General features: G+C 48.7%; 57 protein-coding genes and 4 pseudogenes (2 of these 61 cut by a window edge). 19 read left to right on the plus strand and 42 right to left on the minus strand.

Annotated elements, in window-relative coordinates; all coding sequences use genetic code 11:
• A protein-coding gene (gene ssuD / locus ACX8ZY_RS23530) for an FMNH2-dependent alkanesulfonate monooxygenase (RefSeq protein WP_033759967.1) crosses the window boundary here: on the minus strand, positions 1-924 show its 5' portion. 249 nt of this gene lie to the left of the window's left edge; 924 of the gene's 1,173 nt are visible here — the first part of the coding sequence; its start codon is at positions 922-924; the stop codon falls past the left edge of the window.
• Positions 925-1,198: 274 nt separating this feature from the next.
• Between ssuD and ACX8ZY_RS23535 the strand changes: the two genes are divergently transcribed.
• Together ACX8ZY_RS23535 and ACX8ZY_RS23540 are read left to right on the plus strand one after the other, a co-directional pair.
• Complete coding sequence (locus ACX8ZY_RS23535; protein ID WP_179257270.1) at positions 1,199-3,088, plus strand: sigma-54-dependent Fis family transcriptional regulator; 1,890 nt, start codon at positions 1,199-1,201, stop codon at positions 3,086-3,088.
• A 119-nt stretch (positions 3,089-3,207) separates the two neighbouring features.
• Entirely contained in the window at positions 3,208-4,134 is a 927-nt protein-coding gene (locus ACX8ZY_RS23540; protein WP_459261540.1) for a sulfonate ABC transporter substrate-binding protein, read from the plus strand.
• A gap of 314 nt (positions 4,135-4,448) precedes the next feature.
• Here the strand turns inward: ACX8ZY_RS23540 and yahO are convergent, their stop codons facing one another.
• The 3 genes from yahO to ACX8ZY_RS23555 all read right to left on the minus strand — a co-directional run bounded on the left by yahO (position 4,449) and on the right by ACX8ZY_RS23555 (position 6,458).
• Complete coding sequence (gene yahO / locus ACX8ZY_RS23545) at positions 4,449-4,718, minus strand: DUF1471 family periplasmic protein YahO (RefSeq protein WP_010257103.1); 270 nt, start codon at positions 4,716-4,718, stop codon at positions 4,449-4,451.
• 275 nt (positions 4,719-4,993) lie between these two features.
• On the minus strand, positions 4,994-6,130 hold the full coding sequence (locus tag ACX8ZY_RS23550; RefSeq protein WP_122459968.1) for an HlyD family secretion protein: 1,137 nt from the start codon (positions 6,128-6,130) through the stop codon (positions 4,994-4,996).
• Position 6,131: 1 nt separating this feature from the next.
• Positions 6,132-6,458 carry a DUF3302 domain-containing protein gene (locus ACX8ZY_RS23555; RefSeq protein WP_010257107.1) on the minus strand — a complete coding sequence of 109 codons (327 nt, stop codon included), beginning with the start codon at positions 6,456-6,458 and terminating at the stop codon, positions 6,132-6,134.
• A gap of 593 nt (positions 6,459-7,051) precedes the next feature.
• On the opposite strand from ACX8ZY_RS23555, the gene pqiB reads away from it, so the two are divergent.
• The 4 genes from pqiB to ACX8ZY_RS23575 all read left to right on the plus strand — a co-directional run bounded on the left by pqiB (position 7,052) and on the right by ACX8ZY_RS23575 (position 10,057).
• Positions 7,052-8,704 (plus strand): intermembrane transport protein PqiB, encoded by a 1,653-nt coding sequence (pqiB, locus tag ACX8ZY_RS23560; protein WP_459261523.1) that lies wholly within the window; start codon positions 7,052-7,054, stop codon positions 8,702-8,704.
• Positions 8,705-8,844: 140 nt separating this feature from the next.
• Positions 8,845-9,096: a type II toxin-antitoxin system Phd/YefM family antitoxin gene (locus tag ACX8ZY_RS23565; protein WP_039387444.1), complete on the plus strand. Its 252-nt coding sequence runs from the start codon at positions 8,845-8,847 to the stop codon at positions 9,094-9,096.
• Positions 9,093-9,380: a type II toxin-antitoxin system RelE family toxin gene (locus tag ACX8ZY_RS23570; protein WP_010257115.1), complete on the plus strand. Its 288-nt coding sequence runs from the start codon at positions 9,093-9,095 to the stop codon at positions 9,378-9,380. The genes ACX8ZY_RS23565 and ACX8ZY_RS23570 overlap by 4 nt, the downstream gene beginning before the upstream one ends.
• Positions 9,381-9,742: 362 nt before the next feature.
• Positions 9,743-10,057 (plus strand): hypothetical protein, encoded by a 315-nt coding sequence (locus ACX8ZY_RS23575; RefSeq protein ID WP_033759977.1) that lies wholly within the window; start codon positions 9,743-9,745, stop codon positions 10,055-10,057.
• On the opposite strand, the gene ACX8ZY_RS23580 is transcribed toward ACX8ZY_RS23575, so the two are convergent.
• The 3 genes from ACX8ZY_RS23580 to ACX8ZY_RS23590 form a co-directional block, all read right to left on the minus strand.
• Positions 10,054-10,809, minus strand: coding sequence for a DUF4225 domain-containing protein (locus tag ACX8ZY_RS23580; protein ID WP_459261526.1), 756 nt, complete (start codon positions 10,807-10,809; stop codon positions 10,054-10,056). The two genes, ACX8ZY_RS23575 and ACX8ZY_RS23580, sit on opposite strands and share 4 nt — an antisense overlap.
• 154 nt (positions 10,810-10,963) lie before the next feature.
• Positions 10,964-11,140, minus strand: coding sequence for a hypothetical protein (locus ACX8ZY_RS23585; RefSeq protein WP_158132465.1), 177 nt, complete (start codon positions 11,138-11,140; stop codon positions 10,964-10,966).
• Positions 11,141-11,478: 338 nt separating this feature from the next.
• Complete coding sequence (locus ACX8ZY_RS23590; protein ID WP_233267988.1) at positions 11,479-11,817, minus strand: hypothetical protein; 339 nt, start codon at positions 11,815-11,817, stop codon at positions 11,479-11,481.
• Here ACX8ZY_RS23590 and ACX8ZY_RS23595 point away from each other — a divergent pair.
• The 4 genes from ACX8ZY_RS23595 to ACX8ZY_RS23610 all read left to right on the plus strand — a co-directional run bounded on the left by ACX8ZY_RS23595 (position 11,699) and on the right by ACX8ZY_RS23610 (position 13,233).
• Positions 11,699-12,004 carry a hypothetical protein gene (locus ACX8ZY_RS23595; protein ID WP_233267989.1) on the plus strand — a complete coding sequence of 102 codons (306 nt, stop codon included), beginning with the start codon at positions 11,699-11,701 and terminating at the stop codon, positions 12,002-12,004. The genes ACX8ZY_RS23590 and ACX8ZY_RS23595 overlap by 119 nt on opposite strands.
• A 103-nt stretch (positions 12,005-12,107) precedes the next feature.
• Complete coding sequence (locus tag ACX8ZY_RS23600; protein WP_033774102.1) at positions 12,108-12,365, plus strand: hypothetical protein; 258 nt, start codon at positions 12,108-12,110, stop codon at positions 12,363-12,365.
• A gap of 71 nt (positions 12,366-12,436) precedes the next feature.
• Positions 12,437-12,913 carry a hypothetical protein gene (locus ACX8ZY_RS23605; RefSeq protein ID WP_033774104.1) on the plus strand — a complete coding sequence of 159 codons (477 nt, stop codon included), beginning with the start codon at positions 12,437-12,439 and terminating at the stop codon, positions 12,911-12,913.
• Between the two features lie 26 nt (positions 12,914-12,939).
• Positions 12,940-13,233, plus strand: coding sequence for a hypothetical protein (locus tag ACX8ZY_RS23610; RefSeq protein ID WP_033774105.1), 294 nt, complete (start codon positions 12,940-12,942; stop codon positions 13,231-13,233).
• A gap of 274 nt (positions 13,234-13,507) precedes the next feature.
• Here the strand turns inward: ACX8ZY_RS23610 and ACX8ZY_RS23615 are convergent, their stop codons facing one another.
• From ACX8ZY_RS23615 to ACX8ZY_RS23695, 17 genes are all read right to left on the minus strand, one after another.
• Positions 13,508-14,539, minus strand: coding sequence for a tyrosine-type recombinase/integrase (locus ACX8ZY_RS23615; protein ID WP_158132467.1), 1,032 nt, complete (start codon positions 14,537-14,539; stop codon positions 13,508-13,510).
• A 603-nt stretch (positions 14,540-15,142) separates the two neighbouring features.
• A complete protein-coding gene (locus ACX8ZY_RS23620) occupies positions 15,143-16,198 on the minus strand; it encodes a hypothetical protein (RefSeq protein ID WP_158132468.1) in 1,056 nt (351 codons plus the stop codon).
• Between the two features lie 1,256 nt (positions 16,199-17,454).
• Positions 17,455-17,946 (minus strand): DUF2165 family protein, encoded by a 492-nt coding sequence (locus ACX8ZY_RS23625; protein WP_158132469.1) that lies wholly within the window; start codon positions 17,944-17,946, stop codon positions 17,455-17,457.
• A complete protein-coding gene (locus ACX8ZY_RS23630) occupies positions 17,946-19,016 on the minus strand; it encodes a 3-oxoacyl-[acyl-carrier-protein] synthase III C-terminal domain-containing protein (RefSeq protein ID WP_050499143.1) in 1,071 nt (356 codons plus the stop codon). The genes ACX8ZY_RS23625 and ACX8ZY_RS23630 overlap by 1 nt, the downstream gene beginning before the upstream one ends.
• Positions 19,017-19,244, minus strand: coding sequence for an acyl carrier protein (locus tag ACX8ZY_RS23635; protein WP_158132470.1), 228 nt, complete (start codon positions 19,242-19,244; stop codon positions 19,017-19,019).
• Positions 19,234-20,715, minus strand: coding sequence for an AMP-binding protein (locus tag ACX8ZY_RS23640; protein ID WP_080717704.1), 1,482 nt, complete (start codon positions 20,713-20,715; stop codon positions 19,234-19,236). The genes ACX8ZY_RS23635 and ACX8ZY_RS23640 overlap by 11 nt, the downstream gene beginning before the upstream one ends.
• Positions 20,716-20,785: 70 nt before the next feature.
• Positions 20,786-21,940, minus strand: a complete 1,155-nt coding sequence (locus ACX8ZY_RS23645) for an acyl-CoA dehydrogenase family protein (RefSeq protein WP_050499144.1) — start codon at positions 21,938-21,940, stop codon at positions 20,786-20,788.
• Entirely contained in the window at positions 21,933-22,724 is a 792-nt protein-coding gene (locus tag ACX8ZY_RS23650; RefSeq protein WP_033774114.1) for an SDR family oxidoreductase, read from the minus strand. The genes ACX8ZY_RS23645 and ACX8ZY_RS23650 overlap by 8 nt, the downstream gene beginning before the upstream one ends.
• Positions 22,724-24,160: an MFS transporter gene (locus tag ACX8ZY_RS23655; protein ID WP_050499145.1), complete on the minus strand. Its 1,437-nt coding sequence runs from the start codon at positions 24,158-24,160 to the stop codon at positions 22,724-22,726. The genes ACX8ZY_RS23650 and ACX8ZY_RS23655 overlap by 1 nt, the downstream gene beginning before the upstream one ends.
• Positions 24,161-24,183: 23 nt before the next feature.
• Positions 24,184-24,867 (minus strand): SAM-dependent methyltransferase, encoded by a 684-nt coding sequence (locus tag ACX8ZY_RS23660; RefSeq protein ID WP_158132471.1) that lies wholly within the window; start codon positions 24,865-24,867, stop codon positions 24,184-24,186.
• Positions 24,868-24,911: 44 nt separating this feature from the next.
• Positions 24,912-26,333 (minus strand): aldehyde dehydrogenase family protein, encoded by a 1,422-nt coding sequence (locus tag ACX8ZY_RS23665; RefSeq protein WP_158132472.1) that lies wholly within the window; start codon positions 26,331-26,333, stop codon positions 24,912-24,914.
• On the minus strand, positions 26,333-27,433 hold the full coding sequence (locus tag ACX8ZY_RS23670; RefSeq protein ID WP_421665556.1) for an acyl-CoA synthetase family protein: 1,101 nt from the start codon (positions 27,431-27,433) through the stop codon (positions 26,333-26,335). The genes ACX8ZY_RS23665 and ACX8ZY_RS23670 overlap by 1 nt, the downstream gene beginning before the upstream one ends.
• A complete protein-coding gene (locus tag ACX8ZY_RS23675) occupies positions 27,414-28,040 on the minus strand; it encodes a pyridoxine 5'-phosphate oxidase C-terminal domain-containing protein (RefSeq protein ID WP_072008789.1) in 627 nt (208 codons plus the stop codon). Before ACX8ZY_RS23675 ends, ACX8ZY_RS23670 begins: the two co-directional genes overlap by 20 nt.
• A gap of 37 nt (positions 28,041-28,077) precedes the next feature.
• Entirely contained in the window at positions 28,078-28,941 is an 864-nt protein-coding gene (locus ACX8ZY_RS23680; RefSeq protein ID WP_033774119.1) for a PhzF family phenazine biosynthesis protein, read from the minus strand.
• On the minus strand, positions 28,941-30,770 hold the full coding sequence (locus ACX8ZY_RS23685; protein WP_158132473.1) for an anthranilate synthase family protein: 1,830 nt from the start codon (positions 30,768-30,770) through the stop codon (positions 28,941-28,943). Before ACX8ZY_RS23685 ends, ACX8ZY_RS23680 begins: the two co-directional genes overlap by 1 nt.
• 67 nt (positions 30,771-30,837) lie before the next feature.
• A complete protein-coding gene (locus ACX8ZY_RS23690) occupies positions 30,838-31,467 on the minus strand; it encodes an isochorismatase family protein (RefSeq protein ID WP_033774121.1) in 630 nt (209 codons plus the stop codon).
• Positions 31,468-31,600: 133 nt separating this feature from the next.
• Positions 31,601-32,077 (minus strand): PhzA/PhzB family protein, encoded by a 477-nt coding sequence (locus ACX8ZY_RS23695; protein WP_158132474.1) that lies wholly within the window; start codon positions 32,075-32,077, stop codon positions 31,601-31,603.
• Between the two features lie 418 nt (positions 32,078-32,495).
• Here ACX8ZY_RS23695 and ACX8ZY_RS23700 point away from each other — a divergent pair, with 418 nt between their 5' ends.
• Both ACX8ZY_RS23700 and ACX8ZY_RS23705 read left to right on the plus strand, forming a co-directional pair.
• The gene (locus ACX8ZY_RS23700; RefSeq protein WP_033774124.1) at positions 32,496-32,885 is read left to right on the plus strand and encodes a VOC family protein; all 390 of its coding nucleotides are present in this window, start codon (positions 32,496-32,498) and stop codon (positions 32,883-32,885) included.
• A gap of 613 nt (positions 32,886-33,498) precedes the next feature.
• Positions 33,499-34,349, plus strand: a pseudogene (locus ACX8ZY_RS23705) (tyrosine-type recombinase/integrase).
• Between the two features lie 19 nt (positions 34,350-34,368).
• Here the strand turns inward: ACX8ZY_RS23705 and ACX8ZY_RS23710 are convergent.
• The 4 genes and pseudogenes from ACX8ZY_RS23710 to ACX8ZY_RS23725 form a co-directional block, all read right to left on the minus strand.
• Positions 34,369-34,449: pseudogene (locus ACX8ZY_RS23710) on the minus strand (hypothetical protein); the annotation flags it as partial.
• A gap of 190 nt (positions 34,450-34,639) precedes the next feature.
• Entirely contained in the window at positions 34,640-34,930 is a 291-nt protein-coding gene (locus ACX8ZY_RS23715; protein ID WP_052271864.1) for a helix-turn-helix domain-containing protein, read from the minus strand.
• Positions 34,927-35,259 (minus strand): type II toxin-antitoxin system RelE/ParE family toxin, encoded by a 333-nt coding sequence (locus ACX8ZY_RS23720; protein ID WP_031292300.1) that lies wholly within the window; start codon positions 35,257-35,259, stop codon positions 34,927-34,929. Before ACX8ZY_RS23720 ends, ACX8ZY_RS23715 begins: the two co-directional genes overlap by 4 nt.
• A 119-nt stretch (positions 35,260-35,378) precedes the next feature.
• Positions 35,379-35,654: pseudogene (locus ACX8ZY_RS23725) on the minus strand (N-6 DNA methylase); the annotation flags it as partial.
• 165 nt (positions 35,655-35,819) lie between these two features.
• On the opposite strand from ACX8ZY_RS23725, the pseudogene ACX8ZY_RS23730 reads away from it, so the two are divergent.
• Positions 35,820-36,023 (plus strand): annotated as a pseudogene (locus tag ACX8ZY_RS23730) (haloacid dehalogenase type II); the annotation flags it as partial.
• A 104-nt stretch (positions 36,024-36,127) separates the two neighbouring features.
• Here the strand turns inward: ACX8ZY_RS23730 and arnF are convergent.
• The 7 genes from arnF to arnB are packed head-to-tail and all read right to left on the minus strand — an operon-like array spanning position 36,128 to position 43,476.
• On the minus strand, positions 36,128-36,493 hold the full coding sequence (arnF, locus tag ACX8ZY_RS23735; protein WP_158132475.1) for a 4-amino-4-deoxy-L-arabinose-phosphoundecaprenol flippase subunit ArnF: 366 nt from the start codon (positions 36,491-36,493) through the stop codon (positions 36,128-36,130).
• Positions 36,490-36,810 (minus strand): 4-amino-4-deoxy-L-arabinose-phosphoundecaprenol flippase subunit ArnE, encoded by a 321-nt coding sequence (gene arnE / locus ACX8ZY_RS23740; protein ID WP_158132476.1) that lies wholly within the window; start codon positions 36,808-36,810, stop codon positions 36,490-36,492. The genes arnF and arnE overlap by 4 nt, the downstream gene beginning before the upstream one ends.
• The gene (gene arnT, locus ACX8ZY_RS23745; RefSeq protein WP_421665558.1) at positions 36,810-38,477 is read right to left on the minus strand and encodes a lipid IV(A) 4-amino-4-deoxy-L-arabinosyltransferase; all 1,668 of its coding nucleotides are present in this window, start codon (positions 38,475-38,477) and stop codon (positions 36,810-36,812) included. Before arnT ends, arnE begins: the two co-directional genes overlap by 1 nt.
• Complete coding sequence (gene arnD / locus ACX8ZY_RS23750; protein WP_033770064.1) at positions 38,477-39,379, minus strand: 4-deoxy-4-formamido-L-arabinose-phosphoundecaprenol deformylase; 903 nt, start codon at positions 39,377-39,379, stop codon at positions 38,477-38,479. The genes arnT and arnD overlap by 1 nt, the downstream gene beginning before the upstream one ends.
• On the minus strand, positions 39,379-41,358 hold the full coding sequence (gene arnA, locus ACX8ZY_RS23755; protein ID WP_033770062.1) for a bifunctional UDP-4-amino-4-deoxy-L-arabinose formyltransferase/UDP-glucuronic acid oxidase ArnA: 1,980 nt from the start codon (positions 41,356-41,358) through the stop codon (positions 39,379-39,381). The genes arnD and arnA overlap by 1 nt, the downstream gene beginning before the upstream one ends.
• Positions 41,355-42,338: an undecaprenyl-phosphate 4-deoxy-4-formamido-L-arabinose transferase gene (arnC, locus tag ACX8ZY_RS23760; RefSeq protein ID WP_060678746.1), complete on the minus strand. Its 984-nt coding sequence runs from the start codon at positions 42,336-42,338 to the stop codon at positions 41,355-41,357. Before arnC ends, arnA begins: the two co-directional genes overlap by 4 nt.
• A 1-nt stretch (position 42,339) precedes the next feature.
• Positions 42,340-43,476 (minus strand): UDP-4-amino-4-deoxy-L-arabinose aminotransferase, encoded by a 1,137-nt coding sequence (gene arnB, locus ACX8ZY_RS23765; RefSeq protein ID WP_421665559.1) that lies wholly within the window; start codon positions 43,474-43,476, stop codon positions 42,340-42,342.
• A gap of 696 nt (positions 43,477-44,172) precedes the next feature.
• Between arnB and ACX8ZY_RS23770 the strand changes: the two genes are divergently transcribed.
• A complete protein-coding gene (locus tag ACX8ZY_RS23770) occupies positions 44,173-44,751 on the plus strand; it encodes a YceI family protein (protein ID WP_033774155.1) in 579 nt (192 codons plus the stop codon).
• A gap of 22 nt (positions 44,752-44,773) precedes the next feature.
• Here ACX8ZY_RS23770 and ACX8ZY_RS23775 read toward each other — a convergent pair whose 3' ends face one another.
• The 4 genes from ACX8ZY_RS23775 to ACX8ZY_RS23790 form a co-directional block, all read right to left on the minus strand.
• The gene (locus ACX8ZY_RS23775) at positions 44,774-45,559 is read right to left on the minus strand and encodes an anti-sigma factor family protein (protein ID WP_158132480.1); all 786 of its coding nucleotides are present in this window, start codon (positions 45,557-45,559) and stop codon (positions 44,774-44,776) included.
• Positions 45,556-46,005 carry a sigma-70 family RNA polymerase sigma factor gene (locus tag ACX8ZY_RS23780; protein WP_010671904.1) on the minus strand — a complete coding sequence of 150 codons (450 nt, stop codon included), beginning with the start codon at positions 46,003-46,005 and terminating at the stop codon, positions 45,556-45,558. Before ACX8ZY_RS23780 ends, ACX8ZY_RS23775 begins: the two co-directional genes overlap by 4 nt.
• A gap of 87 nt (positions 46,006-46,092) precedes the next feature.
• Positions 46,093-46,629 (minus strand): tetratricopeptide repeat protein, encoded by a 537-nt coding sequence (locus tag ACX8ZY_RS23785; protein WP_158132481.1) that lies wholly within the window; start codon positions 46,627-46,629, stop codon positions 46,093-46,095.
• A 144-nt stretch (positions 46,630-46,773) separates the two neighbouring features.
• A complete protein-coding gene (locus ACX8ZY_RS23790; protein ID WP_158132482.1) occupies positions 46,774-47,787 on the minus strand; it encodes a Gfo/Idh/MocA family oxidoreductase in 1,014 nt (337 codons plus the stop codon).
• A 107-nt stretch (positions 47,788-47,894) separates the two neighbouring features.
• On the opposite strand from ACX8ZY_RS23790, the gene ACX8ZY_RS23795 reads away from it, so the two are divergent.
• From ACX8ZY_RS23795 to ACX8ZY_RS23805, 3 genes are all read left to right on the plus strand, one after another.
• Entirely contained in the window at positions 47,895-48,905 is a 1,011-nt protein-coding gene (locus ACX8ZY_RS23795; RefSeq protein WP_050680230.1) for a LacI family DNA-binding transcriptional regulator, read from the plus strand.
• Positions 48,906-49,507: 602 nt separating this feature from the next.
• Positions 49,508-49,951 (plus strand): PACE efflux transporter, encoded by a 444-nt coding sequence (locus ACX8ZY_RS23800; RefSeq protein WP_158132483.1) that lies wholly within the window; start codon positions 49,508-49,510, stop codon positions 49,949-49,951.
• Between the two features lie 234 nt (positions 49,952-50,185).
• Positions 50,186-50,389 carry an Hha/YmoA family nucleoid-associated regulatory protein gene (locus tag ACX8ZY_RS23805; RefSeq protein ID WP_010257166.1) on the plus strand — a complete coding sequence of 68 codons (204 nt, stop codon included), beginning with the start codon at positions 50,186-50,188 and terminating at the stop codon, positions 50,387-50,389.
• A 537-nt stretch (positions 50,390-50,926) separates the two neighbouring features.
• On the opposite strand, the gene ACX8ZY_RS23810 is transcribed toward ACX8ZY_RS23805, so the two are convergent.
• The gene (locus ACX8ZY_RS23810) at positions 50,927-51,139 is read right to left on the minus strand and encodes a putative hemolysin (protein WP_244213019.1); all 213 of its coding nucleotides are present in this window, start codon (positions 51,137-51,139) and stop codon (positions 50,927-50,929) included.
• A gap of 658 nt (positions 51,140-51,797) precedes the next feature.
• Between ACX8ZY_RS23810 and ACX8ZY_RS23815 the strand changes: the two genes are divergently transcribed.
• Both ACX8ZY_RS23815 and ACX8ZY_RS23820 read left to right on the plus strand, forming a co-directional pair.
• Positions 51,798-54,671 (plus strand): autotransporter outer membrane beta-barrel domain-containing protein, encoded by a 2,874-nt coding sequence (locus tag ACX8ZY_RS23815; protein WP_425021106.1) that lies wholly within the window; start codon positions 51,798-51,800, stop codon positions 54,669-54,671.
• A 39-nt stretch (positions 54,672-54,710) separates the two neighbouring features.
• Positions 54,711-55,028, plus strand: coding sequence for a NirD/YgiW/YdeI family stress tolerance protein (locus ACX8ZY_RS23820; RefSeq protein ID WP_033760000.1), 318 nt, complete (start codon positions 54,711-54,713; stop codon positions 55,026-55,028).
• A 62-nt stretch (positions 55,029-55,090) separates the two neighbouring features.
• On the opposite strand, the gene ACX8ZY_RS23825 is transcribed toward ACX8ZY_RS23820, so the two are convergent.
• Entirely contained in the window at positions 55,091-56,335 is a 1,245-nt protein-coding gene (locus tag ACX8ZY_RS23825) for an HlyD family type I secretion periplasmic adaptor subunit (protein ID WP_010257175.1), read from the minus strand.
• Positions 56,332-56,852 carry the end of a type I secretion system permease/ATPase gene (locus ACX8ZY_RS23830; protein WP_158601662.1) on the minus strand. The gene runs 1,756 nt beyond the window's last position, so only the last 521 of its 2,277 coding nucleotides appear in the window; its start codon lies off the right edge, out of view — the gene reads right to left on this strand; the stop codon is at positions 56,332-56,334. Before ACX8ZY_RS23830 ends, ACX8ZY_RS23825 begins: the two co-directional genes overlap by 4 nt.

A 56,852-nucleotide genomic window follows, 5' to 3' on the forward strand; every position in this document is an offset into this window, starting at 1 on the left:
ACCCGCACCGCCGCGCACCAGGCCGACGCCTGCCCAGAGATTGGGACCAATGCGCAGGCTGTCTCGCGAGCCCTGATGCAGCGCGCTCATCCGCGCCTGTCCGGCTGAGTCCATGCGGGCAAAGATCTTCTGTGCGGCGGCAATGGTCTCTTCATCCAGATGAGAAATCAGCCGCTCGGCCGCCGCCCAGGCTTCCTCTTCGGTTTCACGGACAATGACATGCAACCGGATGCCGTAGGAGAGGCTACGGCCACTCTCCTGCGCCCGCTGACGAACCACCGCCAGTTTTTCCGCTACCTGTTCAACCGGCTCACCCCACGTCAGATAAGTGTCGATCTGATTCGCCGCAACGTCGATAGCGGCATCAGACGAGCCACCAAAATAGAGCGGTGGGCCATTTTCCTGCACCGGCGGAAAGAGGATCTCAGCGCCTTCCACGCGGATGTGATCACCCGAAAAATCGACCTTCTCGCCTTTCAGCAGGCGGGAGTAGACCTCAAGAAACTCTCTGGTCACCTGATAGCGCTCTTCATGACTCAGAAAGATGCCGTCACCTTTGTTCTCAACCGGATCGCCGCCCGTGACCACGTTAATCAATAACCGTCCGCCAGAAAGCCGATCCAGCGTAGCCGCCATACGCGCCGCCAGGCTTGGCGGTTGCAGGCCAGGACGTACGGCTACTAAATAGCGCAGCTTTTTGGTGATCGGTGCCAGCGCAGAGGCGACCAGCCAGGAATCCTCGCAGCTCTTACCGGTCGGGATTAATACACCGTAGTAGCCCAGATTATCTGCCGCCAGCGCAACCTGCTGTAAATAGGGTAAATCGACTGCTCTGCCGCCTTCGGTGGTGCCAAGATAGCGCCCATCGCCATGGGTGGGCAGAAACCAGAAGAGGTTGAGGTTTTCCTGTGTCGCATGACTCATTAGCAGATTCCTTTATAACGATATTTGAATTTAATACATAGGCATAAATTCTTTAGTTATATAGGTGTTAGCAGGATGCATGCCAGTCTGTTTGTTAAAATTTATCTCATCTATTCAATAACATATTTATATTTCCTCTTGCTGAATATTGCTGCATTTGCGACAGGTAAAGTTACAGTCTGCTGCATTGGCAACAATCCGGTCCGGTTAGCCTCTCGTTTCCGCGTTAGCCACGCGGTATGGTCATGGCTTTCCAGTTAACCCGGTAAATGAGATGCAGATTACCAGCCCTGAGTTGATTGACCCCGCATCGCGCGCCTTTAAAAGCGTGCTGGATCAGCTTGCGCCTACCGACGCGACGGTGCTGATCATTGGTGAAACCGGCACCGGCAAAGAGGTGATGGCGCGCTATCTGCATCATCACAGCGCCCGCAGCAGACAGCCATTTCTGGCGGTCAACTGCGGTGCCCTCACTGAGAGTCTGGCGGAGTCGGAGCTCTTTGGTCATGAGAAAGGGGCATTTACCGGCGCACAGGATCGCCATCGCGGCTGGTTTGAGGCGGCAGAGGGCGGGACGCTGCTGCTGGATGAAGTCGGTGAACTGAGTGCGTCGCTGCAGGTGAAGCTGCTGCGCGTGCTGCAGGAGCGCGAGATTACCCGTGTGGGTTCCTCCCGGGCTGTAAAGGTCAATGTGCGGGTCATTGCGGCCACCAACCGCGACCTGGCGGTGGCGATTCGTGAACGGCGCTTCCGCGAAGACCTCTACTACCGGCTGAATGTGGCCAGCGTCACGCTGCCGCCGCTGCGCCAGCGATGCGAAGATATCCCGGTGCTGGCCACTCACTTCCTGCAGCTCTATGCGCGCCGTCTGGGCCGACCTCAGTTACGTCTCAGTGAAGATGCTGTCGCCACGCTGATGGACTACAGCTGGCCGGGCAACATCCGCGAGCTGGAGAACACCCTGCATAATGCCGTCCTGCTCAGCAAAACCTCGCTGGTCACGCCGCAGCAGCTCCGGCTGAATAACCTCACGGGTAGCGAGTTACCACCGGGAGAGGAGGCGCTGGATCAGTTTTTACGGCAGCAGATGCAGCAGAGCGAAACACCGCTCTATCCCCGGGTGATTGAGGCGCTGATAAAGAATGCGCTGGAACTCACTCAGGGCAATCAACTGCAGGCCGCCGCGCTGCTTGGCATCAGTCGTCATACACTGCGCACCCAACTGGGCCATCTGGGAGTGATTAAACCGCGCCGCACTTCACTGCGTCAGCGCGACACTACTCTGAATCAGCAGCCCGAACGGGAGCGGGAACTGCGCATCGGTTATCAGAAATTTGGCAACCTCGGCATCCTGAAAGCGCGCCAGTCACTGGAACAGCAGCTGGCCGATAGAGGCGTCAGCGTGCTGTGGAGTGAGTTTCCTGCGGGTCCGCAGCTTCTGCATGCGCTGAACCAACAGGAGATCGATTTCGGGACGACCGGTGAAGTTCCCCCCTTGTTTGCGCAGGCCAGCAACAGCCCGATGGTTTATGTGGCCTGGGAACCCGCCGCGCCGCAGAGCGTGGCACTGCTGGTACCGAACAGCAGCCCGGTTCAGCAGATTGACGATCTCAGAGGAAAACGCATCGCCGTAAATCGTGGTTCCAACGTTCACTATCTGCTGCTGCAGATTCTGGATGAAGCGGGTTTAGGGCTGGATGATGTGCGCATCGTCTATGCACCGCCCAAATATCCGCTGACGCCCAGCGATCTCAACGCAGTGGATGCCTGGATGATGTGGGATCCGCTGCTCAGCGATGCAGAGAACAGCGGACAGTTCAGGGTGATCGCTGATGGCACCGGCCGGGTCAATAATCATCAGTTTTACCTTGCCGAACGCGGGTTCGCCGCGCAGTCGGGCGATCTGCTGCAGGTTCTGCTCACCGCGCTGGAGCAGACAGGCCGCTACATCGATGCACACCGTGCTGAAGCCGCTGCGTTGCTCTCAACCGAACTCGGGATATCAGCGCCTTCACTGATGCATGCCTTAGCGCGGCGCAGCCACCAGACCCAGCGCATGAACTTAGCCATCATTCGGGAACAGCAGACCATCGCTGACCGCTTCTATGCACTGGGGCTATTGAGTCGCGCCATTCGGGTACGTGAGTCGGTCTGGCATCCATAGCGTTTTTTTCGCTAAGCATCGAACATTTGATCGCTAAGCGCTTCAACCTGCGTTTGTTATGTTGCGCTGACAACAACCAGACTCAGGAATGAGAGATGAAAAGAGTTTTGCTTAGCGCAATGATTATTGCCGCCCAGGCGGGATTAGCGTTCAACACCCAGGCTGCAGCAGAGAAGCCCGAAACAGTTAACATTGGTTTTCAGAAAGCCAATATCTTCGCCCTGCTGAAATATCGCGGCACGCTGGATCAGGAATTTAAGAAACAGGGGATTGCGGTTCACTGGATTGAGTTCCCGGCCGGGCCGCAGATGCTGGAAGGCCTGAACATCGGCAGTATCGATCTGGCCGCAACCGGCGACGCGCCACCGACTTTTGCTCAGGCCGCACAGGCCGATCTGGTTTATCTGGCACATTCTCCCGCCAACCCCAAAACTGAGGCGATTGTGGTGCCCGCCGACTCCCCCATTAAAAGCGTGGCGGATCTCAAAGGCAAACGCGTGGCGCTAAATAAAGGCTCTGACGTTAACTATCTGCTGGTCACTGCGCTGGAACAGGCGGGGCTGAGCTATAAAGACATTACACCGGTCTATATGCCACCCGCGGATGCGCGTGCCGCTTTCCAGCGCGGTGCGGTGGATGCCTGGGTAATCTGGGATCCTTACTACGCAGAAGTTGAAACCAACGCCCACGCGCGGCTGATTAAAAATGCCGAAGGCCTGGTGCCACACTACACCTTCTATCTTGCCAGCCGTAAGTTTGCGGAAACCTGGCCGCAAATCGCCAGCCAGGTGGTGGATGAGCTTGGGTCGCTAAGTACCTGGGCCAATCAACATCAGGAAGAGGCGGCAAAAATCATGTCTACCTCAACCGGTCTGCCGCAGCCGATCTGGCAACGGGCGCTGGCAAGGATGCCGTTCGGGGCTGAGCGGATGACACCTGAAGTCTTCACGCAGCAGCAGGCTCTGGCCGATAAGTTTACCCAGATTGGTCTGTTACCAGTGAAGGTCGATATCCGCAGTGCAACCTGGTCGCTGGATAAGAAATAGGGGGAGGCGGGCGGCGGCTGATTAGGGGAACCTTCGCCTGACGGCTGATAACGTCATCGCCTGGAGTTAATCAAGTGCAGGCGGATTAGCGTGACGTGTTATCCGCGCATCAGCCTGGGCAGATAAGGTCCTGTCACCGACGTTCAGCTCATCCTCGCTGAAAACGGTTTAAAGTCCTGATGGTGCTGTAAGAAAGATGCCCTTTACGTTAGTAAAGGGCATCGATTAACCTGTATTAAGAACATATTTCCTGAGGCTCCGAAAAAAATCATCTATTTCAGTCTGTATTTCAGACAGATAGCTTCGTTACTTCGCTATTTTTTCTTGTATACATCAGCGGTACCTTTAATTTTGTTATTCGTATTGGCTGAGGTCAGCACGAACACATCGCCGCCTTTTTTATCGGCCATTTCTGATAGCTCCGCTTTTGCATCTGAAGGGCTGGTCTCACCTGATGTTGAGATATCGCCTATCTTTTCATACTGATCCTTCACTTTCATAAAATCATTCTTTGACATCATTTCGGCAGCAAATGAGCCAAACGATAAAGAGCAAATAACCACACCAAAAATTAACTTTTTCATATGAGTATCCTCGGAATGTTATAAAAGACGATTAGAATTCGTAACTACATTTAAAACATAGCATATTCAATGCAAACAGCTATTTCAAAAGCTTATTTACGATCCTGTTTTGTGATAACCGATCAGTAATTTAATTAACCACCCATCGTGTTTTCAGGGTGATTTCAAATCAGGGCTTATTACAAAGTCAGGCCGCTCATAACTGTTCTGATTAACTTCTTCTGAAAGGGGGCAAACGGTTAATCGATGGAAAGTTAAGGATATATTTATCATCATCAGTGATCCAGGTAGAGGTAATGCACCCAGCTGGTCATTCTCAGCAAAATTTTACGCATGACCGAAACATGCGTGAAGTGGTCAGAATAGACCGCAACCTGAGCAAATATGCCGTCTGGCAATGCATCAACGTCCTGATTTGGGTTTAATTCAATTATGGCTAATACGCCATCAGAACCTGAAGCAAGGCTCAGTGACTGCACCGTTCCCTGTGCCTGATAAGCTCCGCCTGGAACCACTGGCAAAACTCTGAGCAGTTTTCCTGAGAATACCTGTCCCGGAAGGGCGTTAAAAACGACCTCTGCTTCATCTCCCGCCGTCAGGCGAAGCAGGGAATTTTGTCTGAACTGAGCAATGATCTGACGTTTTTGTACAGGAATGAATATCATGACCGGGCGCAGCGGCAGGGCGGCTGCGTAGCTTCCGGGACGGATTAAGACCTGAGTGACATAACCATCACTGGGTGCGCGAACAACCGTCTGATCCAGGTTATACCGGGCTTCTGCTAATTGCGCGCGCAGACTGGCTATCTGGGATTGTTCTCCTCCCGATACACTGTTCAACTGGCTTCTGAGCTGCTCCTGTTCCGCCAGAGAACCTTTTACCAGGGCATCCTGCGCCAGAAATACCTGTCTGGCATTATCAATATCACGTTCGGAGAATGGATTGACTTTTGCCTTACTGCCTTTGAGATAGCGTTGATAGTCCAGAAATAATCTATCCCGCTCAGCAGATACATGGGTTGTGTAGGCAACGGCTTCGCTTAATTGTCCTTTCATCGCTTCAATATTGTTAATAGCGGTGCTCAGGTCGGCTTGTAATCTTTCGACGCGGACCTTATAACGTGTCTGATCCAGGGTGAAGAGCATTTCTCCCTTTTTAATAAGCACTTCTTTTTTATCAGTCACTTCATTTACGACGCCGGTCACTTGTGGGGTAACAGGAATCGCGACAACCGCTTTTTGTGCCAGTGACGTATAGGGATGGTTATAATTCATTAGCAGAATTAGCGCGCTGACCAGAAAAACGCCACCAAGGGCCGCTGTTGGCACTGTCCATTTATTGACGGGTATGCGAAATATTTTAAAAACAGCCCAGGCTATCGCAACGTAGCTTAAAATAATGAGCAGATCCATATCATCGCTCCGGTCGCAGCGGTTTCGAATCAGCCTGTAAACGCTCCAGTTCTGCTACGCGCTGCTGCAGTTCCAGTAATGAAGTGTATTGACTCTGCATCCCCCAGCCGCGCTCAGGACGATAAAGAGTGGCCCAGATCCACAGGAAAGGCCATATGACATGCAGTGTAAACAAACTTACCCAACCTGCGACGTGAATGGCATCGGCATGAGGATGATTACGGGACTTTGCGATTAAATAAGGAATATCATGAAGAACGATAATTCCATAAAAAATAATTATGAAAACGAAGATCAGCATACCCAAAGCAAAATAGTTAAGGAACATAGGTGCCTCTGCTAAATTGGAATGCGAAGTAAAAATAGATCGGCTGCAAGAATATTTCAATTCGTAAAAGAGTTAACCTGACATACCTCGGTGACAGACGCAATACCAGAAAATCATGCTGTGCTCAGGGATTTGAGGCACTCCAGCAATGACGGGGATAAACAATCCTGTTCATTAGTGATGATTTTAGTGGATTTATTACACTTTAAACGCAGAATTATTCCTCTTTATTTTGAGTCTTTAACTTCCCTGGTATGGGTAAATGCTTGATTTGGTTTTATTAAAATAACATGACACATTGATCACAGATTTGTATTTTTTAAGCTTTATTTAAAAAATATCTTTATACTTATTAACCCTCCTGTTCCGAAGTTATTACATACTATCCGATCCATTATTTACTGGAAAATAATGCATCTCCGTTTGAAAGTAGATTTTAAAATCCTGACTTACTGAAATTTATCGCTTAATGATGAGATTAACTATCATGGCCACAGGAAAGACGAGCGAATACATAGCCCTGAGATCGAATCCTTCTTCAACAGAACGCCCTGAAAAGTTCAGGTTACTCTGTTCTTACACGAGTCCATACTTTGTCGGATAAGCCGGATAGTGCTCATGTAAACCCCAACAAAAGATGGTCTTCTGTCTGGATCATTCCCTTTGTCACGCTGCTCATCGGTGCCTTTTTATTGTATTACCATAAAAGCCAGCAGGGACCTCTGGTGATTCTGATGACCGAAAACGCACAGGGGATTAAGGCAGGTAAAACCGTAATAAAAAACCGCAACATTGATGTGGGTGTCGTTGAAAGTACCGAGCTTACTGAAGATCTTAAGCACGTCGAGATCAAGGTTCGCATGCACACTAGTATGCAAAAACTATTGAACGGCAATAGCGCTTTTTGGATGGTCAGGCCTGAAATTGGATTCGAAGGGATAACGGGCTTAAGCACCTTGTTCTCAGGCGCTTATATAGCCTTACAGCCAGGTTCTCCGGGGCCAGCGCCGGAACGTTATCAGCTATCAGATGCGCCTCCCCAGGCCGCACCGAATGCGAAGGGGATCAGAATCACGCTTAATAGTCGTGAAGCGGGGCAACTCATGCCGGGCTACCCGGTACTGTTTCGCGGCCTGCGTGTCGGGTCAGTCGAGAGCAGCCGGTTTGATATGGAAAAAAGGATGATGCGTTATCAGATTTTTATCGCTTCGCCCTTTGATCAGCTTGTCACCTCAAACGTTCGTTTCTGGAAGAATAGTGGGATTGCTGTGGATTTATCCTCATCCGGGATGCGCGTGGAGATGGGCTCCATCACCACATTATTAAGTGGCGGGGTCAGTTTTGACCTGCCTGAAGGCGTGGCCCTGGGCCAGCCGGTTAAGGGCGTAGCAACTTATACTCTTTATGACGATCTGCGAAGCATCGCGAATTCTCGTTATACCGAACACCTCGACTTCGTGATGTTCTTTTCCGATTCTGTTCGCGGACTTCAGGCAGGCGCGCCTGTCGAGTTTCGTGGAATACGCCTGGGGACGGTTGCTCAGGTTCCTTTTAACTCGCCAGAGATAACCCAGAATTTTCGCAGCCATTATGAGGTTCCCGTACTGATTCACATTGAACCCCAGAGATTCATGAGCGGTATGAGGGAAGACTTTAACCTGGAGAAAAAGCTACAGCTGGGTAAAAAACAGGGGTTAAGAGGCTCGCTGAAAACAGGCAGTCTGCTTTCCGGTTCGCTGTTTATCGACTTAGACTATTATGCAAATGTTGCACCCGACAAAGGACCGGATATCGTCGCGGGTTACAAAGTCATCCCCACAACGCCTGGTGGTTTAAACCAGATACAGCAAAAGATTGTGGCTATTGTGGATAAGATGAACAGCCTTCCGCTTCGGCCACTGATTTCAGTTGCGACCGGTACGCTAAAACAAAGTCAGCGCACCATGACAGAAATACAAAAATCGCTCAGGCATATTGATGGATTTATCAGCAGCCCTGCAATGAAAACACTGTCTGAGGATATGCAGCAAAGCCTGCAACAGCTCAGCCGCAGCATAAAAGGTATTCAGCCTGGATCGCCCGTATATCAAAAATTGACGGGGGATATGCAGCGTCTGGACCTTGTGCTCAGAGAATTGCAGCCACTTCTCAAGACATTAGATAAGAAAAGCAACGCGCTGATTATTCAGGATGCTGCAACTGACGATCCTGTTCCTGTCGGCGCGAAAAAGAGAAATGAAAAATAATCCCATCTTCCGGCATTTCAAATAGCTCATTCAGCTTTTGCAGTTCATCAAACATAGCCATTTGTATCTATTGAAAGAGACTGGTTATCAGGTCTTGAGGCTGCTACTATAAAGACCTGTTAAGCAGTCCTTGAGGCTCTATGCCAAACATTATTTTAAGCGATACCAGTGCCAGCGTAAGCGAACTGAAGAAAAATCCGATGGCCACGGTTAATGCAGGTGACGGTTATCCTGTCGCCATTCTTAACCGCAACCAGCCTGCATTCTATTGCGTCCCGGCTGAGCTTTATGAACAGATGCTTGATGCCCTTGACGATCAGGAACTGGTTAAGCTGGTCAGTGAACGCAGCGGTCAGCGTCTGCTTGATGTCGATTTGGATGCGCTTTTGTGAGTTATACCGTCAAATTCAGGGAAGAGGCATTTAAAGAATGGCAGAAGCTGGACAAATCTCTCCAGCAGCAGTTTGCCAAAAAACTGAAGAAATGTTGTGACAATCCCCATATTCCTTCTGCCAGACTACGTGGGATTAAAGACTGCTATAAAATCAAACTCAGAGCGTCCGGGTTTCGACTGGTTTATCAGGTAATAGACGATCAACTGGTGATTGCCGTTGTTGCTGTGGGTAAACGCGAGCGCAGCGATGTTTATCATCTTGCCAGTGAGAGGATGCGGTAGGGAGGGCGGATTTGGCCGTACACACCTATTTTTGATAGGGCTACAAATCTTATCAGGATTTACTACTAATAAGAGTCAGGAGGATGTTGGCATCAAAAACGTATATTGTGTTGGCAGAGATGAAAACGTTAGCTACGGCCTGTTTTGATACGCCGTAAAACCCGAAAAAGCTGGAACACATGACAAATTCCTTTCTGGCTGCGCGATGACTTAGGTGTGATGTTATCAATAGCTTGCAGGGAAATCTCACGTATGACATCTAATAGTAGTCGGGTCAATGTGGGGAAAACCGGGCTCGATAACCGGACCACTTTTTGTTATATCTTGTGGTGTTCTCTGGAGCATTTTAAGGATGAAAAGCAATGATAGTAAGTGAAGATGCCCTGCTGCGCTCAGGCTTTAGCTCCGCAGACCTGCGAAAAGTCAAAAACAACCTGGAAAGTTATGGCGGTTCTTTGGGGGATGCCATTCAGGATCTGTCCAGACGCTTCACAATAGCGCTGACCGTTGTGCTGTGTTGTCTTGCTATCTTTATTTTTTTGCTCTTTGCTGGCTCCAGCGAGACCGTTTTTTCCGGCGGAATTGCGCTGCTCTGCGGTTGTGCGGTTGCCATTTTTGTACAACCGCCTGTGTTGTCTTATAAGTCCTGGCGATACCAGAGAGCGAACAGAAATTAGCGACTCTGCTGATCGGTCGTGAGAAGGTCAAAAACCACTTTCGCTTTGACGCCATAGTCCACGATTTTCATCGTTAATTTTGGTCTGCTCATGGTGTCAACTTTCCGGTAATAATCACGGGGCAACCACCGGAACAGACGCCACGCGCCGGGTTTTCTTGCCAGACCAAAAACACTGTAAACGCTGGCGCTCAGTGTAGCCGCATTGTAAAGTGCCATTCCTGTATTCGGGCTGAATCCCATGAACTGCGCAGCCTCTATTACCCCATCTGCAAAAATTCCTTCAGAGTGCGACTCTTTGCCGTAACGGAGATGACTGACTTCCTTCGATATGCCATTTACGCCGTCAATGAACAGCGTGGCACCGGCTAGCATACCGATGGGGATCATGGAAGAGATCATGATCATCCCGCCAAACATGGCAACCCCGGATAAAACGATATGTACCGCAGATATGACGTACCCGACAATTTCGTTATTGTCCCGGACAAACTCCACTTTAGCGATGAGTTTTGCGGTCTGCATCCGTAGCAGGCGATCCTGTTCACGAAGGTTCTCAGTCTCTTCCCGTAGGTTTTTTATACAGGCTATACAGTCTTCGTCGGTCCTGGCCTGACGTGCTGCGGCAAACTGTTTCTCAACGACATCCCTGATCTCCTGAACAAACTGAAGTCGCGTGAGGCTGTCGCGCAGATGAAAGCCTGAAATTACGTTAGCGGCTCCTACCAGCTTTCTCGCTTCCAGATTAACCATTGTTTCGGCCCATGCCCGGTTGCGGCCACCTGAACTTATAATGGAGTATATACAGATGCTGTTTAAGAAAAGAAGAGAGAGCAACAACCCTTCACATTATCTTAATTCATTCAAATTTAACATAAATTACATTATGCGAAACAAAATTTGGATCTTATTGAGACGGGTTTTCTTGAGCATGGATTGCATCTGAAAGCGCTTTCTCTAGTGATGAAACGTAGATTTTAACCATTGCGTAGTTATGCTCACCACCTCTTGTCGTTTGCCATGCATCACGTTCACGACGAGCTTTTTCAAGTTCATACTCAATTTGTTCAATTGTTCGTGCCATTTAATAAACCTCATGCAAGTTAACTGGTTTTTCGCATCGCTGTGCCTTCCTTTCGTCTCCGACCATCATACCTTTCCGTTTCTGAAATACCGATGCTAAAGACGTTAATCAGGGGGCGCGTGCGCTGTACCGTTATCTATGAAAGCCGTTCGTTAGCGGCGTCGGCGCGGTTCGAGTTCAGAATCCCATAAAAATGTATTTCGCGCCCTAAAATGCCTCCGGCATCAACCTGTTCTGCCGCCGACAGATACCACTGCGCAAGCAAAAATGAGTCAATTCGTAGCAACAAAGACGCTTCGCTGAATTACCAGGTCGCGCTGCCGCACCACCTGGCAATTTCACAGCTCGCGAATAACGTGAGCGGTCAGCAGAACGAACATAGTGCGATCGCTGACAGAATCTGAATGGCTGCGGAAAAGCCAGCCGATGACGTGAATACTCTCGAAATAGGGAACTGAACGATTGCTGTCAGTGCTGTTTGAGTCCGAGAGCCCGCCGAGAAGCAACGTCTGCCCGTCTTTAATCTGAACTGTGGTCTGAATCTGACGCTGATTTGTGATGATGTCACTGGCGTTGTTATCGTTGCTAAGTGAGTCTGCTTTACTGTCGATTGTCAGGACAAGTAACGAAAAGGTTGACCTAAACCTTAACGTGAACGATAAGCAAAACCTGACCATTGAAGAAGCAGGGATCAAAATGCGCGTGCTGACGGCTATCAGTGAAATGCAGGATGAAGATATATTTTTTATTAAATTTTTCATTGACTTACTTAACATTGATCGCACAATAAACAAAGTTAAAAGTAAGCGTCATCTTACAAAAGACGAGCACCTCAAGATGCTGAAACTGAAAAAAACTAAATGAAAAACCGTGGGAAACTACGGTAAAGTTCGGGTGTCACAGAACCCCGAACCGCTTCGCGGTGAAGATTTAAGCAACAGAGTGTCATAATGGAGGATCATCGTCAGTGAAGAAAAAATTTCTTGGATTTGTAGTTGCTCGCGGAAGAACACGAATCTGGTGTTATGACGAAGCGGCTGGCGAATGGAATAATGATGCCGAAAAGGCAAGCTTATACGAAAAAGTCGGTGATGCTCAGGAGACGTTAAAAGCGCTTGAGAACTACAGAAAAACAGCAACTATCAGAGAGTTACACAAAATAGACGATCATTGCCTGAGCGTCGACGAGATGACATGGGATAACATGATAAAAGGCCTTGACTAAAATATCCTTTGTCTAAAAAGGGTACGTATAAACGGAATACATAAAAATTGATGCATGGAGAAGGGATTTAAATGTCGATTAAACTTGCCTTAAAACCAAAAACACCAATCAAAATAAACTCAGCTATAAAAGGCTTAATGAAGTATCTTCAGCTTACCACCTCGCCTAGTTATTTAAACCTTACTAAGGTTGAAAATACACGAGCTGGCTACTGTTTTAATAACTGTGAAGACTATGCTTCAAAAAATAACTGTGAGGTTGTATATGGTTGGATGATATGGGAAGACAGAAGAAATAACTTTATTGAGGCTGAATTCCACGCGATCATAAATGAAGGTGGGTTATATAAAGATATAAGCCCTAGATTTAATATGGAGGATAAGGTACTGTTCGTAAAGGATGGTTCTAGAAACTGCGGTAGAAAAGAACCCAACTCTTGGTACTCATGGAGTAACATAAAAATCATTGATGGAGTTGTGAGAGAAAGCCCAATGCCTATTGAAATCATCGAGTTAGATGATATTCATAGTGAGATTGTGTACCTATAACGATATGATTTCAAGGAGAAATTTAAATGTTAGTGTTAAGCTCATCAGTAATTCCAGATATTTACAAGACCGTTAAGGTTCATGGTTTTGTGGAATACACTCATAGAATTGAAATATCGAACAAAGGTTTGATAAGAAATATAAGTGAGCGAAATAGGAATGAACACCAAGAGGCTTATGAAGGATTTATAAATTCTGCATCAGCTGAAGGTAATGTTATATATGGAGTAGGGATATCTACGAGCACAGCACAATTCAAAGAGGCCACATACATGTATATGACATACTATGGAACATTGGCAACAATAGAAAACAAATAAAATGGTACGCATAATGACATTATGCTAAAGAGGCCGCTGCGGTTTTTTTATTTTCGCAGCGGCCTTTTCAACATAACGTTTTGACATTTCACGCATCTATCATCTTCGAAAACCAGACAGGTTAAAAACCCATAATTATCGACTGCCATTAATTCCCGTAATGTCATACGTCAGCTGAAGCCTGCAATGTAGAAGAGTAATTCTATCATCAGCACAGATATATTTGAGTCAGGAAAAATCAGTATTGGATCTCTGAAGCAGAGCGTTTTGTCAGCTATTCATCATCGCTTTCCATCAGGATGACCATTGCACCCCGGTGAGCTTCGACCATCCGGATGTAGCGCATGACAGTCTGAGTCTGCGTCCAGGTCCCTTCCTGCATGATCTGCGCAATGGATATGCCTTTTCTGGCCATATCCTGTGCGGCGCCGACGCGGGCACTGTGGCCGCTCCAGCTTGCATAGCGCCCTTTATTGGTTTCAAGAGGCTTCGTCTCACCCGCAGCCTGACGTGCACGACGATAAATATCTTCCAGGCAGGGTGCGCTCATGGGGACTTCCGACGCCCTGACGATACGGTTAGATCGATGAACAGGACAGAAGATAACAGCGTCAGGTTCGCCGGCAAGACCCGCCGCAGTGATCCATTCGCTTAACCTGCCGGATGACTTCGCACTGAGGGCCTTAACAATGCCTCCTGACTGCAGGATGGTTTTGGTCCAGCCAACGTCCAGAATGATACGCCCGTCTGCTGCTCGGGAGATATCCCTGATCCGCAGACGGGAAAGCTCGCTCATGCGCAGAAGTGTGCTGTAAGCAACATGCATAAACGCCAGGTCGCGCAGCTGCTGCAGGCGGGGGGAATGACTCCATGCTGCATCCAGACGGTTCAGGTCCGGCCGGCAGAATGGCGCTGCCTGCCCTGTGCGCTCACCTGACATGACCGCGGTGCGGTTTATCTTCTTCCTGGCGCGCACGACGTCAGTCGCAACAGTGGGCGGTACCAGCCCAGCGTTACGGTGTAACATTGATATAAGCGCCGCGTGTACTGAAATGGTGGAGGTCGAACGCCCAGTGGCCTGCAGATGAAACAGGTAGTCCTGCATGTCATCCGGTGTCATTGGCAGAAAGGACCGGCGATTCTCCTGCGACCAGCGCCAGCAGATCCGCATCACGCTCAGCAGCTGACGCCACGTGTTGGCCGAAAAGGCCTCCCGATGGCGGACGAACGCGGCCAGTTTCGCGGTGAGATCATCACCGGTGCTGCCGCTGAGAGCCATACCTTTAAAACCGGAGATATCGTTCATTTTTGCTCCGTTTGCACCTGTTAACTGAATGGCAGCGCTACGTGAATTCTGAAAAAGAAGCAGGAGCAATACCCGTCAGATTTTACGTAGCGGCGCCTGCTTTTTAACCACCTATGAAAAGGTGTCGTTCAGCCGCTCGCCATCCAGAACGCCGCCGTTTCTTATAAATGGCCGTAAAGTTCAGGATCCAGCCCCGATCCGCATGATACAGGCTTTCTGAGGCCCTGTCTGGCCTTATATAAGCATAATTATGTAAGTCTAGGATTCAGATTACTCGCCGGGACAATAGATGAGGCGAGCTCCGCAAATTTCATAAAACTCTTATTATATGAAGTTAGGATTGTAAAAATTAGCTAGTAGTAAAGTGTGTTGATTAGGGGCTATGCCACTTAAACATTGGCTATTTATGATTGTAACTCCACAAGTATGTAGTTAGACTGAAGTATGCTAAGGATTTAATAAGGGCATTTAATTAAAGTTGTAGATTTGAAATCAAGCATTAGTTATGGAAATTTATAAATAATTGAATAAAAATATAATTAAAAACTAACTCCTAGCCCTTAACAATAAACCATTAAGGGCCATAAGAAACCACAGCATGGTTTACTTACTAGGCTTTGATTTTATATAATCAAAAGCTATTTTCATACCATTTAAAACTGCTGTTGAATCATTCTTATTCTGTAAAATATCAACAGTAGACTGACCTTTTTCCAGTATGAAGTTTCTTTCAGTTTTAGACAGAGCGTCTAATATTTTAAATTTAAATTTATCAGGCAACTCTGCTGACATTATCAATGATACCTTTTTAGCCTCAATGTTAGTTATTTCATTTTGAATATATTTTATTTCTTGCAAATTTCTTTTATATAAATTGAGAAAGAAAAAAGATAACAACTCGATAGCCAAACTAACACAAGCTTTAGATGACAACTCAACGAATATTAGTGTGCCTTCTTGTTTAAGATAACTCATATTAAAGACAAAATACAACAAGATACTTATACCAATTGTCGCAATACTGATACCAATAAATAAATTAATCCTGGAAGTGACATTCAATGAATTAGACCTTTGAACAAGCCTGTCTTTAATGTCAACAAAGTAATCTTCCACCCTAGCTAATGAATTATTCTTCTTAATTCGTGAAGTTAAATCTTCAATGTAATCATCAACGACATTAGATTTTATCGACTCGTGAATCATGTCGTATAAATCTTTCTTATGTTCTTTATTGAGGTATTTCGACAAATCCCCCTGCAAATTGTCATTGTGCTCTTTATAAGAAGCTAATTCCTCTTCAAGAAGGCTCAATCTTTTACGAGCACTAGCAATGAATGAATTTGATGTTTTACTAGTATCTCTATTTGAAAGCACGCCAATCAATCCAGCAAACACCACCAACAGAACGGGTAATATAAAAAATAAAGAAGAATCTCCTGTAGGTAATGAATCGAAAATTACTGATGCTAGTCCAACAGCATTATTGTTTAAGAAGTGAGTTGATGACCAAAGCAAAAATATAAAAACCAAAATAGTTTTAACAATCCTTGGAATATAAGAATATAGTTTTATCAATTTTCTTCTATTAAGTTCTTTTTTATAAGCTTGAGCTTCTAGGTAACTCTCTCTAAAAGCATTCGCGGTTTTATGATTCAACTTCACACCTCAATAGTTTAACGAAAAAAGCGCACTCATCATTAATTATCGGCAAAGTTACTAAAATATTTAGCTCCATACTAAAAAAAATTAAAGTCATGTCTGTCATGGATTTTATTGAAGAATTATTGGTTTTGAAAAAATTTTTCCAGGAATTAATTAGGGAAGGCAGAATGTTACAGCAACGCAGAATGTACCGCTTGCACCATCAAACATAAATAATATTTTGCGATTTAACGAATAGTCTCGATTTGATAATATCACTTTTTGGCTAATTTATAATTTCACCCGTTTACTTCGTTTTCGCCACCTTTTATGGGACACTGATGCTGATGAACATGTCGAACGAATAACTTCACCATATTCCCAGCATTCTGGTTGTTATTGAAAAACGTCTGAATCGCCGTAATACGGTCTCTCAACTGGCTCTTACAGAGCACCAAGTCCATCAGATGATGAACCGTTATCGCGAATCTGGTTCAGCCGGACTGATCAACGCCCGACGCGGTCTGCCTGGCACGCATCGGATTGACGAGACTCTTCGTTACCGAATACTGACGCTGCTAGACGAATATTATGCCAGTTTCGGGTCCATATCTACTTGCCACAGAAAATTACTGGAGCGTTATGAGATTAATATCTCCACAGAGACGCAACGATGCTGGATGACTACTTACGGGCTCTGGAACCTACACATATGCCATCAGACCCATATCTACCACCCTCGGTGAAATCATCCAGATTATAGGAGCGCGTCATGTCTGGTTTGAAGCTCGAACGTCAAAATACAGCCTGCTGATTCACGTTGACGATGACATCGCATCTGCCCCTCTGTCAGAGTGAATTAGCCTTTGATTACATGATTGCCACTCAATTTCTCGATAAATATGGCCAGCCGGCCGCATTTTACAGTATTAAAAACGAGGTGTTTTTGTCCGTCACTCAGAGATAAGAGGCACCTGCAAGACGCTGTTCAGGCGCGCGCTAAATAATCTGAACATCGTTCAACACTATACTAACAGTTGTTAAGAATAGGGTTATCAAAACGCAGTAATCAGATGGTACGGAATTAATTGATTATTATACTATACGGCTGCGATAACTCATGGTCAGCGCTAGGCCATGGCCCTTCACTTCCAAGGAATACCGTCAGCCGTATTGTTCAATACCAATTAGCTTTTAATCTTACTCCGCATTCCTTCATTAAAAAATCAGAAAAAAAATTAAATATGAAGCAAGGAGCGACAGATGAACATTTAGGAAAGGTTAATAAACCCAGCCACTACTACCCCCAGAATGATAAGTAAAAAGTGAGTAATCATTAACTCACTCTGCTTTATGTAATAGGCGAACCATAAACCGACGAAACTTAAGGAAAAACCCATTGTTATAAATACAGCCAGACCATAATTACCCCATTCAATAAATGATTCAATCCCGGCAGGGCTGAATGCCTCACGAAATATATTGAACACAGCAATTAAAAGGAGCAGCGCGCAGGAAAAATTAAACAATACCAGCACTGCCGCACCTGATTTATGCCAGAAAGGATGACCAACGCGGCGGGTTATTAAATTTGTAGGAACCGCAGGCGGTGCCTCAATCATTTCCATATTCATAATTCTGCCAACCATTTTTTGCGCGCCAGTGAAATCTTTTACCAGCCCTAAGCCTTCCAGTAAATTCCATAAGGCAAGACCGGAGATAACAATTACTTTGATAACATTAATCCCACTAAGTGTTAGCATTAATTATTACTCCTTTCTGGTTTATAGCTTACATTATCCTTACTTATAGCGGTTTCATACCGGAAAAGGGATGCTCCCCATTTCATGCCGGTAGAAATAGTACTCATGACAATCTCTGAACCAGGACTGATTATCCCACGCTGCATCATCAATCGAAATGACAACAGCGGGTCGGCGCAACCTACATGTCCTAACTCCGATAACAAGCTAATATTACTTCTCTCAATCGGAATACCAATTCGGTTACATAAATTTTCTATGCTCTGTTTTCCTTCGAGAGTATGTAGTAGAAAAGGAGGAGTATCTCGGCTTACAGATTTCTCCAATACACGACGAATGACATTGATACTGTTATTTTCGCGTAAAATTAAAAAATTCATTAAATCCTGAGATGAGAAACAATAATTATCCATAATTCGCTCTCGACCTAATTTATCTTTTTTGCTATCTCTTCCTTCAGGTAGGAAAGGTAAATGTCCACCACCATATTCTATGCGCATCATATCTACATAACGGCAGTCAGAAATATCTTCTGTAGATATATAACGCAATCCGGGCTGATCTGCATATGTGATTGCCTTTCCTACCACGCAAGCAACTGCTCCATCACTTAACGCAGCATTCATAAGTCCGAATCTGTCCTGATGAGTATCGCTCATGCGCTGCGCCAGTACTACCAGCCCAAATTTACCTTCTGGCATCTCAGTACAAAGTGAAGATGCATGCTTCCAAACACTGACAGCCGTAGCACAACCCTCAACTAAGTTGAGTGTACGAATCTGATTACAATTTAGTTCTGCTCCAACCTGACAGGCTAAGTCGATACCAATAAAATCGGGAACTCCCGAAAACCCAGCGACAATAAACCCTACATCTTCGGAAGATAAATGGAATTGTTCCAGTGCATTTCGTGCAGCTGAGGCAGCCATTTCCCGAACGCTCTGAGATTCAGTCCAGAATTGCTTATAACCCGCACGTTTGATCGCTTCTAGCTGTAACTGATTAGGATGATCAACTTCGTCAAGATGTGCGGCTCGCGATAATGTATGCCCTGTACTTAATATTTTCATTTACTTGCCCAGAGGTTTCAGTTCAATTTCACCAATCTTACTACCCAGCAGTTGGGCTAACTCTATATTAATAGAATATTTTTTCTGCAAATTATCCGTAATTATCATAGCCATGATTGAGTTCCCTCCTAAATCGGTAAAATTGTCATCCATCCTGACGTCCATTTCTTTCAACATATATTTAATTTCTTCAACTATAACTTGACGACCTTTCTGCTTACACTCCATAAAACTTCCTTTTTATCTCTGCGCGATCAGATTTTCCACGTGAATTTATTGGCCACTCATTTTGGGATATAATTAAATATTGTGCAGGCCTTAGCCAAGGAGACATTGTCATGCAAGCGCGTCTAAGATCACGAGTACTTAGATTATTTCCTCTCGAAACGTTAACACAAGCTTTTAATAGTGCCGGCGCTGTGGAAGATTCCTCCATCCATACTACAGCCTCAAATACACCCGGTATAGATTGAAGAAACTCCTCTATCTCCAGAGGATCAACTCGGAAGCCATTTATTTTATAATAGCCTTCATTGCGACCTATATAGTGCCATACACCATCGTTATCGCTGCGGCAAATATCTCCCGTCATGTAACCAGCAACTATAGGGTCGCGGCCTTCATAACCGGAAAAAACCTGCCCCCCTTGTAATACTAGATTCCCACTCCCTTCTTTCCTGCATTCCTCTAAAGAAAATACCATACCCGGAAATGGCTTGCCAATTGGTATAATATCGTAGGTTAAGTCGTCCTGACTCACCTTCCAGGCAGAACAAAAAACAGTTGCTTCTGAAGGGCCGTAAGTATTCAGCAATTGAACCTTAAGCTCATTAAAGATGGGAAAAAATACACGAAGAGTTTCAGCTGTCAGTTTCTCGCCGCAAAACACCATCTGCTTAAGACATAATTTTTTAAAAATCGCCGGAGACTGGCTACCAAATATGTAGCGAAATTCTGAGGGCGTGACAGATAGCAAGTGAACATTAGATTTTTCCAATATCTCACGAGTTTTGGTCGGATCAAGTTTTATCTGTTCACTAATAACTACTAGGCATCCACCATAACTCAGTGCTCCAAACAATTCCCAGATAGAAAAGTCAAAAGTTAGATCGTGAATCCACGACCAGTTAATTTTTTTCTTTACCGGGATTTCGCTATGGGTATTCTGCAAAAATGCATTAACCTGAGCGATGTGAATTGGTACAAGTTTAGGTTCTCCAGTGGTACCAGATGTCCTTACACAATACACCTCATTGCTATATGAGGCTCTACATTCTCGGGTTGTTACACCAAGACACCACTCGCCAATGTAAGTGCTTTGTAATTCCTCAAATTTGCATAATGACGAGCAGATTCCTGAGCAACCTATGCTTATAGCAAACTGGTATTTTTGCTGCTTATTCATATTTCTTGGTACAGAAATAAATGAAATCCCGGATAGCAGGCATGCTAAAACCATCAGATATAATTCTATAGACCTAGGCGCATCAAGAGCAAGTCTCTGGCCAGGCAACATGCCCGCTTTATCAAAATATCTTATGATTTCTACTGCACGCTCATACATTTGCTTCCACGTTAAGCTAGTTTCACCATCATTTACCGCCATAGCTTCCGAATTATCTCTCAGCATATGATTTATTGAATCATTTATAGTCTTTAACTTTGTGCGGACTTGCCTGGGGGTTAATTTCTGCATCATATTCCTGCTCGCCTATAATTGTTTGTGTAGTGGCGCTGTCGCAGTAACAACGCCCTACAGAGCCAATATGTCAATACATTTGTGTCAGTGAAGAAAGCTCTCCCTTCAATGCACTTATCCCTTCTAGCTCCTCTGGCACAAGTTTGGCGAAGCCACCGTGTCGTGCCCCGACATTTACGTCACGCCAGATTTTTTCCAGAGGGCTATTTTTTTCTAAGGCAGATGAACCTCGCAGCCACAACAAGGCCTGAACAATATCAACACAACCTCGCATTATCTGAGTAGCCCGGCCGCGAATCGCTACTCGTTCTTCACTTTCAAGCATCCTGCCTTCTTGCGCTGCGCTATCAATAATTGAGGCGTTGTATTCGGCTGCCCGCACAAGCAAATCGAAGGTTGAACAGAGCCGTCCGATCTCATAACGTGCAGCACCAGAATCACTCATAGCGTTATAAGAACTGCCAGCAATGGGAGCGTTAAATTCATTAAGTACTAATCTGATGCCGCTTTCTGTTGCTCCCAAGAGTGTGGCGGGAAGACAGTTCATCAATACGCCGGTAAAGTAGCGTGCGTAAGAGCCCTTTCCGCTATACGAAAGCGCATTTCCTGAAAGAATTGGTGAATATGCAACAGTAAAGGCTTTAGGAATGTTGATGTCCCTTGCCTCAACGGTCACGCTTTGTGTTCCTCTCAGGCCGGTTGATTGCCAATCAGCCACAGCAATCAATTGATTTGACGGAACAATGACAACACGCACTTCTCCAGATGGAGTTGCAGCGAGGCAAAAGAAATGTGAAGAACAGGGGTAGCCTGATGCATATTTCCAGCTACCGTTCAGATACCACCCTTGACCATCGGCTGCAGCGTTAAGCTTTCCGGGACGGCCTAATACCATTGATAGCATGGCGTTTTCACGCATGTCTTCACTCACCCCCTCAGGAAGAGAAAAATTGGCGCGCATCGACCAAGCGGAATTCGCAACACCTACAAGCCAGCCAAGAGAAGCATCTGTTTTTCCGAGCTCACGACATACAGCGACCACCTCACGTAGCGTACCAGTCTCATACAGATCGCTTTCGTCCAGGATGCGCAACAGTGGTGAACCCTTTAATACTTCCTGAGCACCTTGCTTTAAAGAATCCTGCTGTTCTTTTTCTGACCAAGACGACTTCAAAATATCGACAGCTTTTTGCCAGCGTCTGAGCACATCATTATTCTTAAGCAAGAGAAGCTCTCCATTTTTTAACTTTCTCTTCTGCCTGCGCGCAAATCAGGTCAACAAACTCTGCTGACGTTGCAAGCATTTCAGGCATCTCAGGTGTGTTAAACATCCTCCAGAAGTAAGGCAAGCTAGCTTTAGGATCTTCGATGTTAAAACCACAAGTGGCTCGTTTTTTTAATGCCTCACCATCATATTCAGAACCAATAGGCTGGCGTTGCGCAGAAGTCGTTGCCCAGCCAGTACGATAAGGTCCAGGCTGAATTACGCCAACCTGTATAGACGTTCCTTCAAGTTCATGACGGAGGGTTTGTCCCATCGCTTCGATCGCATGCTTGCTCATCTGATAAGCTCCCAGAAGAGGCCAGCACGCCACGCCACTCATACTTGACACCAGTAGAATGCGAGCTTCATCCAGCTGACGCATCAGCGGTAGCACTGGTTTAATAACATTTAGAGTCCCCTCTACATTGGTAGCGAACTGCTGTCGCAACTGTTCTGTAGAAAGGTCCTCAAGTGTGCCAAACTGAGCATAGCCGGCGGACGTTACTACCCGACTCGGTATACCGAAATCCTTAGCCAGTTGAGGTAGTATACGGGCCAGATACTCTTCATCTCGTACATCAGCGATACAAGGAATAAAATGTTCTGGATAAAGAGCTGTCATCTCTTGTGCAGCCTCTACTGAACGGGTAATTCCAATCACACGATCACCATACTCATGAATAACAGACTCCGTCCAGCATCGACCTAGTCCGTTTGAACATCCACTGATAAGCCAGGTATTCATTATTTGGTTTCCTTAATAACTGATTGAACGACAGGATAAGTCCGTGATAACCAGGCACCTAAACCCAGCAGTCCGGTAATAATCAGGAAGCAGCCGAATGAAGCAAAGGCAACAGATGGAGAGCCAGATGAAAATAAGGAATTTTCATTCGTGAAACTTCTTTTTTCAGAGTTATGAAGCAGATAATCGAAAAATATGGCTATTGCTACACTACCCAATGCGCTCATCATCTGACGCACCACGTTAAAAAAAGCGGCTGCACGGCCAAAATTGTTAAACGTTGCACGGCTGAAAGCCTGATTAGCTAAGGGGGCAAATGCTAGGCCCGTCCCGATACCTGCAAGAGCCATAGCGGTAATAATAATAATAAAAGCTACAGATCCACCATAAGTCATCAATCCGGTAATACCAATAATCATGGTGGCAGCTGCGAAGCAGCACATCCCCCAACGAATCAGTGTTTCTGGAGCCGCCTTATCCGAGAAGTGTCCGGCAAATGGACCCACCAGTGCGTTTGCCAGAGCGATTGTCACCATGATGACACTAATCGCTACTGGTCCAAAACCCATACGCAGCTCAATCAAATAAGCTAGCGGCAGGTAGAACGCTGTCAGGCCAAAGCCGAGTAAACCGGAAATCAAACATGTACGCAGGAAAGCTCGATCCTTCCAGAGCGAAGATGGTAAAAGATACTGCTTATGATTTTTCAATTCACCGTGCAGCATGAAAGCGAAGAGCAAAATACCAGGTAATAATAAAAGCAGCCCTGTGGTCATTCCCTGCATGCCACCGTTAAGAAGCTCTAATCCCAGAATTATTGCAGCGAGCGCAATGCCCGCTATAGCATTACTTAGCAATTCTTTGCTTTTAGCACCGTTACCCGGTGTGCCGGGAAGACAAATAACAGCAAATATAAGTGCGATCAGCGCCACGGGTATGTTAATCCACATAATCCATCGCCAACCGATTGTTTGCAGAAATATCTGGGTAACAACGGGGCCGGTTGCCGTTGCTATGCCAGCAACGGCCCCCCAGATACCCAGAGCAGTACCGCGTCCTCCTTGTGTAAAAATGATGGAAATAAAGGCCATGCTTTGCGGCGTCAAAAGTCCAGCCCCTACCCCCATAAGCGCACGCCCCAGAATGACCTGTATCAGGGTTTGACCAGAACCACTGAGTAATGCACCAATAGCAAGAATAATGAGAGCATAGTAAAGCACCGTTTTACGATTTATTGCATCACCAAGTCGACCGCCAAACAACAAGAAGCCTGCATAGGTAATTAAATAACTATTATTAACCCACGCTGCCATGGCAGGCGTCACCTGATATTCATTTATTATCGAGGTATAAATCAAGGGCACTGTCGTGGTATCCATCATAATAATAAAAAAACCAAGACAGAGACCAAAGAAGGCCATTTTATTTCTCAACATTAATCCACCTGAATAAAGAGATTTTATCTAATGTTAAACACTACATGCCAGCAAGGTAGACGAGTGAATCCCACTTCATCAGTCAGTATGGCTAAATTTTTCTTTTTGCAAAAATCGGCAATTGCCTGAGCATTTCCTTTATATTCAACACGATCAACGGAAATGACATCCCATCCGGCATTTTCGGCATTGCTACAGATTTCTGAGAGATGAATGGCCAATGGTACTGGCATGCCATTTTTGGCGGGTAAAAATGTTATGATATGCATTCTGGTATTTTCATGCGCTAAGCGACGCATCTCTTTCAAATATGTCAACCGTTCATCATAAGGAAGCGCGTGATAGAGCGCAGAATCAAGTATGATATCGAATGTTTCATCCAGTCCTGTATTACTGGCACTGGCAATTAGAAAACGAACATCACTCATTCCTTCATTTTTGCATTTTTGAATCGCCGCAGACGAACTGTCTAACGCTGTAACCTGAAAACCTCTTTTCGCAGCTGCATGAGCATTAAGTCCCAGGCCACATCCAACATCAAGAAGCCTGCCAGAATTTTCTTTATCAAAAATATCACACACTGCTGGTTGCGCTTGACCAATATCCCAAGGAACCACACTTATTTCAGCACTACCGATAAGTGTTTTACCCTGATATACGCCCTGGAAATCAGCTTTATCATATTCGCTATGATCACTACTTTTCATATTTAACACCTGAATAAAATTGGAAGTAAATTTAAATGTAAAAATTACGTTACTTTACTATGTTCATCTTCAGAATTATTTACGCAATATCCCCGAGTCTGCATTAGAAATTCGGCCAGATAACCATCGTGGGGTACATCAGGATGCATCCAAACAGTTGGCACCTGACCGATGTAAAAATTTTTAACACCAGGCACATTTGCGATTGCATTAATTAAATTCTTGTTACCCGATGCCACAGTAACCACAAGCGCAGGGGCAAGAAAATCCAAATTATCCCCTTCTTTAAAGGATAAGAAAGTCACTGCCGCCACAGGTAACTCCAGCTGGACCAGAGGATCATTGATTGCTGATGCCTGCATAACTAGTGGCATCACTTGATATGTGTTTTGGGTAGATTTGAAAACCTCTGGAGTTTCAACTAAAGCCGAGGCGTAATTATCTACCTGACCACACCACCAGCTATAACGCTGTGGTGAAAAATGAGTAAGCCATTCTTCACGCTGCTTTGGATCTTTCATTTTATTGGACAGAAAAGCGCAGAATTTCCGAGCTAAAGCTTCCGCATCCCCTTCTACAAGAACACTGCTTGCACAAACACAGGCTGCGCCACCCAAACCGACAACCGAAGTAAATATCAGCTCCAAAGCCTTTTCTAGGGGGTAATCAGCACCAATAACAACTTTCGATCGCCCAGGTCCCTGAACCAGAATATTTCTGCGATCAGCATAGCGGGCAGTTATTTCATCAGCGCCGTAAATAAGACTTAAATCAGCAGCATCAATTAGTGTTTCGACCACATCATAATTACAGGGCAATAATGTCACATAATCCTGCAACCCCGCCGCCACCATTGCCGCTACCACACGCTGAGCAGTAAACGGTTCCCGTTCCGACGGTCGAATTACAACTCGATAGCCCAGCGCTATTGCCTGCGGCCATAGAGCATGAACACCAGTCCCGTTACCAGGGGCTATTACAGTAAGCACATCACCACGCCTCACGCTTTGTGCGCAAAAGTAACGGTCTGTCGCTTGATTTTCCTGTAGAGGGACTCCATAGGGGATCCCCTTTAAAGCAAATGTCAGTGCATGAGAAATTGACTGTGCAATTTTATCGCTGGCATTCTCCACAACCGTTCGCGGTAACCCCGTAAGAGAGCTAACTTTCGTGTTATATTCTGTAAGATTCATGCCACAAAGCACCGAACCTGCGAATAATTCACCTGCTTGTTGCAATGCTTTTTGTCGTGAGGCGCGATCCAGTACAGGACTTTTTCTCAGATGCGCAATTACGTAATCTGCAAATACGCCGGGAGACTGCTGCAGTAAAGCTATGGGCTTTTCATATATGTTTACCACCTCTCGCTGACGCAAAAACTGCGGTGAGCATAACGGCGTTATAGCAGAGATAACAGGCAGTTCATTGGCGTTTACGTGAGGACAGCTTTGCGCAATGTTTGGCATCAATAAACTCCTTCAATAACCTTATGTCCTTCGCTGATTTTCAAAGGTTCAATATCAGCCAACCGGTCCCCCGCAAAACCGGATACACCTGGTAGTCTGATAGCTGTGTCTCGTTCAGCCACTCGTGGATAAAAAGCCCAAGGTGAAAGGTGGGTAACAATCACGTTTCCTCGTTCACCATATTCGACAGTTTGAGCAGTGATACTGTCGACAACGTCATAGGTTATAAAAGGAGAGAAACTGTCATAAATGACTTGTTGGCTTTCAGAAGTAATCAGTAAGGACCGAGATACGCCCAATGCTGAGGTGCTCCCATAACTGGCACTGAATTCACAGTCGGGCAGAATTTCACTCGCTATAAATTTAATCTCATCAAGGTTGAGCTCAGTTCCACCAAGTGTGATTTGAGCGAGAGACTGTTTCATTTGCAACACAACTTCTGGTCGTTTAAGCAACTCACGTAGCACAGGTGGAGTGGTAACCAGAAACCGGATATCCTGATTCATAAGGGTATTCTGGACCTGGTCCACAAGATGATGTGTGTACTTGCGAACAGTTGCCGTATCACCTTCACTCAAAGAACGTTTTACCCAGCGAGGATCTATATCGATTGAAAAAAACATCCCACCCAAACGCAGCGCTCGTTCTTTATTAATGGCACCCACAATGTGAGGCCCGGTGGGAATAGCTGCGAGTGTATTACCTGACGGACGCCCCGGCCTATGCTGATAACCTGACATTCGCCAGGAAATGAGTGCCTCTATCCAAGCATCGTAAGCCACGACATATTTAGGAGCGCCTGTTGTACCCCCACTTTCATATACCTGAGGGTGCGAGTCCGCAGGCAGGCCTTGCGGCACTAAATTAGCTACGGGCTCCTGGCGCAGGCAGTGCGAGATATCACTAAACTGCCTCAGATCGTTAATCGTTTTAACGTCTTTGATTGGGTCAAAGTTCAGTTGTTCACGCATTCCCAACCAAAAAGGACTGCCAGTTTCCTTTGAAAAGTGCCAGCGCATTAATGCCTGAACAAAATTATTAGTGTCATTTATCTGGGCTGCCTTCATGACAGCATCTATTTCAAGGCTGTAATCTTTCATGCTTCCACCCCAGTTCATTACGTGTATATAACAGACGTTTATGGATTCGAGAGGACGATGCTGACCAGAACTCATAGGTGTCAAAAGCCAGCCCCCATACTACAAAACGCTCAGGACGTTCCAGCTTTCCGCAACCCATTCCAGCTATCTTCGCTTGCAAAGTAGTAAGATCGTTTAATGGCTCACTTTGATGAGATGCTACTGAGACAGGATCATATGCAGAAGCACGGCTGTGCCAGATTTGATCGGCGATATCATCTGACAGCAGTTTTGCATTACCAGTTAAGCTCACCTGTCGCCCCAGCTCACGCCAGTAAATATGGCAGGAGACCGCTTTGTTGGCACACATATCGAGACTCTTTCGACTGCCAAGATGAGTAGCGCACCATAGATCTTCTCCATTCATTCGAACTGGAAATATGGTGCGCATTGAAATCATACCAGCGTCACTTCTGGTCGCGAGGGTCCATGCATCAGGTTCACGTACATTTTCATGATGCGCCAGTTGCATCCAGTTATGTAAAATTTCATAAGGCACCACAGGCGGCGCGTCATATTGCGGAAACGGAAGATCCGTTATTCCGGTTAGCGATTCGAGTCTTTTCACTTTTCATACCTAAAACAGCACATTCAAATTAAGCGAATCATTTTCCGCTATTACTCAGCAAGGCCCTGCAATCAGAAAACAAGGTAACCTGCCCGGAGAGTTCAATATGAGAAGCAATTTCATTTTCCTGTTTGATTTCGCCATACATCACGCAGCGGCGATTGAGCAAAATCCCCTGCTCAATCATGATTTTTTCGTTAGCTTTTAACTGTCCGTGTTTCATCAGGTGAAGTGCAATTGGCCCGACAACTGAACCGGTACCAGCATCTTCTTTTACCCCATAAGCTGGTGAGAACATCCGGTTTTCCGCCTGAAATCCACACCAGGCGAAACAGTTAACTGCAAGATTTTCAAATTCAGCGAGGACCTGATGGTCTGGCCTTAGCTCACGTAAGGTTTCAATACTGTCGACGGAAACCAGTACATGCCTGGCTCCTGCATCGTACATTTCCACAGGAAGCACACTTTGTTCCAGCCCCAGCGCCTTAAGCAGACGCTTCTCTTCCTTAAAAGGGACAGTTCTTGCTAGAGGCACTTCGATTTTCACCGTACTGAGTGTTTCGGTGTGGTGTTCAACCGAAATGCTGACGGCGCCAAGAGCTGTATGAAATACAAATTGATCCAGACCATGGCGCCGTGAATATGCACTGGCGGTTCCCATTAGTGGATGACCAGCAAAAGGCAATTCATTGACGGGCGTGAAAATTCGCACTCGAGCCTGACCATCAACAGTCTTTTCACTGATAAAAGTACTTTCTGAAAGCTGCAGCTGACGTGCAATCGCCTGCATGACAGCTTCAGAGAGTTTTTCTGTATCATGAAAAACGGCAACCGGATTTCCTTCAAGAGGAGAATGTGTGAAGGCATTTAATACCGTGTAATCAACCTGATATCCTTCCATTAAGAAGCCATTCCTGAATAATTTTTTTGGAAAAGAGGAGCGACAAATCTTTCGAGCAGCGCTTGACCATTTAAAGTGAGTACCGATTCGAGATGAAACTGAACTGATGAAAATGAGTGAGCCCGAAGCGCATGAACGTTTCCATTATCTGGATCGCTGTAAACCTCTATACCTCTTTGCCGCATTTGAGAGTGCGTTACAGCATTAATACTGGCACAGAAAGTGTTATAAAAACCTGCTGTTTCAAGGTTCCTATCCAGGAGGATTTCTTTTTGTACTCCCTGGTTGGGTGGAGAGAGGCGGGCGACTGGTAAGCCGAGCTGCAGACAAAGCAATTGGTGGCTCAGGCATACAGCAAAGAAAGGCTGGCCAGTCGCTCTCATTTTTATAATGGCTTCGCGCATTGCATTAACTCTGAAATCATTAACATCAAGTGGATTCCCCGGGCCCGGCCCAGCTACTACTAAATCCCAACCCTGGAGGTCAATGCCGCTACAGATTTTTTCCACATGAGCAAGTGCGCCCAGTGAAGAGAAAAGTGTTTTAAACATGGCAGTAAAAGCATCATTACCGTCCAGTATTAATATTTTCTTGTCAGCGAAAGAATATATACGATTGTGACGCTTTTCAGGATCACTTAACCAGAATTTCGAAATCCTGTTATTACGTTCGTTCAGCAAAGGGCGAACCTTAGGATTATCACCAAGCTTTAATTTTTTAAGGCTGGCAGGTGTCACTTTCTTTTTGGCCGGCAAACTATCTTGCGTCAATGCAGCATAAAGTGATTGCGCTTTACTGCGCGTTTCTTCCGCTTCATCCAAAGGCACAGAGTCACGAACTATAGTTGCCCCAACGCCAATCTCTACTTTTCCATCAGCAGTCACTTCAGCCGTACGAATACAAATAGCTGAGTCCAGACGGGGATTATCATGTGTACCGTCAACCAGAGCTACTACGCCGCTATAATATCTGCGCCCTTCTGGCTCGTAACGGGCAATGACCTGGCAGGCATTTTGCACTGGACTACCAATGATCGTTGGTGCTGGTAACGTTTCAGTCAATATATCCGCAATACTGGCTTTCGTTTTTCCTTTTAAGACATATTCAGTGTGAATAACCTGACTTAGTTGTTTGAGTCGCAAGTCGCTCACCTGCGCTCCACGTTCACACAGCCTGGACATTACTTTTAGTTCCTCATCCACCACCATGTAAAGCTCATTGGTTTCTTTCTGATTGGTGAGGAATTCAAGCAGAGCTTCGATTGTTTCGCCCTGTTCTGGATAACGTAAAGTTCCGCTGATTGGGTTCATGCACATCTCACCATTATCTAGTGATGCATGTAACTCTGGAGATACACCAATAAAAGCCTCATCACCAGTGTTAATTAAAAAACACCAATATGCGGAGGATTCAGTCTGCAAAAGGCGTCGAAAAAGGCTAAGAAGTTGTTCAGGATGATAATCTACAAGCGAGGTACGTAGCTTACGATGAAGCACGAAATTCGAACCTGCTCCCTGCCCAATTTCATGTTCGATTAACTGACTGATACGTTGCCCAAACTGTATATCGTCAAGGTTAAAGTTAGTGTTCGTGACCGAAATAGGCAAATCCGGTAGCCTGCTAATTACTTCTGATAATGGCAAGCTTTGACGCGCAGTGATTGGCATCGTCAGAATCGGTGTTTCATCATTGATAGCGTGATAGCCACGTTTGGCTACCTGGCAAAATGGAACAACTAAAAGCTTACCGTGATGGCTATCTGCGCTAAGAGCTTTATCCAGGGAGTGTGTTTTTCCGCAAGTAAGGTGCAAAATTTCAACACTATCCATCGAGACTGCGGGCCGATACAGTAAAGCATAAGGTTTATGGGGCTGTGACAGAATGTGTGTCAGGGAATCAGACATTGTTTACCACCCCATCAGTTGAGATTATTTTGGCGCAATTATCAGCAAGGTAATTGATTGCCTGCTGATGTCCGGCTAGTGAGAAATCAGCAATTCCATCGGCTGTGACAAAGGGTTTAATATCTTGCGTAAAAGCGTCAATAGCGGTCGCAGATATACCTACTGACGCATAAATGCCTGTAATAATTAAGGAGTCACGCTGATCGTTCTTTAGCATTTCGGCTAATGGAGACCGATAAAAAGCACTGTAGCGCCATTTAGTCAAAACTGTATCACCCGGAGAAGGTGTAAGCTCAGTGATAATCTTCCGCTCATCCTCAGTCGTCCTCATTCCTGGGCCCCATAAATCATTCAGCAAGCCGCGCTGTTCCGGAGTCATTCCACCTGGCTGCGCACTATAAAATACCGGTATCTCATTTATTCTTGCCCACTTTAGTATCAGTGAAATTGAATGAATAACAGTGTCGACAGGTTCACATGGAAGCGCATCAACAAAATAACGTTGCATATCGTGAACTAATAGCGCACTACGTTGTGGTTCTATATTCCACGCCAAAGGCTGTTCATCAGGTATAATGATATTAGATAAACTATAGGACTCAGACTTTAAGGTTCTGTACATCAGATAACTCGGCCTTTTCTGAAAAAGTTTATTACGCGTGCCAAATGAATTAATAGAAAATTTAATTTCGTATAAATGTAAATATCGCGAAAAAAATTCAGTATTAATACTGGCGATAGAATTCTTACAGAAGTTAGCTGGGTATACCCTCACGCTTGATACGTGGAACATCTATACCTAAACATTTCAATTGAGTAACAGGATTCATAAATTCTCGATTACGAACGATAAGACCATTACGCAATTCAAATGAATGAATAAAATGATTTTCATAATAACTTTCAGGATATCCCGGGAAGCGAATTAACCCTCGGCCGTCACATTCAACCCAAACATTGTCAGGGTTGTCGGTGGTGAAGATTTTAATATTATACCACTCCCAGTCAGGAAAACACTCAAGAGACCATTTAGCATGCTTTTCTAAGTTTTCAATACCGCGTATAATTATAGGCTCACCAGTTTCAGTGGTCCATAAACCGCCTTCGCCATCTTCAGCAAAAAGCTCATGCCTTTTAAGACGAGCAATGCCGCGAGTCGATGACAAATACTGAGATACTACTTGACGGTTAATTTCACGAATACGGATTGCATCTTCATCAGTCAGATACATATATAAACCTCATTTAATTAGATCAACGCGAAACCCCACAATTGATGATGTTTCAATTAGGTTAAGGGGATGTTGAATGTGTCGATTTTTTAACATTCAAAATCGTTTGAGTCAACTTCACTAATATATTTTTCTTTAAAAAATAAGTTGGTCACTAAATAATCTTATAACTATAAAATTCCAAAAAAGGAAATTTTACGGAAATAATAAATACTTTTTAAACCGGAAAAAGCGCCTTTGAAGCAAGTTTATTGATTATTGCTAGCTAAAAAACTGTCAATAATAACCAGAAAATTCTTTGCAGAAGTATATTTGCTGCAAAAATATTGCTTAAATACTGTCAAACCATTAAGGTTAAGTAATGGATTAAAATGTTAATGGAAAATCCTGTTTCGTTTGTTATACAAAAGGAGGAATCATGACTGATCTAGCTGGCCCTACAATAACCCCAAACTTGCAATTGGTTTACGTTTCAAATGTTGAGCGTTCAACTGATTTCTACAGGTTTATCTTTAAGAAAGAACCTGTATTCGTTACCCCCCGCTATGTTGCTTTCCCGTCATCTGGCGATGCTCTTTTTGCTATCTGGTCAGGCGGAGAGGAACCGGTAGCGGAAATTCCACGTTTTTCTGAAATCGGCATTATGCTGCCAACAGGAGAAGATGTTGACAAACTCTTCAATGAATGGACAAAGCAAAAATCACATCAAATCAATGTGATAAAAGAGCCTTATACTGACGTATTCGGTCGCACTTTTTTGATTAGTGATCCAGATGGTCATATTATTCGGGTCTGCCCGCTTGATTGAGATTATTCTTAACCTCTAAAAGATAGAATATCTCCCTTATCTTTGTGAGTGTATACTTTCAAATATGACCGTTATTATAGGTAAATGATGGCGGTCATATTTATAATGCAAAAAGCAGATGTTGAATCAGTACCGTTATTGGGTTAAGAAAAATCACTTATTTTACCGGAGCAATTTACTTACTACCCTGTACGTAAATGCCGGTTCTTTATGCGGAGCACATGTGTTGTCTGTCCCAGAGCAGACATAATAAAAAATTTATGAAGCCAGATAATTTTGGCCTGATTCAACCGAGATCAACTGCTGTATTTCATACTTCAATCGTTTCACGGTGTGACCCGATATATGCTTAAGAGTGCCTGGTACGCACCCTCCCCCACCCATTTTCCATTCTTTCCTTTTCTGTCAGTGGTTTACGAGTAAATTGCCACCCGGATCGCCTGCAAACGCTCTGCTGTTTATTTGAGGCTGACCAGGTTATTCTCCGTATGCGGGGAAAAAGCCCGAAAACCGATCCGGACCGGATCCTTTATGGATCGATTTATTCCCGTGGTTTTCGCTGGACAGACATGGAAAATACGTTCCACACCGCCAGACAACGGAGATTGAAAGTTTGGGCTCTTTACCCCGCGAACTGACGCAGATTTCGCGTAGCGACGTCACTGGTCAGAACGTAACCGGATCCGGCGCCGCGCGCTACTTTGACTACGAAAGCGCCGTAGCGCTGCGCAACCTGGCCGCCGCTTACGGCACCGACATGCCGCGCTACCTGCTCGCTCCTGAGGTGGCCGTGCTGCTGTCAAAGGTCCCTGATCTTAAGAAGCGGCTGTTCATCGATACCCTGTGGAATACCGGCGGGCGTCTCAACGAAATCCTGCCGCTGACGGGGGGGGATTTTGTGCTGGACGATCCGCTCACCGGCGCCCCGCTGAGTTCACCGTTCGTGGTGCTGCGCACCCTCAAGCAGCGGAAGCTGGAAGAGGCGGCCCGCAGCCGCCGGCGCGGGCGTCCGACAAAGGAAGAGCAGCTGGCCGAACGTGAAACCGAGGCGGAGATCCGGGAGAACCCCCGCCGCGGGCGGTGCCACTGACCGATCCGGGTTTTGTGCAGCGGCTCAGGGAATGGTTTGCGACTGCGCAGCTGCCGGCAGGCAGCCGGCTCTGGGATATCAGGAGTGAAGACACGGCGCGCAGCTGGATAAGCCAGGCTGTGGCGTCGGCTGCGCGTGACGGTGTGACGTTCTCCATCCGGCCGGTCACACCCAAGACGTTCCGGGATTCGTTTGCGATGCATCTGGTGCAGCACCAGGTGCCGCAGAAGGTTATTAAGACCCTGATGGGCCACAAGGACGCAAAGTCAACCGAGTGGTACACGCGGGTGTTCGCGCTGGACGTCACCCGCCAGCTTGGTGTGCGGTTCACGATGGATCCGCAGGAAGCCGGGCGGCTGCTCCTGCCGCGTTAGTATGAAGCTTCATTTCCAGTCAGGTCCGGAATGATCGCAGCAAGGCTTCGGGGATAAAAGTGATGTTTCCGCGTGCCCGTGAGCAGGCGACATAAAGTTTAATTATGCGCACTTTTGCAGATGGCCAATTTGGTAGTGTCACTTGATAGCAGAAATGGCAAGCTATCAGCTTCAGATGGGAAGGGATGAAGACGGTCAGGTGAAAGGGTATAGCCGGTGCATCAGCACCGGGTTTATCCTGCCCCGAAGGGGCTACCGTCCTGGCAGTTCGCGCGATGCAAAAAGGCAGCTCAAGCTTCCTCTGGTTCGCTTATCTCAATACTGGTTATGTGCAGTCCGGCATGTGACATCATGCTGACCAGCTTATCAATTGAAAAGCAGTTGATCCGACCTCCTGCCAGCTCGGACACTCTGGGCTGTGAAACGCCCAGCGCAGCAGCAGCAGTGGCCTGATTCAGGCCATTACGTTTAATCCAGCTATTCAGGCGGCCTACTAACTCGGCGCGGAGTTTCATATTTTCCGCCTGCTCTGACGTTTCGCTAAGAGCGTCCCACACATTATCAAAAGTCTGAATATTCATTTTTTACGCTCCTCAACCAATCGGCGATAACGATTTCGGGCAAGTTCTACGTCACTCTGGCTGGTCTTTTGTGTCTTTTTCTGGAAACAGTGCAGCACATACACGGCTTCTTCAAATTTGGCGACATACATGATCCGGAAAATGCCGTCATTACCCCGGATTCGGATTTCACGTGCTCCCTGACCTACCGTAGCAAAATGCTTCCAGTCGTCCGGCTCCAGTCCCTGCTGGATCAGGTCAAGCTGATACCCTGATGCGGTCCGGGCCTCTTCCGGGAAAGCCCGTAGATCCTCAAGACTGCTGTCAATAAAACTGATTTTCTTACGCATCATCACCTCATTATACGAAATTTCGTATATTGTGCAATTTCTGCATTACTCATGCACCCCATACAAACCCGTAACCACTGCTTCCCTACCATGTAGTTTCCTGCTGTTTTGTCCATGGCCTACATTGCCCTGATAAAATCCAGCATCGCCTTGATCCGGCGCTGGCTTTTGAGACGTTCTTCAAAATCGTTGAGATAGTAAGCCGGTGTATAGCGCACCCGGTTAAACTCCAGCGTCAGCGTATTACCGGTGACAACCTCGGCTGCAATGCCCAGCAGGGAAAGCTTTATAAACGCCATATCCACCGTGAAAGGATCAATATCAAATCAACTGACGGACATCTGAACTGATGGATTAAATCCGGCTTCAATCAGGCAATCTGCATAAGGTAGCATCGGTCATGTGGGTGTAATTAAGCAGGCGGAAGTAACGTACACCGATACGGGCATAAATGTCCGTTATCCCGCCGCAGTACATTTCTGCAAACATGAACGTTTCACAGTCCCCGTTCTCATTGCATGCCTGTTTCAGCGGATAGAGTCTCCCCAGCGCATCAGTAAGCGATGAAAGAGATGGGCAAGCCCGTATCAGAGTGCATGATGGTGGCTGCGCACGGCTGGGATGTGGGTGGAGCAAAACGTGCAGACATGAAAACTGCATTTGTTACCCGCCAAGGACAGGCACTCTACCCGCTGGCACCTGCACCCGATCTGATCGTCAGCGATATTGGCGAGCTGATTGCAAAGATAAAACCGCTTTGCTGACCCGCCGTTTACCGCGAATACTTTAATGCCGCGAGAGTTACTCGCTGCCCGAAAAGGTTAAGAAAAAGCATAGTTGATGCGCAAACGCTAACGTCATTCTTAAATCAGGGCTTAACCACGATACACAGCAGGCCGATGACAATAATCACTACGCCCGCCAGGCTGTGCCAGCTGAACGCCTCATGGAATACCGGCAGACAGACAGCCACCAGCCACACCAGCACATAACTGAGGCTGAGCAGCGGATAGACGCGGTTCAGTGGAAAATAGCACAGCGCCCGAATCCAGCAGAGCATCGAAATTCCATAAGCGCCCAGCCCGGCCAGCAGCAGCAAGGCGGGCAGCAGGGCAACAGCAGGCAGCGACGTTATGCTGCTGACATCGGGCAGTCGCGGCATCGCCCAGCGCATCATCAGCTGTGCCGCTGAGACCAGCAGCACACTGCATGCGACCCATCCATACCCTTTCATAGCTGGCTCGCCATCAGCGCCACACCCGTCACCATCAGTAGCGTGCCGAAGATCTGGCGCAGCGTCAGGCGCTCGCGCCAGAGGATGCGTCCTGCCAGCGCAACGAAAATGAAGTTAAGGCTCAGCATCGGATAGGCCTGGCTGACAGGCACCCGCTGCAGCACCAGCAGCCAGAGAAGCATCGCGACACCCAGCAACAGCACGCTCACCCCAATCCAGCTTAAGCGGCCCCGGCGCGATGCCGCGTGAGTCGCCTGTTTCTGGCACAGTTGCGCGCTGCAACTGAGCAGACTGACCAGTACAATCAGCAGCAGCATCACTTTATCTGACTGTAATAGAGGCAGACCAGCCTGCCCTGGCGATAGACGGCGTCCGGCACCGGAACATCCTCGCCGATATCACTGTGTATTGAATCAACCAGCAACAGCAGTGATACGCTTCCCGTACGGCGATGATCGGCAAGCCAGCCGCCGAAGTCCGCCTGAGAGACAAAGCGGGATTGCGCATCCGGGTAACTCAGCCCATATTCCAGCTCGCCTTTGGTGTCATAGAAGCCGATATCGCTACGTTGCAGATGCCAGGCTGCGGCAGATGCCACGCCGGGATTGTCCGCCAGGATAAAGTGACTTGAGGCCAGACGCTGGCTGATCGTCGAGACAAAACGCTGCGGCTGTTTGGCGTCGCGGATTTTATCCGGGATTGCCGTACCAATAAACAGGGCGACGCCCAGCGGGCAAAGCGCGGCCGCCAGCCAGCGGCGCTGTGCAGAGCGGCAGCTATATGCGCCCACCAGCCCCCAGATGAGAAATGCCAGTGCCCCCAGCGCAAGCTTCAGCATCTCGTGCGTGGCGAACAGCGGATGATGCGTCACACTCCAGGGAGCGAGCACCAGCACGACCGTTGCCAGGGTAATGATGCCGAAAATCAGGTTGAGCCCGCCATTGACTGTTAATGCGCGCCCTGCCCGCTGTGCGGCGTTCAAGCCATAGTGCGCCATCAGCAGCGACAGCGGAACAAAACAGGGGAGGATATAGGTTGGCAGCTTGCCTTTTGCCAGGCTGAAAAACAGCAGCGGCATCACCGTCCAGCTCAGCAGATAGAGCGCGCCGGGATGCTGCTGACGCTCGCGCCAGCCGGTCATCAATGCGCCCGGTAACAGCGCCAGCCACGGCAGCGTTCCCAGCAGCAGAACCGGCAGGTAATACCAGAAAGGCGCTTTGTGCTGGGCATTGTCCTCGGCAAAGCGCTGAATATGCTCAACCCAGAAGAAGTAGTGCCAGAAATCCGGTGCCTGATGATAGATCGCCAGCGCCCAGGGTGCGCTGATCGCCGCGGCTGAGAGCAGCGCCAGCGGACCGAAGCAGAGCAGTTCGCGCAGTCGCTGCCGCCAGATCGCCCACGGCAGAATCGCCAGCACAGGCACTGCCAGCGCCAGAAAGCCTTTGGTCATAAACCCCATGCCGCAGGCGAGACCCAGCAGCAGATAGCCGCCCGCCCGCCCGGCGCGTCCGCTGGCCTCCGTCGCCAGCCAGAAGCTGCACATCGCGGCCGCCAGCCAGAGCATCAGCATCGGATCGAGCACCGCATAGGTGCCAACGCCATAGACCAGCAGCGAACTGAGGAAAATAATCGTGCCGACGGCAGCCGTGCGTGCCGAACTAAACAGCCGCCTGCCGAGCCAGTAGATCAGCACGGCGGTCATCGCCGTGGAGAATATCGAACCCGCCCGCACGCCAAAGTTGTTGTGGCCAAACAGCCACTGACCCAGCGAGTTGACCCAGTAACCCGCAATCGGTTTTTCAAAATAGCGCAGACCGAAGAAGTGTGGCGTCACCCAGTTACCGGTTGCCAGCATCTCCCGGCTGATCTCCGCATAACGGGTCTCATCCGGTTGCCAGAGGTCGCGGAACATCGGCGGAAGCAGGTAATAGAGAATAAAAAAGCTGAAAAAAAGTAGCCACTTCGTGTTGTTACGTATCCGCACTAGTTCGCCTCTTCAGTCAGTTTCTGGCAGCCCAGCCACCCTTCCCGTCCGGGGATTTCGCCCCTGACTACTTTACCCACTGGCAAAGTAGTCAGATCGTCGGGCAGCAGCTCGCTTAACGGGCAGAACTGAATGCCGTGACGGTCCGCAGCAGCCAGCAGCTGGTCAAAGTCCGGGTAGCCGATAATCCCTTCGACTTCGGCATGCACGGTGTATACCGCCCCATCATCAGAAGAGAGCATTTTCGCCAGAATGTAGTCGTTATAGCCTTCTGCGCTGACCTCGCGGCCAACCACTTCATCCCATGTGGGCAACGTCACCGGAATCTGTACGGTACCGATCTGTCCATCCGGCAGCATGGGCCGGAACGGGCCGCTGCCGCGACAATCGCTGTTGTAGTGAAAGCCAAAATCCTGTTTGGCGGCGATCACCCGGCCATCGGCTCGCCAGCCCGCGACGGCCGAACAGCTGACAGGATGACCAAGTATCTCACTCAGCGTTTCGGTGCCGCGTGCTATCTGCTCAACCAGCTTATCCTGCGGCCAGACGCCGGCCCAGGTCTGCCAGGCAAAGTGGTCCCAGGCGTGCAGACCGACTTCGTGCTGACGAGTGGCGTCCTGCATGATGTGCCGCAATCTCCGTCCCATCTGCTTTCCCGGCCAGGCCGTTCCGGCGAGCAGGATGTCCCAGCCATAGAGAGACGCGGCGCGGGAGCGCAGCATCTTCATAAGAAACGCCGGTTTCACCAGCCGCCAGAGATGGCGGCCCATGTTGTCTGGTCCCACGCTGAAGAAAAAGCTGCCCCGCACCGCATGACGCCGGAACAGCTCAAGCAGCGCCGGCACGCCCTGCTTCGTGCCGCGCCAGGTATCTACGTCAATCCGCAGACCGATCTTCTTCATCACTTATCAGCCTGTGGCTCAACGGTGCGCAGGAAGAAGTCGAGCGTGTTGTCGATAGTGACATCCATCGTCACGGTCGGTGTCCAGCCGAGCAGGCGACGCGCATTGCGGATAGCCGGTTTACGGTGCTCCACATCCTGATAGCCTTTGCCGTAGTAGCTGCTGCTTTCTACTTCGCGGAAACCGGCAAACGGCGGGAACTGGCTGCGCAGCGGATGACGTTCAAAGCTGGCCAGCAGCTGCTCGGCCAGCTCTTTGATACTGGCTTCGTTGTCCGGATTACCGATATTGATGATCTGACCATCACAATTCAGCTGTTTGTTTTCGATAATGCGGAATAGCGCCTCAACGCCATCCTGAATATCGGTAAAGCAGCGCTTCTGTTTGCCGCCGTCAATCAGCTTAATGGGCGAGCCTTCTACCAGGTTAAGAATGAGCTGGGTTATCGCGCGGGAACTGCCGATGCGCGCTGCATTAAGGTTATCCAGACGCGGTCCCATCCAGTTGAACGGACGGAACAGGGTAAAACGCAGCCCCTCTTTTTCGCCGTAGGCCCAGATAACGCGGTCCAGCAGCTGTTTGGATACCGAGTAGATCCAGCGCTGTTTGTTGATCGGCCCGACGACCAGATTAGAGCAATCCTCATCGAAGCTGTCATCGGTACACATGCCGTAAACTTCTGAAGTGGATGGGAAAATGATGCGCTTCTGATACTTCACACAGTCGCGAATGATTTTCAGGTTCTCTTCGAAATCGAGCTCAAACACGCGCAGTGGATTGCGGGTGTACTCAATTGGCGTGGCGATGGCTACCAGCGGCAGGATGACGTCGCATTTTTTGATGTGATACTCAATCCATTCGGAATGGATAGCGATATCCCCTTCGACGAAATGGAAGCGCGGATGATCCAGGAAGCGGCTGATCGCGTCTGAACTGATATCCAGGCCATAGACCTCGAAATGCTCATCCTGTAACAAACGCTCAGTGAGATGGTTACCGATAAAGCCGTTAACGCCAAGGATCAGCACGCGGGTACGACGTTGCAGCGCCGACTGCGGTTTTGAATAGAGCAGTGCGCCAGGGACGATGCCCAGACTCTGCGCCAGCTGGCTGCCATTCATGTAAACGCCATGCTCGGACTGGCCGGTCTGGATTTCCAGCGCGCCCTCGCCACAGGCGATCAGGAATGGCTGCTTAGAAAGTACCGTCCCTGGCTTTGCCTGATGCTGCTGCGGATGAACCCGGCTCTTCCAGACGATAAATTTAACCGAACCGGCAAAGGCGAATGCGCCAGGCCACGGATCGGTAACCGCTCTGACCAGATTGTGAATCGTCTGAGCAGGCTGATTCCAGTCAATGCGGCCATCCTCGGCCGTGCGACGATCTACCCGTGTCGCCTGACTTTCATCCTGTGGCCATTCACTCACCTCACCCTCGCGCAGACGAGGTAAAACGTCGCCGAGCAACTGCTCTGCAGCCTGGGTCAGTTTACGATGCAGCGTCAGCGCGTTGTCCTGATCCTCAATAGCGACCTTCTGCTGCGCCAGAATATTACCGGCATCCGCGCGCTTCACCATGCGATGTAGCGTAACGCCCGTTTCAGTTTCGCCGTTGACCAGCGCCCAGTTCAGCGGTGCCCGGCCGCGGTATTTTGGCAGCAGCGAGCCGTGCAGGTTAAAAGCACCCTTTTGAGCGCATTGCAGGATCTCATCACTCAGCAGATGGCGATAGTAGAAAGAGAAGATCATCTCTGGTGCCATGGTGCGGATGCGGTCAAGCCAGATCGGGTGATTCGCCTCGTCAGGTGCATAGACCGGAATGCCATGCTCTGCCGCCAGACGGGCTACTGAGCCGAAAAAGTGGTTTTCGGTCGCCACATCGTTGTGAGTAAAAATGGCGGTGATTTCATAGCCTGCACTCAGCAGCGCATTGATGCCGACACAGCCCATGTCGTGATAGGCGAAAACAACGGTCTTCATGATTGAATATCCTGTACTGAAGGCTCTTCTGGAGCGTGAACAATGCGTTGAACGAAATAGCGCGGACGTGCCCGAACGTCGTTGTAAATGCGCCCGATGTACTCCCCGAGCAGTCCCATACCCACAAACTGGGCGCCGATAAACATGAACAGCACGGCGAACAACACGAAGACGCCGTCACCCGCCCAAGCCGCACCAAAAAAGAGTCGCAACACGATCAACACCAAAGAGAAGGCGAAGCCGGAGAGCGCTATCAGGCTGCCGACCACGCTGAGCAATCGCAGCGGCGTGGTGGTCAGACAGGTCACCAGGTCGTACATCAGGTTAATCAGCCGCATAAAGCTGTATTTCGAATCGCCAAAAGCGCGCTCGGCATGGATCACCGGCAGCTCAATGGTGTGTCGGGCAAAGGTGTTGGCCAGGATCGGAATAAAAGTGCTGCGCTCGTGACAGTTGAGCATCGCCTCGACGATGTGGCGACGGTAGGCGCGCAGCATGCAGCCGTAATCGCCCATCGCCTTACCGGTGACCCGCTGAATCAGCCGGTTGAGCGTGCGCGAGGCCTTCCGACGGAACCAGCTGTCCTGGCGCTGCTGACGGACGGTACCCACCACGTCATAACCCTGACGCGCGGCGTCAACCAGCCGCGGGATCTCTTCCGGCGGGTTCTGCAGATCGGCATCCAGCGTAATAATCACATCGCCACGGACCTGGCTGAATCCGGCCATGATGGCGGAATGCTGACCGTAGTTGCGGTTGAGCAGCACGCCGGTTATCCGGCTGCCGGGAACGGTGGCGGCCTGTTCAATCAGTTCGGCAGAACGATCGCTGCTGCCGTCATCCACCAGCAGAATTTCATACTCAATCTTAATTGAGTCACAGGCGGCGCAGGTGCGCTGAAGCAGCTCCGGCAGACTCTCCTGCTCGTTATAGACCGGGATGACCACGGAGAGCATGTTGATCGGTTTGATATCGCGCATCTCAGGCTCCGGCAATGTCATGTAAAGCCTGAATCACACGTTCGACATCCTGATCCGTCATTGACGCAAACAGTGGAATCGAACACATCTGCTGGCTGTTAAGTTCACTGGCGGGAAGACGTAAATCGGGATAGTGCTCGCGATAATATTTATGGGTATGCGCCGCACGGAAATGCAATCCGCTGCCGATATCCCGCGTCTTCAGTGCCTGCATAAAGGCATCGCGCGACAGACCGCAGCGCTGTTCATCAATGCGAATAATAAACAGGTGCCACGCATGCTGATGTGGCCAGGCGGGCAGTGACAGCGGCGTGAACGGCAGCGTGCGCAGCGCTTCAAGATAGCGTTCAGCAATCTCACGGCGGCGGGCAATAAAGCCCGGCAGTTTCTGTAACTGCACCAGCGCAATCGCCGCGCTGATATCGGGCAGATTATATTTAAAGCCCGGCATCATGACTTCCGCCTGCGGCAGACGCCCCTGGGTATGACGATCAAACGCATCCACCGCCAGGCCATGAAACTTCAGGCTGCGTATACGATCGGCGAGAGTGGCGTCATCGGTCACCACCAGGCCCCCTTCCGCGCAGGTGATATTCTTGATGGCGTGGAAAGAGAAAATCGCCGTACCACGATGCCCGATCGGTTTTTGGTGATATGTGGTGCCCACCGCGTGAGCCGCATCTTCAATAATGGCAATCCCACGCTGCTCAGCCAGTTGATAGATTGACGCGAGATCGGCAGGTGCACCAGCGTAATGCACCGGAATAATCGCGCGGGTGCGGGGCGTAATCGCCTGCGCTATCCGGTCCGGCGTGACCATCAGGTTGTCGGGATCCACATCAATCATCACCGGCGTGGCACCCAGAAGCGTGATCAGGTTCAGGGTAGAGACCCAGGTCATGGACGGCGTGATCACCTCATCGCCAGGCCCGATCCCCATCGCCATCAGCGTGACATGCATTCCGGCAGTGGCAGAGCTTACTGCAATGGCGTGCTGGTTGCCGGTCATCTGAACAAAGGCCTGCTCCAGTTCGGCGCATTTTGCCCCGGTCGTTATCCAGCCAGAGTCAAATACCGCTTTAACAGCAGCCAGCTCTTCATCACCGAATGAAGGCCGGGAAAATGGCAAAAAATCCATGCTAAAACTCCTGCAGATCAAACCCATAAGCTGTCGCGCGTTGTTAATCAGGCACAACGCCAGAAAATAATTGAAATAGCGAATGACTCACAGTCGGCCAGGGTGTTATCGACACCACGCTTTCCCGTTCTGGAATTAAGGTTACCGGACTGCTAATACAAACTACCGTATGAAAGTTAACTGAACATTAAATGAAGAGTGTGAATTTAAATAAAATCAAGGGAGAGCAAGTTAAGGATTTCAGAAAAAGTTCACTATTAAATGGCTAATAATAGCTCTGGCCTCAACTCTTTTTGATTTATTGATATTTTGTTTAAAATCAGCAGGCTCTGTCAGTCACCAGAGCAGGGTTCAGCTCATCCGGATGAAGTCACTTCTGGAGAGGAAAATTAACACGCTGATATTGCTGGGCTAAATTCAGCCTGCTACTCACAGTATCACATCGAAAAAATAGCGCTCCGCTCATATCAGGAGAATCACAGATTAATAAAGCCGTCTTAATGTATTCTTAATATTTTTCGTTATTAATGTTCTGCCCTTGCAATAATCATTACACTTTGGTGATTCTCAGGTGACAGTCAGTTAATATCTGTCAGATTATCTGTGCCTGTAAGGTAAAAACAGTGCTAAAAAAAGTGAATAGGATCGCGGTTTCAGGCGTTAACGTTGGGTCTGCCTAAAAAAGAGAAAATAGTGATGATGCGTGCCGCCTGTTTATGCACTCTGTTAGCCCTGCTCAGCCCGGTGCTTTACGCCGCGCCGGTAACCTATGCCATTACCCCCGATAAAACGTCGATAGGCCTTTCATGGCGCGCCTTTGGTCACCAATTTTCGCAGGCCAGACTGCAGGGTGTGACCGGTACGGTGACACTCAATCCTGATGAAGACCGTGACGATCATATTGAAGTGACTATTCCGGTAGGGACGCTGGTGGCCTCGAACAGCCTGTTAACCTGGCAACTGAAAAGTAACCTGTTTTTTGATGCAGAGCGTTACCCAAACATTCACTTTGTCAGTAGTCGCGTGGCCTCACTGGGTGGCGGCAATTATCGTATTTTTGGTGTGCTGACGGTTAAAAATGTCAGCCGGCCAGTCGTGATGCTGGCCTCGCTGGACAGCGGAAAGACAATTGATCCGGCTTCAGGTTCGCTGGCGCTACATGCCTCCACCGCCATCTCCCGCTCAGCCTTCGGAATGGATCGGCTGGTCGGGGTGGTTGATGATCGCGTCAACATTGCGCTGGCCATTGCCGCGCAGGGCAGAAAGCCGCTGTAGCGGTAACCGCTGAAGGGTCCGATTAACTTAGTGCTGTCTGCAATGTTTCCGCTGTGGCAGCCAGTTGAGCCGGTGGGTTGCGGCCAATCAGCACATATTGATAGCCGTCACGCTTCCACCAGGCCAGTTGCATGCCATGGCGCTTTTCATGGGCGATGGGATTCGCGCTGTCCGGCTCAGGCGAGATACAGAGCGCCATCGGGCCATAATCAGCATGCAGCCAGGCGATTTGTGCAATCGACGTCCGTTCGTAGCGCAGGATCCGCACCATTTTCAGTTCAGCCCCTGGCAGGCTGAGTTGCTGTTGATGCAGCTGCAATCCTAAATCGAGTCGGGTACGGTCCAGCCCCCTTTGCAGCATGGCGGCGTCATTAGGTGTGTCGGCCAGCGTTTCAGCACTGTAGAGCGACATATAACGCGCCTCCAGATCGCGGATATTCTGGCTTTCATCTTTCTCATCATCTTCCGGTCTTGCCAGGAAACCGATGCTGCTGCCCACCAGCAAAAAGCTGACAGACGCAGCAATCAGTGCCCGACGGCTGTAGCCTTTGGCTGGCATTGACTCTGGTGCCGTGATGGCTGCCAGTTGCTGTGCCATTCTGGCCTGCGGTGCCTGTTCCAGCAGCGGCGCAAAAGCCTGTTCAAAATCGAGATTACTTTGCTGTAAATGCTCAACCCGTGCCGCCAGTTCGGGATCCCCTGCCATCGCCTGCTCAAACTGTACGGCTTCCTGTGGCGTCATCTCACCATCCAGCCAGGCAACGATTGCCTCATCGCGCCACGGTGGCGTAAAAGTTTCCCTGTTCATCTCCGTTTCTCCTGCGGTGCGGGCGAGGTCGCCGGCTGTCTGGCCAGCGTGGCACGTGCGGCGGCCAGACGGCTCATAATAGTGCCAATCGGAACGGAGAGCGTCTCTGCCGCCTCCTGATAGGTCAGACCTTCGACATACACCAGAAACAGCGCATTACGCTGGGCCTCGGGTAAGGCGTTAACCTGTAACATAATGCGCTGGAAATGGCGGTGGTCGTCGCTGGTGGCGTGGTTATCTGCGGCCAGCAGCGCATCGGGATCCACGAATCCCTGTCCCTGCCGGACCTTTCGCGCCCGTAAATCACTGGCCCAGATGGAATGAAGGATCGAAAAAAGCCATCGATCAATGCGTGTGCCCGGCGTGAACTGCGCGCTGCGTTCCAGCGCGCGTACGCAGGTTGACTGCACCAGCTCTTCTGCCATGTCACGGTTGTGTGACAGCACATAGCCATAACGCCAGAGCCGCGTCAGATGTTCCGCAAGGTGCTGACGGATGTCACTGTGAGTGATTTTTCGCTCCTCCCTTCCGCATCAGACCTCGGGGTGGCCATTGATTGCGGCCTGCAGATCGCGATATTCCTCGCAGTCTGTGCCACAAATCCCGGCAATGGTTTTTAACTGTTCACGCGCCAGATCCGGACGCCCTTTGATCATCCAGGCTTCGCCCAGATATTCACGCACTTTAGCGTAACGGGGATCAAGTGCAATGGCGCGCTGATAATAGCCAATGCCCTCGTCCGTGCGGCCCAGTTTACGGGTGGCGTAACCACGATAGTTCCAGGCTTCACGGGTATCCTGATTTTTCAGCGTATCCAGCACGTTCAGCGCCGCCTGATATTCGCCCTTTTTCGCCAGATGCCAGGCATAGCGGGTTTTATCGTCGTCACTCAGCTTGCTGGTCTTCTCAGGCACACAACTTTTAGTTTGACTGTCATAGACCTGACCTTTGGGGCAGTCAGGCGTCTTTTTATCACTGTCATTGTCGCCCATCGCCATACTCAGCGGAGAGTGCAGCATCAGCAGCAGTGCCGGAACGGCAAGCAGAGAAAAACCAGAACGCGTTGTCATAATTTATCCTTATCGGGTCTGTGAGGCAGGCAATAAAACCCACCGGATGCAGTCCGCTAGCGCGGCGCTGTACGGTAAACAGCTCAGCGCCGGTTTCTATTCGATAAAAATAAAATTATTTCTTTGCCAGGGTGCCACGCTGAATCAAAACAGCAGTTTTTCCACCGCACAGAAACGCCGTTCCGCCAGGGAGATCACCGCAGCTTCCGCAATCGCCTGGGCTTTCAGTCCATCCTCAAGGCCAGGAAGATCGTCAACCTGCTCACCGTTCAGCGATCGGATAAACGCATCCAGATGAGCATAGTAAGTTGGCTGCACCCGGCTGAACCAGTCGGGCAACAAGCCTGGCTGCTGAATCTGCGCACCCTGATAGCAGCTGACGCCGCGCTGTGGCTGAGAGGCTGATTCCAGCATCCCGTGCGGTCCCATCACACTGATGCGTTCATCGTAGCCATAGCCGGTGCGGCGGACATTATCGAGCTGTGCCAGCGCCCCGCCCTGCAGCCGCAATAGCAGCGTGCTGGTGTCCACGTCGTCAAATTCGCTGATCGAGGGCAGAGCCAGCGCTGCACCCATCGCTGCCACCTCGGTCACCTCCTCTTCAGTCAGCCAGCGCAGCAGGTCAAAAAAGTGGATAGCCTGATCGCGCATTTGCCCGCCGGACGCCTGAAGATAGGCCAGCGGCGGCATGGCTGAGGAGCGGCAGACCATCTGAATCAGTTCCGCCGGGCCGATCCGCCCCTGGCGGAGTTGTTGCTTCAGCTGCTGATGGCTGACATCAAAACGGCGATTAAACCCTACTGTGACCGGCACGTTGTAGGGGAGAACATTAGCCACGGCAGAGCGGGCCCGCTCAAGAGAGAGATCGACCGGTTTTTCACAGTAGATGGCTTTACCGGCGCGGGCTGCGGCTTCCAGTAAGTCAGCATGGGTCGGCGTCGCGCTGGCGATCAGCACCATATCAATCTGCTCATCATTTATCGCCTCGGTGACAGACGCGGCCCGGGCACCAAAGCGGGTCGCAAAGGCGGCGGCGCGCGCGGGATCTGCATCCGCGACCCATACCAACTCAACTCCGGGGTGCGCCTGAAGATTCGCGGCATGAACTTCACCAATAAAGCCACACCCCAGCAGGGCAACACGTTGCTTTTTATTCATTTTTTGAACTCCATCATAGTCCGGCAGAAAGATGCATCTGCAGGATAACGCTGCGTTTTACACTGGCGGCACGGTGTTTTGAGGTGTTTACCTCAGAGGAGATCGGCATGTCGCTGAAAGAGGTCGCCCGACGGGCAGGTGTGGGACTGGCAACCGTGGATCGGGTGCTCAATGAACGTGGCGGCGTCGCGCCGGAGACGGTTCACAGGGTGCTGCAGGCAGCACGTGAAGTCGGGCTGAAGCGGATCCTGCCGGAGGAGCATCGTCATCCTTGGCAGATAGAACTGCTGCTGAGCAGCAACGATTCGTTTTTCTTTAAGCAGCTGGCACAGGATTTTACCGAGGTTGCCTCGCATCTGGGCTATCGCCGGTTAACGCTGCGCCGCACTTTTGTCCCCGAAGCTCAGCCAGAACGACTGGCAAAGCTTATCAGGCAGGGCGGTGAAACGCGGGATGGTCTGATCGTTTTTGCCCATGAACATCCGGCAATCTATGAGGCGCTGGACCATTGCCAGGCGCGTGGCGTACCGGTGATCTCGCTGGTCACCGATTTACCCGGTGCCGCCCGGCTCTGTCATGTGGGGATCAATCAGTTGCAGGCCGGACGTACAGCCGCTCAGCTGATGGGCAAAATGCTGCATCAACCCGGTGAGGTGTTGATGGTCAGTGGGCACCGGGATTACAGCGCGCATCGTCAGCGTATTGAAGGGTTTCGTGACCTGATAACCAGTCGGTTTCCCCATCTTCAGTTACGTGAAGTTCTGGCCGCCCAGGAAAATCGCGACACCCTCAGTAAGTTGCTGGAGAAGCAGCTGGTTCAGAGCGGTCATCTGCAGGGCATTTATAACACCGGGCTGGGGAATACCGAGATCGGGCAGGCGCTGGCACGACATCGTCGGCTGAATCAGTGCATCTGGATCACTCATGAGCTTTACGCCACCACCCGCACGCTGATGGCGCAGCAGAGCGTTGCGCTGACACTGGATCAAAACACCCGGCAGCATGCCCAGCTCGCGCTGCAGCTGATGCTGAATTATCTGGAGCAGGGAGAGAAACCCGATATCTACATTAACGGAAAAGTGGATTTCATCATTTATACGGCAGAAAACTGTCTGTAAAGATTGCCCGTTGTGTCATATCCACCGGTAAAGAAATATGCTTTACCTGCCGTCGATCATTGCATTCAGCACTATTTCCCGCGCGAGACAGTGCCCGGGAAAGTGGCTCACTGGCTCAGAAGTGCATAGAAAATAGCCTGCCACAGATAATCTGATCGCAGTGACAAGCTGAAACCGCCCCTTTATGTCAGATAAAAAATCTAACTATCATCTAAATATTAAAATATAAATCTATATATGCATTTTTTATGGTTTTAATATTCAGATGCAGAGTGATGACGTTAATATCGTATCCGACTGAACAAACAGCGAAGTGAAACGGGTGAATTAATGTACGACAGAGGTGCGGAAACAGAGCAGGAATAACACTCGCTGTCCTGAACGGTTAACCATTAAAAGCGTACTTTGCAGAATTGATCAATATCAAAACTTAATGGGTTTTTATCGTCATATTTCTATTGGGTTTCACTTTCTGCCAGGTTGATGCTAAGTTCTCGTCGGTTTAAAACAGGGCAGTATGAAGAACCGTTTCACTGATATTACGGCCACCCTGAATTTTTCCTGCGCCAGTACGGTGCCTGACTAATTAATGAGCGTCTGATTTGGAAAAGTGTTTATATCCGGTGCGTACCAGAACTGAGAGAGTGCTGCACGCGGTGGTATTCGAAGTTGTCGCTAATGTGCTGGTTTTCTTTATCCTGATTATTTTTACCTCCGCAGCACCATCGCAGTCGTTGTTGCTTACATTGGTCTCATCGACTCTGGCTATGGGATGGAACTACCTGTTCAACCTGATGTTTGACAGTGTTCAGCTAAGAACAGGATTTAAAAAGAACTTGCGAATGAGATGCCTCCATGCCGTTCTGTTTGAGGCGGGTCTGTTATTAGTGTTAATCCCCTTTGCAGCATGGTGGCTGGATATTACGCTATTCTCAGCGTTGAGACTTGAATCCGGACTGATGCTATTTTTTCTGACCTATGCTTTTCTGTTCAATTTGTTATGGGATTGGGGAAGATCAGCAAAATCAATGAAGATATTAAATTAATGTATCATGCCATTAAAATTTACTTTCAGAAATTAACCTTTCGCTTAGCCGGCTAATGGAACTTCGCGTGCGAGTGATCGCGCCCGAATGTATCCGATGCGTAAGGAAACAAGTATATCTGGTGTCAGGAGCCGCTTACTCTCGCCTGGCAGCATTGATATAACGGCGCGTCTGCATAAATTAAGTTCAGACTGCGTATAAGCTCATTTCACAGGTTAAATCAGCAAGAATATTATGGACAAAGTCTACTATCTGAATAAGTTAAGGAACTGCCCGTCAACCGATATTCTGGATATCGTAACAAGCTATATGCGGAAAAAACTTCCTGGTGACGACCTCTCTTCATTTGAAGGCGCTTACGATCATCGTAAAGCCGAACTAATAATGAATGAAACCTACAGTGAAGTTCCTTCAGAAGTATGGAGACTGGTGTGCTGAGGCGAAAAAAGGAGGGCAGGATCACTCATAACCCATTATCTGCTGAGGGCTGATCACCCTGCAGATCATCAATTCCTGATAATCCTGGCGCGATGCATTTTGATCTCCGTCGGGCAGAATCGGTGAACAGATAAATCAGAGCATCACCTTTAGTGCTGTGATGCTCTGTCATTCTCAACAAACGCACGACATAAAGCGCTGTAAGAAATAGTAAGACAAACCTGCCAGACCACTGTAAACCGTTTTAAATATGACGCCAAAACTGGCTTCATCTGTCGTATTCAGAGAAAGCTCGTACTAATAATGCCTTCCGGACTCACACGACTACGATAATGATTATCTGTTCAGGCGATATGCTGCCAATATAGCTCATGATCCACCAGCACCGATCCCGGAACGGCAAATCGTGTCAGGGTGATAAAAAATCTGCTCAGTCGTTAACCAAGGATGTATTAAGCAGATTCAGATGATGCAATACCATTACTTTTAAATGTTGTTCGCCCAAACAGGGAGCATGCAGGCGAAAAAAACGGGAATTCATTTCAGATGGTCACGATGATACAGAGCCCACTGCTCAATCCTTTCTCCAGAGGGTAGCAGGCAATAGGTTGTTATACCTGCCGAAGATTTTTCCTGGACCTGCTGACCACCGCGATTAACGCAATATTCACTGGCTGGATTACGCATTGTTAAACGCTGCGGTTGTTTGCTGTGCGGTGTGCAGGCGATAAGTAGTGAAGCCAGTAACATCAGTGAAACTCCTGCTAACCTGTTTGTGACGGTCATAAAACCTCTCTTAACCTTATTTTTGTGAATTAAGCATTTACCCTCCAGTGGTGTGATTAAGTCTGATAGCACAACAACGACTTTATCAGGAATCCTCCTTTCTCCTGCCACATGTTAACCTCAGGGGTGACAATCATCATATTTCCATTCTGCCGTCCACTCTGAACTCACCACTGCGGGTAGCGATACATAATTATAGCGTGCTGCCACTAAACCCGCGCTTAACAACCTCACGCGACACATAAGCAGATAGACCTTTAATGCAGTGATTAAAAAATGAATAAAGCCAAAATTAGAATGCATGTGAAGATAATTAACAAAAACCCCATTATTACAATCGATGCATTATCTTAATTTTTAATGGAAATTCCTCGCGAATAGGGCATCGCCTTTAACGTTTACTTAAAACAGGCACACTTGCGATGCCTTTACATAAATCCTTTTCCCGCTGCATAATCCCGCAACATTTGTATGTGCACTGCCATTAATGGGTTCAATAAAACCTACAACTTATTGGTATCGCTTAAATATCGCTGCTGCTTAACACCTGAATAACAACTCACGATTCAGGTGCCATTTAACGATCAGACTATCAATAAAATCTTAAGGAAGAGTGACTGAGATGAATAATAAATTCCCGCGAAATAAAATCGCAAAAGCATTAATGCTGGCAAGTGGGATGGGGGTTGTGCCTCTGATTAGCTATGCTGCAGTCATCGGAAGCCAGACAGGCAATGAGATCATCTTAACTGATGGCACCACGCTGATTGCCGACCAGTCATCTGGCGACGGTTATTATGGCATCCTGGTTAATGGCGCTACCGCCGCAACGGTTACCATCGGCAGCGGCAGCACAGTTCGCGTGTCAGATGCTGAACGTTATGCAAAAGGGATTTTTATTGAAGCGGCAAACAGTGAATTTACTGCAGATAAGTTAACCCTCAACGTTTCCGGTAAAACAGCGGTCGGCATTGAGTTCGGCGGAAAAAATGTAACCGCCAGTTTAGGATCAGGTTCCTCGGTCACCACGGTAGCATCAGGTGATTCTTTCGCAGAGGGCGTCGTTGTCAGCAATAGTTCCTCGCTGCAGGCAAACAACCTGCAAATAAGCACCCAGGGCACTGGCGGAACGGCTCTGCGCGTCAGCGGTTACGGAAGTCACGCCAGTCTGGGCGACGACAGTAATTTACAGACGAATGGTCTTAACAGTAATGCCGTTCAGGTTGATAACCTGACCGGTGAGTCGATTAATGGCGTGGCCACGTTGAAAGCAAATGCATTGACGATCAACACCCTTGGCAATAATTCGCAGGGTATTAATATCCAGGATAATGGTTCGGTTGATCTGGGCAGCAACTCGACCATTATTACCACTGGGGATCTTTCTGCTGGCATCTGGAGCTGGGGTGAGCTGAAGGCCGATCATCTGACAATCAGTACTGCGGGTGAGACCTCTGCAGGTCTGTCAGGCCGTGACAACAGCCTGTCAAACATTGGTGCCGGTAGCGTGATCTCCTCTGATCAGACTGGCGGCATTGTGGCTATGGGCGACAATGCCATCGTTAACTTCATTGGCAGTGAAGAAGAACGCAATACGGTCTATTCAGCAGGTTTTTATGGCGTATCCGCACAGTCAACCGGCGCAACCATTAATCTGCAGAACACCGATATTATGATGAAAAATGTGGATACCATGACCCTGGGTATTTGGTCCACAAGCGGTGGCACAGTTAACGGTGATGCAATGACCATTACCGGTCCGGAGAATGCCACAGGTGTCTTCGCCATGGCTGGTGGTAAAGCGAATCTTACGGGTGATCTGACCATTGATATGGGCTCTCCGAATGGGATAGCCATGGCTACGCAATATGATGATGGTTATGCAGCAGGTGTCATCACCACCGACGGAAAAGCGCAGATCGTTGGTAGCGTTTTATCCCGGGCCGGACTCATCGACCTCAATCTGACATCAGGTTCACTCTGGTCTGGCAGCGCCAGCAGCGATAACGTCAATAATGGCCATCTGAACGTTAATCTGACCGAAAGCACCTGGAATGTATCGCGAACATCCAATGTCGATAATCTGACATTGAGTAACTCGCTGGTTGACCTCTCTGCAGCCTCGGATGACGCAACCTATTCAACATTGACTATCGCCAACCTCAGCGGCAGCGGCGACTTCGCCTTGCGCACCAATCTGGCAGGCGATGGTGCTGGCGTGAATAACATTGGCGATAAAGTTGTGGTGACAGAGAGTAGTTCCGGTGATTACGGTCTGACCATACAGAACCGCGGCAGTGCCGTCACCACTGGCAACGAAGTACTGACTGTGGTTGAAACGACTGATGGCATCGCCACCTTTAAAGGCAACGCCGACGTGGAACTTGGTGGCTATGTTTACTCGGTCAATAAGCAAGGCAACAACTGGGTACTCTCCTCACCTAAAGCACCAGAAACCCCTGAAGCAGATGATCCGGCCGTTATCCCTGCGAATGAGCCTGCCGCGACTCCTGCTAATGAGCCTGCCGCGACTCCAGCCGATAACGGTGGCACGGCGCCTGCCGGGCAAGACAACGCAACTTCCCCCATTACCAGCACGGCCAACGCAGGGGCTAACTTCCTCAACACTGGCTATCTGATGAACTATGCCGAAATGCAGACGCTGATGCAGCGTATGGGTGATGTTCGTCAGGGGAAGACAGCCGGAAATGTCTGGCTGCGCGCTATAGATGGACGGTTCAGCGGCTTTGATAATGGCAAGCTGAGCCGTTTCAGCCTGAACTACACTGGTTATCAGTTTGGGGTCGATAAACGTTTGTCCGATGAAATTCCGATCTATCTGGGCCTGTTCATGGGGGTAACTGAAGGATCGCCTCATTACCAAAATGGTAACGGCAACATCCGTTCTGAGCATTATGGCTTCTACACCACCTGGGTAAATGATGCCGGTTTCTATGTTGATGGCGTTGTGAAAGTCAATCGGCTGAGGAATCAGTTCAATGTTCACGATACACAGAATAACCAGGTATCCGGTAACGGTGTCTCTTCAGGTCTGAGCGGATCGCTTGAGGCGGGCAAAAAGTTCAGCTTCTCTGATCGGCTGGCAGGTTTTTATCTTGAACCGCAACTACAGCTGACAGCAGGTCATCAGGATGGTGCTTCCGTAGGTGCGTCTAATGGTCTCAATATCACACTTTCAAGCTACAAATCACTGATGAGCCGGGCAAGCGTGCTGGCAGGGTATGAAATCAATCAGAGCAATTACAAACTCAACACCTATGTAAAAACGGGTGTAATGCGCGAGTATGCCGGGGATGCTGCTTATGCTCTGAACGGATCAAATGAACGTCTTTCCTTTAAAGGAAATGGCTGGAATAACGGCGTCGGCCTGAGTGCCCAAATCAGCAGCCATACGCTCTTCCTGGAGGCAGATATGGTAGACGGAAAACGTTTTAACCAACGTCAGGTTAATGCTGGCTACCGTTTTAGTTTTTAGAATCAGCGTGCAGCAAGCGCTCGTATACAGGAGGTGTTAATGAAAAAAACATTATGGATGCTGCTGGCCTTGATCTGCTCAGGATCCGCTTTCGCACGGCAGGAGTCCACCATCGCAGAAGCAAAAAACATGCGAGACGAACGTCATGTTACCCTTACCGGTACGATTAGTGGACGGGCTGACGATGACCACTACTGGTTACAGGACTCAACGGGTCGTATCCGTATTGATGTCGACGAGGATGACGAAGACGACGACGGCTTCCTTATTGGTAAAAAGGTACGGATAACGGGTGAGGTAGATCGCGATGACGGGCATAGCGAAATCGATGTTGATCGGCTCTTCATTCTGAAATAATTCCGGACTTCTGTGTAAAAAAGCCAGCTAAAGCGCTGGCTTTTTTACATTCAGGGCAGGTTTTACTTTTCGCGAAACGCTTCCTGTACGCGCAACAGAGGACGCAACAGATATTGCAGCAGGCTCTTCTCGCCCGTACGAATATCAACGGTGGCCGTCATACCGGGAATCACCCGTAGTTCCTGACTGCCGCTTTTCGTCAGCGTATTATTTTCCGTTAATACCATCACCCGGTAATAAGTATCATCGACGCCTGGCCTGCGGGCAGCTTTACTCTCCTCATCTTTTAGCGCGCCCGAACTGATACTTTGAACATGTCCGGTCAGGCCGCCATAAATCGAATAGTCATAGGCAGAAATTTTTACCACAGCTTCCTGACCGGGCGCCAGAAAAGCCACATCAGAGGGCCGGATACGGGTTTCCACCAGCAGCTGGTCATCCAATGGTGTCACCTCCATTATTGCGGCACCAGGCTGGATCACACCGCCAAGCGTATTGATTTTAATACTGTTAACAATGCCTCGTACTGGCGTGCGGACTTCAGTACGCTCAAGCGTATCATGGCGGCCATGGGCAGTTTCCTGCAGGCTTGTCATCTCAACATCGACTTTGGACAGTTCATCGTTAGCCTCGTTACGGTAGCGGTTTTTTCGCTCGGTAATTTGCAATTCGGCATCATTCATCTGACGCTCAAGTTTCAGAACCTCAGTTTTTGACAGCAGCGATCTGGCTGAGAGCTGTCGCGCCATTTCAAGCTCTTTCTGCAGCAATGTTTTTGACTTCAGATAGCCTTCAATTGACTCATTTACCGCCCTTTTGCGTAGTTTCCAGGCATCGGTTTCACGGGTAACCAGTTCAGGTACTTTCATGACCTCTGGCGGGAACACAAGCTCGCTGCCGGTCGCTTCTGCTTCAAGACGCGCGGCCTGGGCTTTCAGTGCCAGCAGGCGGTTAGCGCTTTCGCGGAAGGAGGCTTCGGCGCGCGTGGGATCGATTTTGGCCACAACCTGACCTTTTTCAACCGTATCGCCTTCATGCACCATTAACTCCTGCAAAATACCGCCCTCAAGGCTTTGCAAAACCTGTTCGCGGGAACTGGGAACAATTTTGGCTGACCCGGTTGTCACCTCTTCGATGTTGAAATTGGCGGCCCAGACGATTACCAGCACCATTAACGCCACGCTGCCCCAGGCAATAAATAGCCAGCCTTCCCAGCGATCCTGACGGGCGGCCCTCACCATGTCACTGGCTGTATGTTCGGTCAGGCGCTTTTGATCAACGTTTTTATCAGGGGACAGGCTGCTCATACTGTTACCTCGCCAGATTGTGGCTGACGCTCTGTGCTTATCTCAACGCCAGCATGTTTCGCTGCGTTACGCAGCACCGATGCGGCCGGGATCTTCCCGCTGTTTAATAAACCGATAATCTCTTCACGCGGCCCATCAGCTACTTTGATGCCTTCATCCATCACAATCACCCGATCAACGTATTTCAGCACTGCCGGACGGTGGGTCACGATAATCACGGTTCGGCCTTCCATTGCCGGGATGAGCGCCTGCAGGATAGTGCGTTCCGACCCCATATCCATCCCCGATGTAGGTTCGTCCAGTAGCAGAACATCCGGATTCGACAGAATGGCGCGAGCCAGGGCTATCGCCTGCTTTTGTCCACCGGAAAAGTTTTCACCACGCTCACTGACAGGCATACCAAAGCCCATGGGATGGGCCGCGACAATATCACTCACCCCGGTCATTTTGGCAGCGGCCATCAGTTCTTCGTCGCTGGCATAGGGTGCTCCCATCACCAGGTTGTCACGCAGCGAAC

Source organism: Pantoea sp. XAF26B01_ASV70, from assembly GCF_054512635.1.

Bases quoted from the DNA above. Each gene is read 5' to 3' on its own strand.
- ACX8ZY_RS23535 (WP_179257270.1), top strand. From the start codon at position 1,199: ATGCAGATTACCAGCCCTGAGTTGATTGACCCCGCATCGCGCGCCTTT.
- ACX8ZY_RS23540 (WP_459261540.1), top strand. From the start codon at position 3,208: ATGATTATTGCCGCCCAGGCGGGATTAGCGTTCAACACCCAGGCTGCA.
- yahO (WP_010257103.1), bottom strand. From the start codon at position 4,718: ATGAAAAAGTTAATTTTTGGTGTGGTTATTTGCTCTTTATCGTTTGGC.
- ACX8ZY_RS23550 (WP_122459968.1), bottom strand. From the start codon at position 6,130: ATGGATCTGCTCATTATTTTAAGCTACGTTGCGATAGCCTGGGCTGTT.
- ACX8ZY_RS23555 (WP_010257107.1), bottom strand. From the start codon at position 6,458: ATGTTCCTTAACTATTTTGCTTTGGGTATGCTGATCTTCGTTTTCATA.
- ACX8ZY_RS23565 (WP_039387444.1), top strand. From the start codon at position 8,845: ATGCCAAACATTATTTTAAGCGATACCAGTGCCAGCGTAAGCGAACTG.
- ACX8ZY_RS23575 (WP_033759977.1), top strand. From the start codon at position 9,743: ATGATAGTAAGTGAAGATGCCCTGCTGCGCTCAGGCTTTAGCTCCGCA.
- ACX8ZY_RS23580 (WP_459261526.1), bottom strand. From the start codon at position 10,809: ATGGTTAATCTGGAAGCGAGAAAGCTGGTAGGAGCCGCTAACGTAATT.
- ACX8ZY_RS23585 (WP_158132465.1), bottom strand. From the start codon at position 11,140: ATGGCACGAACAATTGAACAAATTGAGTATGAACTTGAAAAAGCTCGT.
- ACX8ZY_RS23595 (WP_233267989.1), top strand. From the start codon at position 11,699: ATGATGTCACTGGCGTTGTTATCGTTGCTAAGTGAGTCTGCTTTACTG.
- ACX8ZY_RS23590 (WP_233267988.1), bottom strand. From the start codon at position 11,817: ATGGTCAGGTTTTGCTTATCGTTCACGTTAAGGTTTAGGTCAACCTTT.
- ACX8ZY_RS23605 (WP_033774104.1), top strand. From the start codon at position 12,437: ATGTCGATTAAACTTGCCTTAAAACCAAAAACACCAATCAAAATAAAC.
- ACX8ZY_RS23610 (WP_033774105.1), top strand. From the start codon at position 12,940: ATGTTAGTGTTAAGCTCATCAGTAATTCCAGATATTTACAAGACCGTT.
- ACX8ZY_RS23615 (WP_158132467.1), bottom strand. From the start codon at position 14,539: ATGAACGATATCTCCGGTTTTAAAGGTATGGCTCTCAGCGGCAGCACC.
- ACX8ZY_RS23625 (WP_158132469.1), bottom strand. From the start codon at position 17,946: ATGCTAACACTTAGTGGGATTAATGTTATCAAAGTAATTGTTATCTCC.
- ACX8ZY_RS23630 (WP_050499143.1), bottom strand. From the start codon at position 19,016: ATGAAAATATTAAGTACAGGGCATACATTATCGCGAGCCGCACATCTT.
- ACX8ZY_RS23635 (WP_158132470.1), bottom strand. From the start codon at position 19,244: ATGGAGTGTAAGCAGAAAGGTCGTCAAGTTATAGTTGAAGAAATTAAA.
- ACX8ZY_RS23640 (WP_080717704.1), bottom strand. From the start codon at position 20,715: ATGATGCAGAAATTAACCCCCAGGCAAGTCCGCACAAAGTTAAAGACT.
- ACX8ZY_RS23650 (WP_033774114.1), bottom strand. From the start codon at position 22,724: ATGAATACCTGGCTTATCAGTGGATGTTCAAACGGACTAGGTCGATGC.
- ACX8ZY_RS23655 (WP_050499145.1), bottom strand. From the start codon at position 24,160: ATGTTGAGAAATAAAATGGCCTTCTTTGGTCTCTGTCTTGGTTTTTTT.
- ACX8ZY_RS23660 (WP_158132471.1), bottom strand. From the start codon at position 24,867: ATGAAAAGTAGTGATCATAGCGAATATGATAAAGCTGATTTCCAGGGC.
- ACX8ZY_RS23665 (WP_158132472.1), bottom strand. From the start codon at position 26,333: ATGCCAAACATTGCGCAAAGCTGTCCTCACGTAAACGCCAATGAACTG.
- ACX8ZY_RS23670 (WP_421665556.1), bottom strand. From the start codon at position 27,433: ATGAAAGATTACAGCCTTGAAATAGATGCTGTCATGAAGGCAGCCCAG.
- ACX8ZY_RS23680 (WP_033774119.1), bottom strand. From the start codon at position 28,941: ATGGAAGGATATCAGGTTGATTACACGGTATTAAATGCCTTCACACAT.
- ACX8ZY_RS23685 (WP_158132473.1), bottom strand. From the start codon at position 30,770: ATGGATAGTGTTGAAATTTTGCACCTTACTTGCGGAAAAACACACTCC.
- ACX8ZY_RS23690 (WP_033774121.1), bottom strand. From the start codon at position 31,467: ATGTACAGAACCTTAAAGTCTGAGTCCTATAGTTTATCTAATATCATT.
- ACX8ZY_RS23695 (WP_158132474.1), bottom strand. From the start codon at position 32,077: ATGTATCTGACTGATGAAGATGCAATCCGTATTCGTGAAATTAACCGT.
- ACX8ZY_RS23700 (WP_033774124.1), top strand. From the start codon at position 32,496: ATGACTGATCTAGCTGGCCCTACAATAACCCCAAACTTGCAATTGGTT.
- ACX8ZY_RS23715 (WP_052271864.1), bottom strand. From the start codon at position 34,930: ATGAATATTCAGACTTTTGATAATGTGTGGGACGCTCTTAGCGAAACG.
- ACX8ZY_RS23720 (WP_031292300.1), bottom strand. From the start codon at position 35,259: ATGCGTAAGAAAATCAGTTTTATTGACAGCAGTCTTGAGGATCTACGG.
- arnF (WP_158132475.1), bottom strand. From the start codon at position 36,493: ATGAAAGGGTATGGATGGGTCGCATGCAGTGTGCTGCTGGTCTCAGCG.
- arnE (WP_158132476.1), bottom strand. From the start codon at position 36,810: ATGCTGCTGCTGATTGTACTGGTCAGTCTGCTCAGTTGCAGCGCGCAA.
- arnD (WP_033770064.1), bottom strand. From the start codon at position 39,379: ATGAAGAAGATCGGTCTGCGGATTGACGTAGATACCTGGCGCGGCACG.
- arnA (WP_033770062.1), bottom strand. From the start codon at position 41,358: ATGAAGACCGTTGTTTTCGCCTATCACGACATGGGCTGTGTCGGCATC.
- arnC (WP_060678746.1), bottom strand. From the start codon at position 42,338: ATGCGCGATATCAAACCGATCAACATGCTCTCCGTGGTCATCCCGGTC.
- arnB (WP_421665559.1), bottom strand. From the start codon at position 43,476: ATGGATTTTTTGCCATTTTCCCGGCCTTCATTCGGTGATGAAGAGCTG.
- ACX8ZY_RS23770 (WP_033774155.1), top strand. From the start codon at position 44,173: ATGATGCGTGCCGCCTGTTTATGCACTCTGTTAGCCCTGCTCAGCCCG.
- ACX8ZY_RS23775 (WP_158132480.1), bottom strand. From the start codon at position 45,559: ATGAACAGGGAAACTTTTACGCCACCGTGGCGCGATGAGGCAATCGTT.
- ACX8ZY_RS23785 (WP_158132481.1), bottom strand. From the start codon at position 46,629: ATGACAACGCGTTCTGGTTTTTCTCTGCTTGCCGTTCCGGCACTGCTG.
- ACX8ZY_RS23790 (WP_158132482.1), bottom strand. From the start codon at position 47,787: ATGAATAAAAAGCAACGTGTTGCCCTGCTGGGGTGTGGCTTTATTGGT.
- ACX8ZY_RS23795 (WP_050680230.1), top strand. From the start codon at position 47,895: ATGTCGCTGAAAGAGGTCGCCCGACGGGCAGGTGTGGGACTGGCAACC.
- ACX8ZY_RS23805 (WP_010257166.1), top strand. From the start codon at position 50,186: ATGGACAAAGTCTACTATCTGAATAAGTTAAGGAACTGCCCGTCAACC.
- ACX8ZY_RS23810 (WP_244213019.1), bottom strand. From the start codon at position 51,139: ATGTTACTGGCTTCACTACTTATCGCCTGCACACCGCACAGCAAACAA.
- ACX8ZY_RS23815 (WP_425021106.1), top strand. From the start codon at position 51,798: ATGAATAATAAATTCCCGCGAAATAAAATCGCAAAAGCATTAATGCTG.
- ACX8ZY_RS23820 (WP_033760000.1), top strand. From the start codon at position 54,711: ATGAAAAAAACATTATGGATGCTGCTGGCCTTGATCTGCTCAGGATCC.
- ACX8ZY_RS23825 (WP_010257175.1), bottom strand. From the start codon at position 56,335: ATGAGCAGCCTGTCCCCTGATAAAAACGTTGATCAAAAGCGCCTGACC.